46 protein-coding genes and 1 tRNA gene (1 of these 47 running past the window's edge) are annotated in these 57,671 nt (G+C 57.4%); 28 read left to right on the forward strand and 19 right to left on the reverse strand.

Annotation, left to right across the window (positions count from 1 at the left end):
• Nucleotides 1-1,392, reverse strand: a complete 1,392-nt coding sequence (locus tag M2Q46_RS15735) for a dicarboxylate/amino acid:cation symporter (protein WP_026485382.1) — start codon at nucleotides 1,390-1,392, stop codon at nucleotides 1-3.
• A 268-nt stretch (nucleotides 1,393-1,660) separates the two neighbouring features.
• Here M2Q46_RS15735 and M2Q46_RS15740 point away from each other — a divergent pair, with 268 nt between their 5' ends.
• Together M2Q46_RS15740 and M2Q46_RS15745 are read left to right on the forward strand one after the other, a co-directional pair.
• Complete coding sequence (locus tag M2Q46_RS15740; protein ID WP_302357610.1) at nucleotides 1,661-3,517, forward strand: ATP-binding protein; 1,857 nt, start codon at nucleotides 1,661-1,663, stop codon at nucleotides 3,515-3,517.
• A 2-nt stretch (nucleotides 3,518-3,519) separates the two neighbouring features.
• Nucleotides 3,520-4,860 (forward strand): sigma-54 dependent transcriptional regulator, encoded by a 1,341-nt coding sequence (locus M2Q46_RS15745; RefSeq protein WP_302357611.1) that lies wholly within the window; start codon nucleotides 3,520-3,522, stop codon nucleotides 4,858-4,860.
• Nucleotides 4,861-4,913: 53 nt separating this feature from the next.
• Here M2Q46_RS15745 and M2Q46_RS15750 read toward each other — a convergent pair whose 3' ends face one another.
• The 10 genes from M2Q46_RS15750 to gloB form a co-directional block, all read right to left on the reverse strand.
• Nucleotides 4,914-5,474 (reverse strand): MarR family winged helix-turn-helix transcriptional regulator, encoded by a 561-nt coding sequence (locus M2Q46_RS15750; RefSeq protein WP_035273469.1) that lies wholly within the window; start codon nucleotides 5,472-5,474, stop codon nucleotides 4,914-4,916.
• A 380-nt stretch (nucleotides 5,475-5,854) separates the two neighbouring features.
• On the reverse strand, nucleotides 5,855-6,649 hold the full coding sequence (locus M2Q46_RS15755; RefSeq protein WP_257112382.1) for an SRPBCC family protein: 795 nt from the start codon (nucleotides 6,647-6,649) through the stop codon (nucleotides 5,855-5,857).
• Between the two features lie 15 nt (nucleotides 6,650-6,664).
• Complete coding sequence (locus M2Q46_RS15760) at nucleotides 6,665-9,025, reverse strand: xanthine dehydrogenase family protein molybdopterin-binding subunit (RefSeq protein ID WP_302357612.1); 2,361 nt, start codon at nucleotides 9,023-9,025, stop codon at nucleotides 6,665-6,667.
• Nucleotides 9,018-9,527 (reverse strand): (2Fe-2S)-binding protein, encoded by a 510-nt coding sequence (locus M2Q46_RS15765; RefSeq protein WP_302357613.1) that lies wholly within the window; start codon nucleotides 9,525-9,527, stop codon nucleotides 9,018-9,020. The genes M2Q46_RS15760 and M2Q46_RS15765 overlap by 8 nt, the downstream gene beginning before the upstream one ends.
• Nucleotides 9,520-10,395: a xanthine dehydrogenase family protein subunit M gene (locus M2Q46_RS15770; protein WP_035273480.1), complete on the reverse strand. Its 876-nt coding sequence runs from the start codon at nucleotides 10,393-10,395 to the stop codon at nucleotides 9,520-9,522. The genes M2Q46_RS15765 and M2Q46_RS15770 overlap by 8 nt, the downstream gene beginning before the upstream one ends.
• 12 nt (nucleotides 10,396-10,407) lie before the next feature.
• Nucleotides 10,408-11,400 (reverse strand): 4,5-dihydroxyphthalate decarboxylase, encoded by a 993-nt coding sequence (locus M2Q46_RS15775; RefSeq protein WP_035273485.1) that lies wholly within the window; start codon nucleotides 11,398-11,400, stop codon nucleotides 10,408-10,410.
• 9 nt (nucleotides 11,401-11,409) lie between these two features.
• Nucleotides 11,410-12,324, reverse strand: coding sequence for a tripartite tricarboxylate transporter substrate binding protein (locus M2Q46_RS15780; protein ID WP_302357651.1), 915 nt, complete (start codon nucleotides 12,322-12,324; stop codon nucleotides 11,410-11,412).
• 323 nt (nucleotides 12,325-12,647) lie between these two features.
• Entirely contained in the window at nucleotides 12,648-13,433 is a 786-nt protein-coding gene (gene fabI / locus M2Q46_RS15785) for an enoyl-ACP reductase FabI (RefSeq protein ID WP_009460819.1), read from the reverse strand.
• A 33-nt stretch (nucleotides 13,434-13,466) separates the two neighbouring features.
• Nucleotides 13,467-14,876 carry a transglycosylase SLT domain-containing protein gene (locus M2Q46_RS15790; protein ID WP_026485385.1) on the reverse strand — a complete coding sequence of 470 codons (1,410 nt, stop codon included), beginning with the start codon at nucleotides 14,874-14,876 and terminating at the stop codon, nucleotides 13,467-13,469.
• A 10-nt stretch (nucleotides 14,877-14,886) separates the two neighbouring features.
• Nucleotides 14,887-15,699 (reverse strand): hydroxyacylglutathione hydrolase, encoded by an 813-nt coding sequence (gene gloB / locus M2Q46_RS15795; protein ID WP_088452188.1) that lies wholly within the window; start codon nucleotides 15,697-15,699, stop codon nucleotides 14,887-14,889.
• Nucleotides 15,700-15,719: 20 nt separating this feature from the next.
• Here gloB and M2Q46_RS15800 point away from each other — a divergent pair, with 20 nt between their 5' ends.
• The 6 genes from M2Q46_RS15800 (at nucleotide 15,720) to M2Q46_RS15825 (ending at nucleotide 22,135) form a co-directional block, all read left to right on the forward strand.
• Nucleotides 15,720-16,481 (forward strand): class I SAM-dependent methyltransferase, encoded by a 762-nt coding sequence (locus tag M2Q46_RS15800; RefSeq protein ID WP_035273499.1) that lies wholly within the window; start codon nucleotides 15,720-15,722, stop codon nucleotides 16,479-16,481.
• The gene (gene rnhA / locus M2Q46_RS15805; RefSeq protein WP_022983314.1) at nucleotides 16,478-16,921 is read left to right on the forward strand and encodes a ribonuclease HI; all 444 of its coding nucleotides are present in this window, start codon (nucleotides 16,478-16,480) and stop codon (nucleotides 16,919-16,921) included. Before M2Q46_RS15800 ends, rnhA begins: the two co-directional genes overlap by 4 nt.
• Before the next feature lie 99 nt (nucleotides 16,922-17,020).
• Nucleotides 17,021-18,067 carry an efflux RND transporter periplasmic adaptor subunit gene (locus tag M2Q46_RS15810; protein WP_137430687.1) on the forward strand — a complete coding sequence of 349 codons (1,047 nt, stop codon included), beginning with the start codon at nucleotides 17,021-17,023 and terminating at the stop codon, nucleotides 18,065-18,067.
• Between the two features lie 9 nt (nucleotides 18,068-18,076).
• The gene (locus M2Q46_RS15815; RefSeq protein WP_302357614.1) at nucleotides 18,077-21,154 is read left to right on the forward strand and encodes an efflux RND transporter permease subunit; all 3,078 of its coding nucleotides are present in this window, start codon (nucleotides 18,077-18,079) and stop codon (nucleotides 21,152-21,154) included.
• Between the two features lie 86 nt (nucleotides 21,155-21,240).
• The gene (gene dnaQ / locus M2Q46_RS15820) at nucleotides 21,241-21,966 is read left to right on the forward strand and encodes a DNA polymerase III subunit epsilon (RefSeq protein WP_009460833.1); all 726 of its coding nucleotides are present in this window, start codon (nucleotides 21,241-21,243) and stop codon (nucleotides 21,964-21,966) included.
• Between the two features lie 94 nt (nucleotides 21,967-22,060).
• Nucleotides 22,061-22,135 (forward strand) — tRNA-Val (locus tag M2Q46_RS15825).
• Nucleotides 22,136-22,318: 183 nt separating this feature from the next.
• On the opposite strand, the gene M2Q46_RS15830 is transcribed toward M2Q46_RS15825, so the two are convergent.
• Complete coding sequence (locus M2Q46_RS15830; RefSeq protein WP_035273510.1) at nucleotides 22,319-23,632, reverse strand: short-chain fatty acid transporter; 1,314 nt, start codon at nucleotides 23,630-23,632, stop codon at nucleotides 22,319-22,321.
• Between the two features lie 363 nt (nucleotides 23,633-23,995).
• On the opposite strand from M2Q46_RS15830, the gene M2Q46_RS15835 reads away from it, so the two are divergent.
• From M2Q46_RS15835 to M2Q46_RS15850, 4 genes are read left to right on the forward strand one after another with little or no spacing between them, the layout of a single operon-like run.
• Nucleotides 23,996-26,041, forward strand: coding sequence for a TonB-dependent siderophore receptor (locus M2Q46_RS15835; protein WP_268379167.1), 2,046 nt, complete (start codon nucleotides 23,996-23,998; stop codon nucleotides 26,039-26,041).
• A gap of 39 nt (nucleotides 26,042-26,080) precedes the next feature.
• Nucleotides 26,081-27,160 carry an ABC transporter substrate-binding protein gene (locus tag M2Q46_RS15840; protein WP_268379170.1) on the forward strand — a complete coding sequence of 360 codons (1,080 nt, stop codon included), beginning with the start codon at nucleotides 26,081-26,083 and terminating at the stop codon, nucleotides 27,158-27,160.
• Nucleotides 27,157-28,173: an iron ABC transporter permease gene (locus M2Q46_RS15845; protein WP_302357615.1), complete on the forward strand. Its 1,017-nt coding sequence runs from the start codon at nucleotides 27,157-27,159 to the stop codon at nucleotides 28,171-28,173. The genes M2Q46_RS15840 and M2Q46_RS15845 overlap by 4 nt, the downstream gene beginning before the upstream one ends.
• Nucleotides 28,170-28,937: an ABC transporter ATP-binding protein gene (locus M2Q46_RS15850; protein WP_239054626.1), complete on the forward strand. Its 768-nt coding sequence runs from the start codon at nucleotides 28,170-28,172 to the stop codon at nucleotides 28,935-28,937. The genes M2Q46_RS15845 and M2Q46_RS15850 overlap by 4 nt, the downstream gene beginning before the upstream one ends.
• A gap of 15 nt (nucleotides 28,938-28,952) precedes the next feature.
• On the opposite strand, the gene M2Q46_RS15855 is transcribed toward M2Q46_RS15850, so the two are convergent.
• Nucleotides 28,953-29,513, reverse strand: a complete 561-nt coding sequence (locus M2Q46_RS15855; RefSeq protein ID WP_009460842.1) for a MarR family winged helix-turn-helix transcriptional regulator — start codon at nucleotides 29,511-29,513, stop codon at nucleotides 28,953-28,955.
• 290 nt (nucleotides 29,514-29,803) lie between these two features.
• Between M2Q46_RS15855 and M2Q46_RS15860 the strand changes: the two genes are divergently transcribed.
• The 4 genes from M2Q46_RS15860 (at nucleotide 29,804) to M2Q46_RS15875 (ending at nucleotide 33,348) form a co-directional block, all read left to right on the forward strand.
• A complete protein-coding gene (locus tag M2Q46_RS15860) occupies nucleotides 29,804-30,775 on the forward strand; it encodes an amidohydrolase family protein (protein WP_026485442.1) in 972 nt (323 codons plus the stop codon).
• Nucleotides 30,776-30,777: 2 nt separating this feature from the next.
• Nucleotides 30,778-31,602 (forward strand): alpha/beta fold hydrolase, encoded by an 825-nt coding sequence (locus tag M2Q46_RS15865; RefSeq protein ID WP_302357616.1) that lies wholly within the window; start codon nucleotides 30,778-30,780, stop codon nucleotides 31,600-31,602.
• Between the two features lie 83 nt (nucleotides 31,603-31,685).
• On the forward strand, nucleotides 31,686-32,738 hold the full coding sequence (locus M2Q46_RS15870) for a 2,5-dihydroxypyridine 5,6-dioxygenase (RefSeq protein WP_115634384.1): 1,053 nt from the start codon (nucleotides 31,686-31,688) through the stop codon (nucleotides 32,736-32,738).
• On the forward strand, nucleotides 32,725-33,348 hold the full coding sequence (locus M2Q46_RS15875) for an N-carbamoylsarcosine amidohydrolase (protein ID WP_238441747.1): 624 nt from the start codon (nucleotides 32,725-32,727) through the stop codon (nucleotides 33,346-33,348). The genes M2Q46_RS15870 and M2Q46_RS15875 overlap by 14 nt, the downstream gene beginning before the upstream one ends.
• A gap of 1,292 nt (nucleotides 33,349-34,640) precedes the next feature.
• Here the strand turns inward: M2Q46_RS15875 and M2Q46_RS15880 are convergent.
• From M2Q46_RS15880 to M2Q46_RS15895, 4 genes are all read right to left on the reverse strand, one after another.
• Nucleotides 34,641-35,159 carry an aromatic-ring-hydroxylating dioxygenase subunit beta gene (locus tag M2Q46_RS15880; RefSeq protein ID WP_115634382.1) on the reverse strand — a complete coding sequence of 173 codons (519 nt, stop codon included), beginning with the start codon at nucleotides 35,157-35,159 and terminating at the stop codon, nucleotides 34,641-34,643.
• Nucleotides 35,160-35,172: 13 nt separating this feature from the next.
• The gene (locus M2Q46_RS15885) at nucleotides 35,173-36,462 is read right to left on the reverse strand and encodes an aromatic ring-hydroxylating dioxygenase subunit alpha (RefSeq protein WP_088452220.1); all 1,290 of its coding nucleotides are present in this window, start codon (nucleotides 36,460-36,462) and stop codon (nucleotides 35,173-35,175) included.
• A 66-nt stretch (nucleotides 36,463-36,528) separates the two neighbouring features.
• The gene (locus tag M2Q46_RS15890; RefSeq protein ID WP_302357617.1) at nucleotides 36,529-37,806 is read right to left on the reverse strand and encodes an NAD(P)/FAD-dependent oxidoreductase; all 1,278 of its coding nucleotides are present in this window, start codon (nucleotides 37,804-37,806) and stop codon (nucleotides 36,529-36,531) included.
• Nucleotides 37,807-37,837: 31 nt separating this feature from the next.
• Nucleotides 37,838-38,152: a non-heme iron oxygenase ferredoxin subunit gene (locus M2Q46_RS15895; RefSeq protein WP_009460854.1), complete on the reverse strand. Its 315-nt coding sequence runs from the start codon at nucleotides 38,150-38,152 to the stop codon at nucleotides 37,838-37,840.
• 382 nt (nucleotides 38,153-38,534) lie between these two features.
• Here M2Q46_RS15895 and M2Q46_RS15900 point away from each other — a divergent pair, with 382 nt between their 5' ends.
• From M2Q46_RS15900 to M2Q46_RS15950, 11 genes are all read left to right on the forward strand, one after another.
• On the forward strand, nucleotides 38,535-39,632 hold the full coding sequence (locus M2Q46_RS15900) for a TRAP transporter substrate-binding protein (protein ID WP_035273653.1): 1,098 nt from the start codon (nucleotides 38,535-38,537) through the stop codon (nucleotides 39,630-39,632).
• Nucleotides 39,633-39,656: 24 nt separating this feature from the next.
• Nucleotides 39,657-42,059 carry a xanthine dehydrogenase family protein molybdopterin-binding subunit gene (locus M2Q46_RS15905; RefSeq protein WP_247966461.1) on the forward strand — a complete coding sequence of 801 codons (2,403 nt, stop codon included), beginning with the start codon at nucleotides 39,657-39,659 and terminating at the stop codon, nucleotides 42,057-42,059.
• Entirely contained in the window at nucleotides 42,056-42,892 is an 837-nt protein-coding gene (locus M2Q46_RS15910; protein WP_137431453.1) for a xanthine dehydrogenase family protein subunit M, read from the forward strand. The genes M2Q46_RS15905 and M2Q46_RS15910 overlap by 4 nt, the downstream gene beginning before the upstream one ends.
• A gap of 3 nt (nucleotides 42,893-42,895) precedes the next feature.
• Nucleotides 42,896-44,083: a 2Fe-2S iron-sulfur cluster-binding protein gene (locus tag M2Q46_RS15915; RefSeq protein ID WP_083054524.1), complete on the forward strand. Its 1,188-nt coding sequence runs from the start codon at nucleotides 42,896-42,898 to the stop codon at nucleotides 44,081-44,083.
• A gap of 44 nt (nucleotides 44,084-44,127) precedes the next feature.
• Nucleotides 44,128-45,147, forward strand: a complete 1,020-nt coding sequence (locus tag M2Q46_RS15920) for an ABC transporter substrate-binding protein (RefSeq protein WP_009464038.1) — start codon at nucleotides 44,128-44,130, stop codon at nucleotides 45,145-45,147.
• Nucleotides 45,147-45,926: an ABC transporter ATP-binding protein gene (locus M2Q46_RS15925; RefSeq protein WP_009464036.1), complete on the forward strand. Its 780-nt coding sequence runs from the start codon at nucleotides 45,147-45,149 to the stop codon at nucleotides 45,924-45,926. The genes M2Q46_RS15920 and M2Q46_RS15925 overlap by 1 nt, the downstream gene beginning before the upstream one ends.
• Nucleotides 45,919-46,680, forward strand: a complete 762-nt coding sequence (locus M2Q46_RS15930) for an ABC transporter permease (RefSeq protein ID WP_009464034.1) — start codon at nucleotides 45,919-45,921, stop codon at nucleotides 46,678-46,680. Before M2Q46_RS15925 ends, M2Q46_RS15930 begins: the two co-directional genes overlap by 8 nt.
• Nucleotides 46,681-46,718: 38 nt before the next feature.
• Nucleotides 46,719-47,327 carry a TRAP transporter small permease subunit gene (locus M2Q46_RS15935; RefSeq protein WP_302357618.1) on the forward strand — a complete coding sequence of 203 codons (609 nt, stop codon included), beginning with the start codon at nucleotides 46,719-46,721 and terminating at the stop codon, nucleotides 47,325-47,327.
• Between the two features lie 11 nt (nucleotides 47,328-47,338).
• Nucleotides 47,339-49,015 (forward strand): TRAP transporter large permease subunit, encoded by a 1,677-nt coding sequence (locus tag M2Q46_RS15940; protein ID WP_302357652.1) that lies wholly within the window; start codon nucleotides 47,339-47,341, stop codon nucleotides 49,013-49,015.
• Nucleotides 49,016-49,039: 24 nt separating this feature from the next.
• Nucleotides 49,040-50,062: an XdhC family protein gene (locus M2Q46_RS15945; protein WP_035273662.1), complete on the forward strand. Its 1,023-nt coding sequence runs from the start codon at nucleotides 49,040-49,042 to the stop codon at nucleotides 50,060-50,062.
• 188 nt (nucleotides 50,063-50,250) lie between these two features.
• The gene (locus M2Q46_RS15950; RefSeq protein WP_257112360.1) at nucleotides 50,251-51,735 is read left to right on the forward strand and encodes an NAD(P)H-hydrate dehydratase; all 1,485 of its coding nucleotides are present in this window, start codon (nucleotides 50,251-50,253) and stop codon (nucleotides 51,733-51,735) included.
• Between the two features lie 3 nt (nucleotides 51,736-51,738).
• Here the strand turns inward: M2Q46_RS15950 and M2Q46_RS15955 are convergent, their stop codons facing one another.
• On the reverse strand, nucleotides 51,739-52,662 hold the full coding sequence (locus M2Q46_RS15955; RefSeq protein WP_022983297.1) for an EamA family transporter: 924 nt from the start codon (nucleotides 52,660-52,662) through the stop codon (nucleotides 51,739-51,741).
• Nucleotides 52,663-52,816: 154 nt separating this feature from the next.
• On the opposite strand from M2Q46_RS15955, the gene M2Q46_RS15960 reads away from it, so the two are divergent.
• The gene (locus M2Q46_RS15960) at nucleotides 52,817-54,421 is read left to right on the forward strand and encodes a phospholipase D family protein (protein WP_035273666.1); all 1,605 of its coding nucleotides are present in this window, start codon (nucleotides 52,817-52,819) and stop codon (nucleotides 54,419-54,421) included.
• Nucleotides 54,422-54,513: 92 nt separating this feature from the next.
• On the opposite strand, the gene M2Q46_RS15965 is transcribed toward M2Q46_RS15960, so the two are convergent.
• Nucleotides 54,514-57,671, reverse strand: the 3' portion of a protein-coding gene (locus M2Q46_RS15965) for a BTAD domain-containing putative transcriptional regulator (RefSeq protein ID WP_302357619.1). The gene runs 451 nt beyond the window's last position; the window shows 3,158 of its 3,609 coding nt (coding positions 452-3,609); its start codon lies off the right edge, out of view; its stop codon occupies nucleotides 54,514-54,516.

Raw genomic sequence — 57,671 nt, forward strand, 5'->3', positions numbered from 1 at the left:
TCAGGCAGCAACGGTCGCACGTGGCTCGCTGGCCTCTTGTGCGGGAATCTCCATTTCACCGCGCTGATGCAAGGTGACGCTGGTATCCAGCGGTGGCAGCTCGCCATTCATGGCGCTGTTGAGTTGATCGGCATCCAGTTCGCCTTCCCAGCGGGCAACCACAATGGTGGCAACCGCATTGCCCACCAGATTGGTCAGCGCACGGCATTCGGACATGAAGCGGTCAATCCCCAGGATCAGAGTCATGCCAGCGATAGGCACTGAAGGCACTACGGACAGGGTAGCCGCCAAGGTAATGAAACCGGCCCCCGTCACACCCGCCGCGCCTTTGGAGCTGAGCATGGCAACCAGCAATAGCAGAACCTGCTGCTGCAAGGTCAGTGGAATATCACAAGCCTGGGCGATGAACAGGGCCGCCATGGTCATGTAGATATTGGTGCCGTCCAGGTTGAAGGAGTAGCCGGTAGGTACAACCAGGCCCACAACCGATTTTGCACACCCGGCGCGTTCCATCTTCTGCATCAAGGTAGGCAAAGCCGCTTCCGAGGAGCTGGTCCCCAGCACCAGCAGCAGTTCTTCACGAATGTAGCGGATCAGCTTGGTGATGGAAAAGCCGTTGTAGCGGGCCACGGCACCCAGAATGATCAGCACAAAAAGCACGGAGGTGACGTAGAAAGTCACCACCAGCAGCGCCAGGCTGGACACGGATTCAATCCCGTATTTGCCGATGGTGAAAGAGATGGCACCGAAGGCCCCGATGGGAGCGGCTTTCATCAGGATGGCAACCAGCTTGAAAACAGGCGTCATCAAGGCTTGCAGCAGTTTCAGCACGGGTTTGCCGTGATCGCCCACAGCGGCCAGGGCAATACCAAACAGCACGGCCACAAACAGCACCTGCAGGATGTCGCCGCCGGTAAAGGGGCTGATCAGGGTGGCAGGGATGATGTTCATCAAAAAGCCCGTCAGCGTGCTGTCATGGGCTTGCTGCACGTAGCCCTGGATAGAGCTGGGGTCCAGGGTGCTGGGGTCAATGTTCATGCCATGGCCGGGCTGCACGATATTGCTGACCACCAAGCCTACAATCAGGGCCAGCGTGGAGAAAGTCAGAAAGTAAATCATGGCCTTGCCCACCACACGGCCCACTTTTTGCAGGTCTGTCATGGCGGCAATGCCGGTGGCTACCGTCAGGAAAATGACGGGCGCAATAATCATTTTGACCAGCTTGATGAAGGCATCGCCCAAAGGCTTCATGCTTTCGCCCAGCGAGGGGTAAAAATGGCCCAGCAAAATCCCGATAGTGATGGCGATGATGACCTGTACGTACAAAATTCGATACCACTTGATTTTGACGATCTGCGGTACCGAACGGTCTCCTGTGCTTATATCCATCATGATGTCGTCTCCGTGACTTGATGTAGCCGACCTGGCAGTCAGCTGGTGGCCTGCTTGGAATTGTGTGTGGGCAGGCGGTTTAAGCTCGCCGGAATCCTTGTCCCGGCCCATAAGCTCATGACTAAAGCAACATCCGTGCCAATCTGTTCGCCGGCAGAAAACCAGTAAATAAGCGGCTTGCGGACAGGAGACTTCCCCGCTATCTGCTTATGTGTGCGAAAATCCGCACAGCTATTACTAATTTTTGGCGATATTTCGCACAGGTTTCATGAACTCCATTCCGGTTTCTTCGGGCATGCGGCGGCGCTTCAGGCTCGAATGGTTGCTGCTGCTGGGCTTGGCCGTCGTGCTGGGGCTGTTTGCCTTCTGGCGTTCGGCCGATTTGGGGACGGCTCGCTTGCTGGCACAAAGCGAGCAGCGGCTTGATTCCTTGATGCGCGGCAATGCGGGCTGGATCAGGACGATCCGAGACAAATTTCGCACCTTGTCCTTTGCTCTTGCACAGGACGAGGCTCTGCGCCAATACCTGATGGGCAATCCTGCCTATGGTGATGCCGAGGCTTTGAATCGCAAGTTCCAGCAATTGGCCGAAGATACGGGCGCTCCTGTTCTGTACCTGCTGGATATTCATTCGCAGACGCTGGTGTCCAGTAACTGGCAGGAGCCCGACAGCTTCGTGGGCAATCACTACGGTTTCCGCCCTTACTTCACCAAAGCCCTGGAGCAGGGGCATGCGGAATACTTTGCCTTGGGGACTGCCAGCGGCAAGGCAGGTTTGTACATTTCACGCATGGTGCAAGATCAGGACGGCAAGCCGGTTGGTGTGGTCGTCATCAAGCTGGTATTCGATCTGCTGGAAAAAGAATGGGAAGGTTATGGCGATCGCATGTTTGTAAGCGATCCCAATGGCGTGATCTTGCTAAGCGGTGAACCGGACTGGCGTTTGCATAGTCTGGATCAAGCCGCGCCCGAGCAACTGGTCAAGCTGCGGGCCAGTCAGCAGTTTGGTAATGAGCCCTTGGAGTCAGTGGGCTTGAATATGTCGGATTCCGGCGAACGGGCCTCCTTCTGGACATTGGGGCAGGAGCGCTTTTTGCATGTGCAGCAGCCTGTCGCAGGCAGTGATTGGGTTTTGCACGCGATGGCTCCCATGGATGCTGCATTGCAGACCCAGGCCTTTCAATCCCGTCTGACGGTGATGGGGTTGTTATGTGCAGCGCTGGTACTGACGGCCTTGGCCCTGCAACGCAATCAACAGCGCCGGGAAGCACAGGCGCGTCAGGAGCTACTGCGTGATGCGCTGGAAGAAGCGGTAGAGTCCCGGACGGCTCAGTTGCAGGTGGCGCGTCGTCGCCTGGAGCAGGAGATGCAGGCCCTGCAAGAAGCCCGTACGCGTGCGCGTGATCTGCGTGAGCAGTTGGAGCAGGCCGAGAAGCTGTCCTTTCTGGGGCAGGTGACGGCCGGGGTGGCTCACGAGATCAACCAGCCTGTCGCGGCGATTGAAGTCTATGCGGACAACACTTTGCGCTTGCTGGATCAGGGCCAGACGGAAACGGCACGGCAGAACCTGTCCCGCATCCAGACGCTGACCCAACGCATTGGCAGTATTACCTCCCAACTGTGTCATTACGCCCGCAAGCCCCAGGAACAGGAAGGCCCGGTACGGGTTCGTTCGGCTGTGGATAGCGCCTGGCAATTGCTGGAGCACAGGGCGCGGGCCCAAGGTGTGGGCCTGGAACTGGAGGGCGTGAACGAGTCTGTGCGTGTATGGGCCTTGCCGGTACGTCTGGAGCAGGTTCTGGTGAATTTACTGCGTAATGCGCTCGATGCTCTGGATGGGAGCCGTCAAGGGCGTATTCGTATAGAAGTCATGAGCGAGCAGCAGCATGTGCGCATTGTTGTTTCCGACAACGGCCCCGGCCTGAGTGCGGAAATCCGCCAACGCCTGTTTACGCCCTTTAGCTCCAGCCGTCGCCAAGGTGTGGGCTTGGGGCTGGTGATCTCGCACGATATTGTGGCGGCCCTGGGTGGCCGTTTGGAAGAAGGGCCTTCGCGCCTGGGTGGCGCCACGTTCCATATCGTGCTGCGCAATGCCGATAGCGAGCTGGGCCAGGGAGAGAGATAAGAATGGAAGTCGCGTTTGTTGATGATGATGCGGACTTGCGTGCCGCCGTGGTGCAAAGTCTGGAACTGGCGGGCCTGAAGGTGGTGGCCTGTGCCAGCGGGCAGGAGGCCCTGAGTCGCTTGCCCAAGGATTATCCGGGTGTGGTGGTGACGGACATTCGCATGCCGGGCATGGATGGTCTGGCGCTGATGCAAGCCTTGCATGCTCGCGATCCCGAGCAGCCCGTCGTGCTGATTACCGGCCACGGTGATATTGATATGGCCGTACAGGCCATGCACGATGGCGCCTTTGATTTTCTGACCAAGCCCTATCAGGCCGAACGCCTGCTGACGGTAATACGTCATGCCGCCATGCAGCGCAGTCTGGTTTTGCAAAACCGTGCCTTGCGCGAAGAACTGGACGAGGACGGCCAAGGCCCGGCGCTCCTGGGTAATTCCGAGGTCATGGTCAATTTACGCACTACCTTGCGGCATCTGGCACAGTCCGATGTGGATGTGCTGGTGGAAGGGGAAACCGGCACAGGCAAGGAAGTGGTGGCCATGTTGCTGCACCGCTGGAGCGCCCGAGCACAGCATCGTTTTGTAGCGTTGAACTGTGGTGCCTTGCCTGAAACCATTATTGAAAGCGAGCTGTTCGGCCACGAAGCCGGAGCATTCACGGGCGCGCAGCGCAGACGTGTAGGCAGTGTTGAACATGCACACTGTGGCACGCTGTTTCTGGATGAAATCGAAAGCATGCCCATGATTGCACAGGTGCGCTTGCTGCGTGTGCTGGAAACCCGTTGCGTAACTCCTTTGGGTTCCAACGAAGAGCATCCGGTAGATATCCGCGTCGTTGCCGCCAGCAAGGTGGATTTGTCCGACCCTGCCCAGCGTGCGAATTTCCGCGCCGATTTGTATTACCGACTCAACGTGGTCACCTTGCGCTTGCCGCCTTTGCGGGAGCGCAAGGAGGATATCCCCATGCTGTTCGCTCACTTTGCGGCGCTGGCTGCCAAGAAGTACGGTATGCCGCAAAAGATGCCCGATGCGCGCAGTCTGGCCTATATGCAGTCACATCACTGGCCGGGCAATGTGCGCGAGCTGGCACACTTTGCGCAACGTGAAGTGCTGGGTGTGCAGCACCCGGAGATCAAGGAGCTGGAAAACGAGGACTTGAGCCTGCCCGCCCGCATGGAGCAGTTCGAGTCGCAGCAGATACGTCAGGCGCTGGCACGCCATCGTGGCGATATCAAGGCGACCTTGCAGGACTTGCGTATCCCGCGCAAAACCTTTTACGACAAGTTGCAGCGGCATGGCATTTTGCGTAGCGACTTTGTGGAAGAGGGGGCGCAGGGTGAATAAAGGCTGGAGTAAAAGTGAGCTATATCGGGGTTTTGCTCAAATTTACGATCAGACTACATATTCCTCAGGGCAGCGCGCCCATATTGATTGTTGTGCTCCACAATGCGGGTCAGCATATCCATGAATACCTGACGTTGCTTTGCCGTCAGTGGGTCCAGCAGACGTTCCTGTGCCTTGTTCATGCCAGCGCTCAGTCCTTGCATGACGGCCAGGCCGGCCTCGGTAATGTAGGTTTGGCGCGAGCGGCGGTCATCAGGGTTGACGCGTCGTCCCAGCAGTCCTTTTTCTTCCAGACGGCGGATAACTTCTGCGGAGGTCGTGCGGTCCAGACCAAGCTCATAGCCTATGGTAGTTTGGTCTAGCCAGGGTGAGCCCATCAAGACGGACAGTACCCCGTGCTGGACAGGGGTGATATCGCTTTTGCATTCTTCGTAGAACATGGCGTAATGGATTTGGTTCAGACGTCGAACCAGAAAGCCGGAACGCGACCACAGCTTTTGCCGAAATAATTCGGCATTTTCTTCCTTTACTGGGCCGAGGGATTCGGCCTCGCCGGATTTCAGTCCTTTCTCTTGCTTTAACTCGGTGTGATTCTTCATGCTTAAGCCAGACATCAAGAGTGTGACCCATTAGCTGTGACTGGTGAGGCCACAGCTTGATGGCAGGATAAGCCCCAACGGGGCAGTAGTAACAAGGTCGGCGATTATAGGGAGGACAGCGCCAGACTAGGAAAGGTAGGCGCTGCATTCTTATTTTGTATTCGTTTCCACCTGGTGCTGTCCATGCTCAATCTCTCAGTTATTTCCCGACTTGCTGAAAAATATAATCAGTGTGCTGCTTTATCGCTTTTTCTTGGTGAAAGTTTCTCTGTTTTAAATCAAGAGTTTGTCAGGCGATTTTAATAACTGCGTGTTGGCAGCCGATTAATACCTGATTGGCATTTTCAGGGGCAGTCTAAGCGCCGGGTACAAGGCGCTTAGTTTCCTCGTAAGCTTTACGCGGAGTCCTTGCGCCCGAACAGTCTTCCCACTCGATAACGTATCTGCGACCAGAAGGCTTTGAGACCGATAGATAGCATATTGAGCTCGCCTGCATAGTCATCATCCTGTCGGCCACGTGCTTGCAGCCTTAGCAGGGTTTGTTGCATCTGGGCCTGTAGCTGCTGGGTTTGAGCGAGCACGGCTTGGGATTGATAAAGGATGGCTTGGGCTTCGATAGTGGAAACTGGCGTGGCAGCTATTGAGGGCATGTTGGCAACCGCAGCGCCAGCTGCGGCTGTCATGCCCTGGCTGCTGGGGAAGGCGGGGGCGTCAGAGCCCTGTGCAGGATTGGCGTCACCCTGCACCATGCGCGCAAGGTTGCGCTCGAACTGGCCCAGGATCTGCCCGGCCACTTCGGCGATCATGCCGCTGCCGCGTCCATATTGGGCCACAGCTCCTGACAAGGTCAGTTCTGTGCTGACCTCCACGTCGGTCCCTCCTTCTGGTGACGGTGTCAGCGCAAAGCTGAAGTCCGAGCTGGCTGAACCGCGTCCCTTGGGGTCCAGACCGGCGCCACGCAGATAGGCAATATGATTTTCCTCATCGGTGTTGACCAGCTCCGCAGTGCCATCAAAAGAAAGTTTGATCGGGCCGAGTTTGACTGAAACCGAACCCTGGTACTTGTTGCCGTCCAAGACATCAGTCAGTTTGGCTCCGGGCAGGCAAGGCATGATGCGCGGTACATCCAGCATGAGCGTCCATGCCTGATCCAGTGGTAGAGGAATGTGAAACCGGTTTTTGAAATTCATGGCAGCTTTCCTGTTTTATTGTGTCGGTTGCGTGGCCTGATCGATCAGTTCCAGTAGCCGCATAGGGCTGAGTGGGAACTCGTTGATGCGCACATTCAGCGGTGACAGTGCTTGCTCCACGGCTGAGATGACGACGGCGGCGACGGCGATGGTGGAGCATTCGCCCACGCCTTTGACTCCTAGCGGATTCAAGTGCGTGGGGGAGGGGCAGAACAACACCTCGATATTTGGTACTTCCGGGGCGGTGGGCAGAAGATATTCTGCACAAGTGGTGGACAAGGGCTGACCTTCGGCGTCGTAGGCCATCTGTTCGAACAAGGCATTGCCCAGACCATGGACGACCCCGCCAACGACCTGACCTTCCACGATCATCGGGTTGATGAGCGTGCCGCAATCTTGCACAGCCAGATAGCGTGTGATGTGGATAGCGCCAGTGCTGGCATCTACCTCCACTTCACAGGCGTGCGTGGATCCGGCGTAGGTTTGCTCGTCGCAGTGAAAATGAGCGGTGCTCTCCAAACCAGGGTCTGTCTTGATAGGCAGGCTGTAGCCCGGCACACCTTTGAGCTCCATGGCCAGTCGAGCCAGGCTGATGGTTGTGTCAGTTGCGCTGCTACGCACGATGCCGTAAGAAATGTTCAGGGTTTCTTGAGGAACTTTCAGCACGGCCGCTGCTGCCAGCAGCACTTTATGACGTAGTTGCCGGGAGGCCTGTTCAACGGCTGTACCCGCCATAATCGCCTGGCGACTTGCGAAACCGCCCATCCCCACACCGATGTGACGTGTATCGCCGGCATGAACGTCTATGCCTGCGGGTTCCACGCCGAAATGTGCTGCGCAAATCTGCGCCAGCGAGGTCTTGATGCCTTGGCCCATGGCCAGGGCTCCCGTGAACACGGCAATTCGACCGGATGGGAAAATCTTGACGGTGGCCGACTCATAGGGGCCGCGACCGGTTGGTTTGACGGCATTAGCCAGGCTTTGGCCCAGATAACGGCCTTGAGCAAGGGCCGCCTGTCGTCGTTGTTCAAAACCGTCGCGGTCCATCGCCTGCTCTGCCATGGCTTGCATGCGGGGAAAGTCTCCGCTGTCGATAACCAGTGGTATACCCGCCCTGGATTTCAGCGGCTTGGTGTAGGGGATTTTGGCGGCAGGAATCAGGTTCAGTTCGCGGCAGCGGATGGGGTCCATGCCGATCTGTTGCGCGAGCCGGTCCATTAATCTGTCCATGACGAAAGCGGCTTGCGGATAGCCTGCGCCGCGTACGGTAGCCACTGGCACCTTGTTGGTGTAGACCACGTCAGCAGTCAGACTGAAAGCTGGAACGACATAGGGGCCCGTCATGGATGAGGCTGCGTTGTAGGGGACGTTGGTGCCCTGCGGCGTGTAGGCTCCGTGGTCATGGATGAAACTGCCACGCAGGCCGCGTATGCGCCCGTTTTTATCGGCCGCCAGAGATACTGACCATACCTGGTCGCGCTCCTGAATAGAGGTCAGGAAGTTCTCGCGTCTGTCTTCTACCCATTTGATGGGACGACGTAGCAGGCGGGCGACAGCTGGAATGACGATTTCTTCGGGGTAGATCATGAACTTTGCCCCAAAACCGCCGCCTACGTCGGGGGTGATCACACGTAATTGATCTTCGCGATGGCCCAGCATCAGGGCCAGGGTGTAGTGCAGTTCGTGTGCCATCTGGGTGGATGACCAAACGGTCAACTCGTTGCCGGCGGGGTCCAGTCGTGCAAGCACGCCTCGCCCTTCGATGGGATGAGCACAGCCGCGGTGGGCTGAAAATGACTCCTCGATGAGGATGTCTGCATCAAGGAAGGCGGCATCGATATCGCCATAGGCCAGCGTGTAGTTTTGCAGGCTATTGCTTTGTAGTTCGGTGCGTACCACCGCTGCATTCGGTTCCAGAGCCAGACGCAGGTCAGAAATCGCTGGCAGGACTTCGAAGTCGATAGCCACCAGTGCAGCAGCATCCTCGGCTATGTGACGGGACTGGGCGACGATCACGGCAATCGCTTCGCCAACGAAGGCGACTTCTTCGCGTGCCAGGACGAAGGGGACGGTATTTTCTGGAAGTACGGCAAAGGCAAAGCCCAATGGCATACGCCAATGAGTTAATTCGCCCATCAGGTCTTGCGCGGTAAATACTCCGTGTACGCCAGGTAAGGCTCGGGCTGCCGACAGGTCTATGGAACGAATGCGTGCGTGCGCGTGAGGACTACGTACAAAGCACGCATGCAATACACCCTCCATGGGGATGTCATCCAGAAACTGGGCCTGCCCGGTTAACAAGGCTTCATCTTCCAGGCGCAGAAAGGAGTGCCCCAGACCGCAGGCGCCTTGTTCCTGCTGGTGAGGATCATTCATGAGCATGGCTGGTCCTCATCGCAGCAGCGGCTTTCTGTACCGCACGCACAATATTCTGGTAGCCGGTACAGCGGCATAGATGACCGGACAGCACGTCGCGTATCAGTTCGGGGCTGGGATCGCTGTGGTTCTCCAGCAGCTCGACGACTGACATCAGGATGCCCGGCGTACAGAAACCGCATTGCAGGGCATGCAGCTCGCGAAAGGCTTCCTGGATGGGATGCCAGCAGCCTTGCTCGTTGGCAAGGCCTTCAATGGTGCGGATATGCTTGCCTTGGGCCTGTACTGCCAGCATCAGGCAACTACGGGCTGAGTGGCCGTCAATCTGCACGGTGCAGGCGCCGCAGACGCCGTGCTCACAGCCCACATGGGTCCCTGTCAAACCCAGATCGTGGCGCAGGAAATCGGCCAGATTGACACGAGGCTCGGCATGGGCTGTCAGGTTCTGGCCATTGACACACAGGGTGATGGGGCGACTGCCCGAAGGAAGGGGGTTATTCATGCCGTTGTCCTGTACGAGAGAGCGCTAGCCGCAGGGCGCGCGCCGTATATTCTTTGGCCAGCCGCTGGCGATACCAGCCCTGGACATAACTATCGCTGGAAGCATCGACCTGGCCACATAGTTCGGCGGCCAGTTCGATATCTGAGGGGCTGGCCGGGGTGCCCAGCAGGGCGTTTTCTGCCTCGGTCATGCGAAGGGGAAATGCACCTACTCCGCCCAGGGTGATGCTGACGCGACTCACCAAGCCGGCTTCATCCAGCAACAGCAACGCAGCGCAGGACACGATGGCGAAATCGCCATGCCGCCGGGAGAACTCCAGAAAAGCCCAGCCGTGACTGGCGGGCCACGGCTGCACCTGGACGCGGATCAACAGCTCGTCAGCCTGCATGTTGGGGGTCATGTAGGCTGCCGGGAAATCGGCCATTGAAAGTGTTCGTTCTCCACGTATGCTGGCGACGGTCAACACAGCATCCATCGCCATGCTGACTGTCGGTATTTCGGCAGAAGGGTCCAGCTGACAAAGGCTGCCGCCCACTGTTCCTCGGTTACGGGTCTGGCGATGCCCGACGTTGAGGATTGCATCCTTCCAGAGCGGCAGACGTGTTGCCACCAGCTCGGAAAATTCAATGTCGCGCTGGCGTGTCATGGCACCCATCGCGATATCGCCATTCTCTTGCTCTTGCAGGTAGGACAGTTCGGGCAACTGGTTGATATCGACCAGCGTGTCCGGAAATGCAAAGCGCATATTGAGCATGGCCAGCAAGGACTGGCCTCCAGCCAATACACGGGCGTTTTCCTGATTGGCCAACAAGCCCAGTGCCTGAGCCAGCGTTTCGGGGGCGTAGTAATTGAAAACGGGAGCCTTCATGCCGGTTTTGCCTTATATCTTGGAGAGGTCCAGCGAGGAGGCCGCGAACAGTTCCTCGGGCTTGACCAGGCGTTGCGACATGCCCTGATCGTGGTGGTACTGCGCAAAGGTCTGGATGGTGTGGCGATTTGCCTCCAGGCCATAGGGCCAGTAGTCCTCTCCCATCAAGGCTTTGGCTTCATTGTGATGGTGCACCATCCACGGCAGGGTGACAGCCAGATGGCACAACTCGTTCAGTTCATGCACGGCCAGTTCTTTGGCCTTCAGAAAGGACTTGTACACACTGACCGGCAGCCAGGGGTTGTCCTGTACCAGAGACTTGCGGATGCCAACCATATGCATGATCGGGAAGATGCCCGTGCGGCGGAAGTAGTCTTTTTCTACTTCCACGTACTCATCTCCGAACAGACGGCCCACATTGGGGGCGTTACGCAGAAAGCATGAAGGTGCTCGTGCTCCGATGTATCCGTCGATTTCGCCTTTTTCCAACATGTCCGACAAGGTGCGGTCATCCGGGATCTGCTCCAGGCTGATGTCATCTGGCAGATCAATGGGAGCGCGCTCGCCACGGCCTGGTTCTTCGATCCCTCCGCGTACCCATTTGATCTGATTGGGCCGGATACCGAACTCATCTTGCAAGATGCCCCGGATCCAGACGTTAGCTGTGATCTGGTATTCGGGCACACCAATGATTTTGCCTTTCAGATCTTCGGGCTTGCGGATACGGTCGGTACGCACATAGATGCCGGAATGGCGAAAAACGCGTGACAGAAAGGCTGGAATACCCACGTACTGATTGTCGCCACGCGCGGTAGTCATCATGTGGCTGCTCATGGAGATTTCCGTAACGTCGAACTCCTCGTAGCGAAATGCACGATGAAACGCTTCCTCAGGCTCCAGGGATACGACATTGATATCACAGCCCTCAATTCCGACACGTCCATCTTTCAAGGCCAGAGTACGGTCGTAATTGCCAATCGATACGCTTAACTTCAGTTTGCTCATGGTGGATCCTTAGTTGATTGTTAGTCCAATTTTTTGTGCCAATTCGCGAAACCGGTCGATGTCGGCATTGATCATCGCCTGGAACTGGGCGGGGCCGTCGTGGGCAACGGTGTAGCCCAGGCTTGTCAGCTTGGCTTGCACATCTTCGCGCGCAATGATTTTTTCGATCGCCTCATGCAGTCTTTGCACGACAGGCTCGGGAGTGCCAGCGGGAGCCAGTAAGCCGTGCCACTGGTTCAGCTCGTAGCCTGGGTAGCCAAGCTCGGCGATCGAAGGCACATCGGCCAACAGGGGACTGCGCTCTGCCGAGGTCACAGCCAAGGCACGTACCTTCCCGCTTTCAATGAAGGGCAGGGTGCTGGAGGCAGTGACGAAGGCCGAGCCCACCTGATCACCCATCACATCGTTCAGAGCGCCACCGCAACCTTTGTAGGGGATATGCGCCATTTCCACGTCCGCTGCTTCGTTGAGCATTTCGCCGGCCAGATGTTGCGGAGTACCGTTGCCGCAAGAGCCAAAGAACACTTCGCCCGGTTTTTCCTTGGCAGCCGTTAGCATGTCTTTCAGTGTCTTGTAGGGGGAGTTGGCCGGCACGATGACGACTGATGGAACAAAGGCGAAGTTGGAGACGGCTGTGAAGTCATTCTTGGGATCAAACGGCAGCTTGTCGAACACGGCCGGATTGACAGCAAAGGAGCTGTTGACCATCAGCAGTGACTGACCGTCGGCCGGGCGCTGGGCCACCATACGGGCGCCAATATTGCCGCTGGCACCGGGACGGTTGTCCACAATTGCGGGCTGGCCGAGTTGTTCGTTGAAGTAATTCCCGACCAGGCGGGCCAGTAAATCCGTGCCCCCTCCTGGTGGGAAGGTGACGATAATTTCGATCGGTTTATTAGCACTGGCGGTGGCGGGGGCCAGCATTGCACAGCTCAGCAAAAGCCCAGCCAGGGCCAGCAGACGCGGTTGGCGTTGGAACATTGTGTCTCCTCGAGAATCGAGTTCTGTGATTGATTTTTTATGCTTTAATAGTCAGTGCACTGACATAAATATTATTCACAGATTATTTTTTATATCCTACTAGGGAAAACGAGAAAATCAGTGTACTGATTTATTTATGTTTTTTATTGCTTATATAAGAAGCCAGTAGCGCAAATTGCAGCTGATCCAGGGCCAAAAAAAAGGAACAGTGCAAAAGCCTGTTCCTTTTTGTCATCAGGATGCTTGTAGGCATCTGATGCTAGCCTTTACTCCTGCATACCTGGAACGATGCAGTTAAAGCCGGCGTCAACGTGCGTGATTTCGCCTGTGATACCGCTGGCCAATTCGGACATCAGGAAGGAGGCCACATTGCCTACTTCTTCAATGGTGACGTTGCGCTGCAAGGGAGCGTGCGTCTCTACGAATTTCAGAATGGTGGAGAAGTCCTTGATGCCGCTGGCAGCCAGGGTCTTGATAGGACCGGCCGAGATGGCGTTGGCACGAATGCCGTACTCGCCCAGCGCCACCGCCAGGTAACGCACGGAGGCTTCCAACGCAGCTTTGGCCACGCCCATGGTGTTGTAGTTGGGAATGGCTTTTTCAGCGCCCAGGTAGGTCAGGGTCAGCACCGAACTCTTGCGGCCCTTCAGCAAGGGCAGGGCAGCCTTGGCCAGTGCGGGAAAGCTGTAGGCGGAAATGTCATGAGCGACGCGGAACGATTCGCGCGACAGGCCGTCCAGGAAGTTGCCGGCAATGGCTTCACGGGGTGCAAAACCAATGGAGTGCACCAAACCGTCCAGACCGTCCCAGCGCTCGCCCAGCGAGGCCATGGCCTGTTCGATCTGATCGTCTTCAGACACATCACAGGGCAGCACGATATCCGTGCCCAGTTCTTTGGCAAAGCCTTCAACACGTTCTTTAAAACGCTCGCCCACATAGGTCAGGGCAATATCAGCACCTTGTTGGCGACATGCTTGCGCAATCCCGTAAGCAATAGAGCGATTCGAGAGGACGCCTGTGACCAGGATGCGTTTTCCTTGCAGGAAACCCATGCTGAAAATCCTTTATGTAATTAGTGGGTGGACTTAGCCACGAATATTGGAACCGGGAACACGCAAACGTGTCCCCCTGGAAAGAGAGCTGCCTTTGATATTGTTCAGGCGTCGCAGTTCTGCCACCGAAGTGTCGTACCGTTTGGCCAAGGCGTAAAGTGTATCGCCCTGTCGAACCGTATGGGTGCGCACATTGGCGCCGCGACGCAAAACAACAGTGTCATTCTTGCGGTTGACGCTGGCCGTTTGCGTACGAGCACGGCGTGTGCTTTGCGCTACCGGGGCGGCAGGTGTATTGGTCAGAGAAGCCAGTTGCAGGCTGCCTTCACCCAAGGTGGTGCTGGGCACCAATAGTGTCTGGGCAACGGCCTTGGTACTCTTGCTACCCAAACCGTTGATGGAGCGCAACTGCGACAAGGTAATGCCGTGACGCTGGGCAATGGACAGATAGCTTTCGCCGCGCTTGGACTGGTAGGCCTTCCAGTTACTGAGCTTGCCCTGGTAGGCCGCCAGATTGGCATTGAAGATATCCACCTTGTTGGCGGGCAGCAGCAAGGTGCCGCGATCGGCAGGGATTGTGGGGCGATTGTGGGCAGCGTTCAAGGCTTTGAACTCATCCACGGAGATTTCAGCCAGTTCAGCAGCAAGGGCTACGTCAATGTCCTTGTTTTTGCGCACGGCTGTGAAATACGGTGTATTGCTGACTGGAGGCAGGGTGATGCCATAACGCTCCGGGTTAGCCACAATGTTTTTGATCGCTTGCAGCTTGGGGACGTAATTACGTGTTTCGTCCGGCATCTTCAGCGATAAGTAGTCAACATCCAGGTTGGCCTGTTCATTACGCTCCATGGCGCGGCGTACCGAACCTTCACCCCAGTTGTAGGAGGCCAGGGCCAAATACCAGTCGCCCTGGAACTCGTACAAGTAAGACAGATAGTCCAAAGCAGCGCGAGTGGACTCGACCGGGTCACGGCGCTGATCTACCCACCAGTTCTGCTCCAGCTTGTATTGTGTGCCGGTGCTGGGGATGAACTGCCACAGACCGGACGCATGGGAGCGCGAATAGGCGACGGGGTTATAGGCACTTTCCACAAAAGGCAGCAAGGCCAGTTCGGAAGGCAGGCCACGGGCATCGAGCTCGTCCATGATGTGGTACAGATAGCGCGAGGCGCGCTGGCTCATGGTACGGATGGATTCGGGGTGCGAAGCGTAGTAGTTGGTCCAGTAATCAACCAGATCGGTATGCAGGTTGGGGATGGAGAAACCCCGGCGCATCCGGTCCCATGCGTCTTTGGGTGGGTGGGTCAGATCAATGGTGCGAGACGTATCGGCGGCAATGCTGGTGGAGGTCTTGGCGGCTTTTTGAGGGCTGACCTTGGGGCCTGTGGCGCAGCCTGCCAGCACGAAAGCGCATAGCAGCGCAAAAAGTCTCATTAGGTTCATTGCGGAATCTTCAGAAATTGTTTTTCCAGTCGCGCAGGCTGGCAAATACCTCGACAGGATTATTAAGGGACTGGGCAGCATGGTGCTCGGCAGCCTTGATAACAGCAGTCGTCTCGCAACGCAGAAATGGATTGGTAGCCAATTCTGTTTTCAAGGTGGAGGGCACCGTAGGCAAGTTTTGCTGACGCTTGAGATTATCCTGTTCCCAACGTTCATGCAGTTGGGGATTGTCCGGCTCTACCTGTAGAGCCCAGCGTAAATTGGATAAAGTGTATTCGTGCGCACAGCAGATCAGGGTGTCCGATGGCAGTTTTGCCAACTTGCCCAGGGAATCCGTCATTTGTGCCGGGGTGCCTTCAAACAGGCGTCCGCAACCAGCAGCAAACAAGGTATCACCACAGAAAACAAAGGGCTGTTTTACCTCATTTTGACCAAAGTACGCAACGTGTCCGGCGGTATGGCCGGGGATGTCCAGCACGTCCAGCGTCAGTTCCAGAGTGGGTAACTCGACCTTGTCGGACTGGCCGACACGCACGTCACAGGCAGGCAGACGCTCGTTGGCGGGGCCCCAGACGCGAGCCGGGTGCTTGGCCAGGATATCCATGACACCTCCAACGTGGTCACCGTGGTGGTGTGTCAGTAAAATGGCATCCAGTTGTAAGGACTCGCGTTCCAGCCAATCCAGAACCGGGGCGGCCTGGCCGGGGTCCACAACCAGGGCATGACCGTTTCGACTTAAAGCCCATATATAGTTGTCGTTCAGGGCTGGTAGTGGAATCAGGCGAACATCGCTTGGCACAGGCCAGGTAAATGCATTCATCATGGTAGAGGGAGAGAGCGCCAGTGGAGCAGACTTTGAATGATCAATTTGCCCAGTGGTTGGAAACCGTACCGGGGCGATATGTGCGGGCTTGGGAACAAGCCGGAATCGATGCGGAGGTGGTCAACACCTTCGGGTATCATGCCATACAAATTGGATTGCCGCATTGGGACCTCCTGGCGCATAGTCGCATCTCCTGCAAGGTATGTACGGCTCAGGCCGGCGTCTTGCCCGCTCAGCAGAAGAACCTGGTTTATGCCGAACCCGAGCATCTGCCTTTTGATACGCAAAGCATTGATCTTTTAATCCTGCCCCATACATTGGAAAGCGCCAGCGACCCGCATCAGGTGTTGCGAGAGGCCGAGCGCGTTCTGGTGCCAGAAGGGCGCATTCTCCTGACGGGTTTCAACCCCTTGAGTTTGTGGGGTGCCCACGACTGGATTCCGGGTCTGGAGCGGGGCACGCCTACCTTGCCGGGAGATGTGATGTCACCCTCGCGCTTGCGCGACTGGTTAAAGCTTTTGTCCTTTGATGTGCAAAGTACGCAGATGGGCTGTTATGCACCGTTGTGCCGTCAGCAGTCCTGGCTGGACCGCTGGTCCTGGATGGAGCAAAGCGGTGCACGCTGGTGGAGCTTTGCGGGGGCCGTCTACATGATTAGTGCGGTCAAACGCACGCCGGCCTTGCGTATGGTCGGGCCCAAGTGGAAGAAAAACCGTCGGCGTGTGCGTCGGCCTATGGTGGTTGCTGGACGCGCTGCCGATGAAGGAATTAGCAAGACATGACTGATGTTGTCGATATTTGGACCGATGGTGCCTGCAAGGGCAACCCCGGTTTGGGGGGCTGGGGCGCCTTGTTGCGTCATGGCGGACGTGAAAAAGCCATTTGCGGTGGCGAGGCCAATACTACCAATAACCGCATGGAACTGATGGCCGTGATCGAGGCTCTCAAAGCCTTGAAACGCCCTTGCCAGGTGCGGGTACACACCGATTCGCAGTACGTACAAAAAGGCATGAACGAATGGTTGCCCGGCTGGAAAGCCCGCGGCTGGCGTACTGCCGATAAAAAGCCCGTCAAGAATGCCGACCTGTGGCAGGAGTTGGAGCAGCAGGCCGCAAAACATGAGCTGACCTGGTTATGGGTGCGTGGCCATGCGGGTGATCCCGGCAACGAGCGTGCGGATCAGTTGGCCAATGAAGGGGTGGAAATCGCCAGGCAGTTATAAGATCTTGGGCAGAGTTGTAGCCCGCTGATAGTACTATTAGCCACTCGTCATATTTTGTCAGACAGCTTCACCGGCCTGGCCGGTCAGGATAAGCCGCCCATGATTTCCACGCTGCGTCCCACGATTTTTTCTCTGTTTCTTGTACTGTTTGCCAGTAACAGCGCCAGTTGGGCGCAGTCTGACGCCACGCGGGTGGAAGTTTTACCCGTGCGGCAAAGTGAGTTGATTCGTGATGTGGCGGCGGTGGGAACCCTGGTGGCCAGAGAGTCCGTCGTGCTGCGGCCCGAGATCAGTGGTCGTATTTCAGCGATCAGCTTTGAAGAAGGTCAGCCCGTCAAAAAAGGCCAGCTCCTGATTCAATTGGACCCGGCCATGGCGCAGGCGCAACTGAATCAGGCACAGGCAAATTTGAATCTGGCCAATAGTCAGCACAAGCGATCTTCGGAATTGAGCCGTCAGGGCTTTATCAGCCAGCAGGCCAAAGACGAGTCCGGTAGCCGTTTGGCTGTTCAGCAAGCCGAAGTGCAATTGGCGCGTGTGCAGCTGGACAAGACCCGTATCCGTGCCCCCTTTGATGGTGTGACCGGCTTGCGTAATGTCTCGGTGGGTGATTATGTTGGGCCGGGTACGGATCTGGTGCAGCTGGAAGCGGTTTCGACCTTGAACGTGGACTTCCGTATCCCTGAACAATATCTGGCCGATGTGAAGGCCGGCATGCCGGTCGAACTGCGCTTTGATGCCTTCCTGGGCGAAACCCGCCATGGCTCGGTACTGGCTGTCAGCCCGGCGGTGGATACGGCTGGCCGTTCCATTTTGCTGCGGGCTCAGGTCCCGAATGAAGATGGCGCTTTGCGCCCCGGTTTGTTCAGCCGGGTACGCCTTGAACTGTCGCGTTACCAGGCTTTGATGGTGCCTGAAACCGCCTTGGCTCCTTCGGGACAGGATCAGTACATCTATATTGTGAAAGATGGTCGGGCAGAGCGCCGTCAGGTGCAGGTTGGTGTACGCGAGCAGGGCTGGGTACAAGTCACAGGCGATCTGAAAGCGGGTGACAATGTGCTGGTGGCCGGGCTGCAAAAGGTTCGTGACGGAGTGCCGGTCGATATTCAGGAAGTGATCGACGTCCAAACACAGCCGCAGCAATAGGACGGAATCATGGTTCTTTCTGACTTATGTATCCGTCGCCCGGTATTTGCCACGGTTCTGTCTTTGGTGATTGTGCTGGTCGGTTTCATTTCCTATGAACGCCTGACCGTACGCGAATACCCCGCTATTGACGAGCCGGTCGTCTCCGTCATCACTAACTATAAAGGGGCCTCACCAGAGGTGATCGAGTCCCAGGTGACCAAGCCTCTTGAAGATCAGTTGTCCGGGATCGAGGGTGTGAACGTGATGACTTCACGCAGCCGTTCCGAACGCAGCCTGATCAACATTAAATTCAATTTGGACCGGGCCCCCGATGCCGCTGCCGCCGATGTGCGCGACAAGGTATCGCGTGCCCGACGTTTCCTGCCCGACGAAGTGGACGAGCCCATCATCAATAAGGTGGAAGCAGACTCCACCCCGATTATTTATGTAGGTGTGGATACCGGCGACTACAGCATGCTGGAGGCCTCGGACTACATCAACCGCTACATTAAAACGCGCTTGTCCGTCTTGCCGGGAGCCGCTGAAGTGCGCGTGTTTGGCGAGCGCTTGCCCGCCATGCGTATCGACCTGGACCGCACCCGCCTGGGGGCCTACCAACTGACCGTGCAGGATGTGGAAGATGCTCTGCGCAAACAGAACGTGCTGATTCCAGCTGGTCGTATTGAGTCCGATGCCCGCGAGTTTTCCGTGGTTTCCTCCACCGACCTGGAAACGCCCGAGGAATTTCGCAACATCATCATCAGTCAGGCAGCCGGTTATCCGGTGCGCATCTCCGATATTGCCGACGTGCGTATCGGGCCTGCCGAGGAACGGGTACTGGCCCGATTCAATGGGCAAAACAGTTTGAATATTGGTGTGACTAAACAGTCCACCGCCAACCCGCTGGATCTGTCCAAATCCGTGCGAGCAGAAGTGGAGCGCATCAACGAAAGCCTGCCGGGCAATATGAAGTTGTCCGTGTCTTACGACAGCTCCATCTTCATTCAGAAATCCATTGATTCGGTGTACACCACCATTGCCGAGGCCATCTTGCTGGTGGTGCTGGTGATTGTGTTTTTCCTGCGCAGTTTCCGCGCCAGTGTGATTCCCATTGTGACGATTCCGATTTCCCTGATCGGGGCCTTCGCCATCATGTACATGCTGGGCTTTTCCATCAACACGCTGACCTTGCTGGCCATGGTGCTGGCGATTGGCCTGGTGGTGGACGATGCGATTGTGGTGCTGGAGAACGTGTACCGCCATATCGAAGAGGGCAAGACGGCCATGCAGGCTGCCTTTTTGGGTGTGCGTGAAATTGCCTTCGCCGTGATTGCCATGACGCTAACCCTGGTGGCGGTGTATGCCCCACTGGCTTTTGCCACAGGCCGTACCGGGCGATTATTCATTGAGTTTGCCCTGACCTTGGCGGCTGCCGTGCTGGTATCCGGTTTCGTGGCCCTGACCCTGACGCCCATGATGTGTTCGCGCATGTTGCGTCCACATGGTGCGAAAGTGGGCCGCGTCAGCCAGGGTATCGAGAATTTCCTGGTCTGGCTGACACGAGGCTACCGCCGTATCCTGATTCGCGCCTTGCGCTGGCGTTTTCTGGTCCTGTTCATTGGTGTGGCCGTTGCCGCGACCAGTGGGCTGCTGTTTACGGTCATCAAAAGCGAACTGGCTCCGATTGAAGACCGAGGTGTGATTTTCGGGATTGTGAATTCGCCCGAAGGCGCTACGCTGGATTACACCTTGCGCAATGTGGAGCGGGTGGAAGAGCTATATCGCGGCATACCGGAGACAGAGGGGTACCAGTCCATTATTGGTTTCCCTACCGTCACCGATTCCTTTGCAATTTTGCGCTTGAAGCCGTGGGAGGAGCGTACACGTAACCAGCAATCCATTGCGCGTGAACTGCAACCGCATTTCTCCGCCATTCCCGGTGCGCGTGCTTTCCCCACTAACCCGCCGTCGTTGGGACAGCGGGCCACTTCCAAGCCAGTGGAGTTTGTGATCATGAGCCAGGCACCGTATCCGGAGCTGGCCAAGATCGTGGACGGTTTTCTGGCTGAGCTGCGAGACTATCCAGGGCTGTTGAACGTGGACACGGACTTGCGCTTGAACACACCAGAAATCCGTATTGATGTAGACCGCGACAAGCTGGCCGATACCGGCGTATCGGTGGAAGCGGTAGGCCGCACTCTGGAATCCATGCTGGGTGGGCGTCAGGTCACGCGCTACAAGAGCGATGGCGAGCAGTACGACGTGATTGTGCAGGTGGATAAGCAGGCTCGTTCCAGCCCGCAAAACATTCTGGATATATACGTGCGTACCAAAGACGGTGGCATGGTGCAGGCTTCCAACTTTCTGAATGTGCGCGAGAGCGTATCGCCGCAATCGCTGAACCACTTCAACCGCTTGCGGGCGGTCATTGTGGAAGCATCGGTGGCACCCGGCTATGCCTTGGGTGAAGTGCTCGAACACATGAATGAGGTGGCTCGCAAGACCTTGCCGGAAACGGTGCAGACTGACCTGGATGGCCAGTCGCGCGAGTTCCGGGATTCCTCGGGCAGTATCTATCTGGTCTTCCTGATGGCACTGGCCTTTATTTATCTGGTGCTGGCCGCGCAGTTTGAAAGCTGGCGCAACCCGCTCATCATCATGCTGTCCGTGCCCTTGTCCATGACGGGGGCCTTGCTGGCCCTATGGCTGTCGGGTGGCACCTTGTCCATTTACAGTCAGATTGGCTCGATTACCCTGGTGGGCTTGATTACCAAACACGGTATCTTGATTGTGGAATTTGCCACCCAGCAACGCGAAGCGGGGGCCAGTTTGTACAATGCCGTGATGCGCGCTTGCGAGATGCGCCTGCGCCCCATCTTGATGACAACCGGCGCCATGGTGTTGGGGGTCTTGCCGCTGGCTTACGCCTCCGGGGCGGGTGCCGAATCCCGTCAGCAGATTGGCTGGGTGCTGGTGGGCGGTTTGTCCCTGGGAACCTTGCTGACCTTGTTTGTGGTGCCCGTGGCCTATACGCTGATTGCGGGCAAGAAAGAAGGGCAGGACAAGCAACTGGAATTGATTGATAAGCCCGAGGCCTCTGTCTAAACCTGTAGTGCTGGTCTGCGGGGAAGCTGTTTGTATAGCCTCCTTGTCGAGTGCCATTACTGTGATTGAATTTGTAGGGAAAGTGAATGCGTCAAATTATTCTGGATACTGAAACCACCGGTCTGGAGCCTCGTGAAGGGCACCGCATTGTTGAAGTGGGTGGGGTAGAGCTGTTCAATCGTAAATTGACGGGCCGCCATCTGCACTTGTATCTAAACCCGGACCGGGACTCCGACCCCGAAGCTTTGGCGATTCACGGCTTGACCACGGAATTTCTGTCCGGCCATCCACGTTTCAAGGACGTGGTGGATCAGGTGCTGGATTTTGTGCAGGGTGCGGAGGTCATTATTCATAACGCCTCCTTTGATACGCGCTTTTTGGACGCCGAGCTGCAAAAGGTAGGTAAAGGCCCATTCTCGCAGTACTGCGACAGCATCACCGACTCCTTGTTGGTGGCGCGGGAAATGCACCCCGGCAAGCGTAACTCCCTGGATGCCCTATGCGAACGCTACGGTATTTCCAACTCTCACCGTACCTTGCACGGCGCTTTGCTGGACTCGGAGTTGCTGGCTGATGTCTGGCTGGCCATGACCCGTGGCCAGGACGCCTTGCTGATGGACTTTGACGAGTCTGATGGGCAAGGTGGGGATGGCAGCAATCTGAGCCTGGGCAAGTTTGACGCCAGCGTGCTGAAAGTGCTGCGCGCGTCCGAAGCCGATCAGGCCGAGCATGAGAAATACATGGACGTGCTGGAAAAGCAGAACAAGAAGCCGCCCATGTGGCGTGAGATGCTCAACCCGGCAACGGAGTAATTATTTAAGAAAAGAGCTGGCCCTGAACTTGTAAATCAATCAGGGCCATGCTATAGTTTTTTTCTTCGCAGCTTTTGTAGTTCTTTAAAGCTCCGGGCGGTTAACTCAGTGGTAGAGTGCCACCTTCACACGGTGGAAGTCACAAGTTCGAACCTTGTACCGCCCACCATCTCTATCTTCATTTCATTCCCCCTCATATCGTCATTGCCCTTCTTTGTGGCGGCTTGTTTGCGTCCTGCTTATGCTTCGGCTGCTTGCAGCCTGCTCAATGCAAAACGCCCCATGGATATTCAGGGGGCGTTTTTTATTGCCAGTCAGGATGCGATGCCTGATGAAGGCGTCCCGGCCTGTCTTACAACCAGGTCAAACCAATCGAGATCACAATACCCGAGACAATCAACTGAATCAGGCAAAAGCCCATGATGTCCTTGGCTTTCAGACCGGCAATAGCCAATACCGGCAAGGCCCAGAAAGGCTGCAGCATATTGGTCCAGGAGTCGCCCCAGGCAACGGCCATGGCGGTGCGCGCCATGTCCGCATCCAGAGCCTGTGTGGCAGCAATCACGACCGGGCTTTGTACGGCCCACTGGCCACCGCCCGAGGGCACAAAGATATTGACCAGACCGGCGCTCATGAAGGTCCAGAAGGGCAGAGTGGTCGCCGTGGCAAAGGACACCATCCACTCGGACAGGCTGGCAGCCAGACCGGAGTCGATCATGATGGCCATGATGCCTGCGTAGAAGGGGAACTGAATCACAATCCCGGCACCGCCGCGGATGGCTTCATCCAGGCTTTTCAGCAGGCGGCGAGGGGTGCCATGCAGCAAGATGGCCAGAATCAGGAAGGTGAAGTTGATCACGTTCAGATTCAGGGTCGCACCGCGCAACACGTAGTAGTCAAACAGGTAGGCCAGGCCAGCGACACCAATCACGATGGAAATCAGACGGCTGTTTTCCAGACGGTCTGCTGGACGATCGGTGGTCTGGTTGACGTCGTCTGGCGTGTCTTCCAGCAGCTTGGGGTCGACGTAAATACTTTCCTTGTCACTGGGCAACATCAAACGGTTAATCAGTGGCACCAGAATGAACAGGGCGATCACAATCGCCAGATTAAAGAAGGCGAAGATGGTGTCGGAGGTCCCGATGATGCCGATCTTGTCTTCAGAAAAGTGGCCCGAGGTGGCAATGGTCAGTGGTACAGAACCGGCCAAGCCACCGTGCCAGACCAGAAAGCCGGAGTAGGCACTGGCAACCAGCAAGCGGTAGTCCACGCGGACCTGACGGGCCAGCTCTTTGGCGAATAGGGCACCGACCACCAGGCCGAAACCCCAGTTGATCCAGCTGGCCGCCAGTGACACCAGGGTCACCAGAATGATGGCGGAACCAGCCGAACGGGCCAGCGAGGCCAGGCCACGCAACCAGCTTTTTACCAGTGGCGTGCTGGCCAGCATGTGACCGGTCAGCAAGACCAGCAGCATTTGCATGGCAAAGGTCAGCAGGCCCCAAAAGCCATTACCCCAATATTGGATGATCTCCATGGGAGAGCGTTGCTCAAACGCCATGGCCGCAATACCGGCAATCAGTGTGAGCAGGATGACGAAAATATACGGATCGGGTAGATAGCGTTCAACCAGGCGGACCGAACCGCGCGTCATGGCTTTAAACATAAATTGTGCTCCTGTGGATTTGCGCCAGTATTTGCGCGGGTCCTGATGTCTTGGGATCGTTTGGGTGCCCGTTTGTGCAGGCACCTTGCTGGCAGCATTTTGATAGGAATGCTCAGTACAGCCGTATTGTTGGCGAGAAGCTGCAAATTGGGAAGACGGGAAAACCTGAACCTTAAAGTTTCTGGCTAGTTGTTGTTCTTCGCTATATGCTTTACTATATAGCGGTGTTTTCGAAAGAACCATCACTCATCGCTCGATGATGGGTTCTATTTACGGGCCCCTTGGGGTCCGTTTTTTTTTGTGCCGCATCTTTGTGTGGCATCAGTTCATAAATCAATTAGAAAGATCGAATAGGGAAGGGGAATGAGACATCAGTCCAAACGCGCCACAGCAGCGCGTCATCAGTCCGTCTGTTTTGTGCCGTGCGCATTGGTCTTGAGCATGATGGGGGCCTTGGCAGTTAGTCAGGCTCAGGCTCAGGAAAACAATGACCGCGTGTTTCAGCTGGGCAAAGTGGTTGTTCAGTCCAGCCTGGATCGCGAGGCTCCGTTGGGGGAGAGCGCAGTCAGCCAGAAAGAAATGCAGGCTTTTGACTTGCGCGATGTGGGTGCTGCCGTTAGTGTGCAACCTGGCGTGACTGTGTCGGCGGGCGGTGCCCGTAACGAACAGATGGGCTATGTGCGTGGTTTCGATTCTCGTCAGGTGCCTTTGTTCCTGGACGGTATTCCACAGTACGTGCCGTACGACGGCTATGTGGACTTTACCCGTTTCACCACCATGGACCTGAGCGAAATTCGCGTGGCCAAGGGAGCAGCTTCCTTACTGTATGGTCCCAACATCATGGGTGGTGCCATCAACCTGGTGACCCGTAAACCCGTCAAAGAGTTTGAAGGCGAGTTCCGCGCCGGTTACGCCACGGGCGATCAACGCTACAGTGCCTTGAACGTGGGTACCAACCAGGGCTTCTGGTATTTGCAAGCGGGCCTGTCGTGGTCGGGCGAGCGTACCTTCCCGCTGGGGCGTGGCTTTGAAGATCAAAAAGCACGTCCTACCGATACCGGCGGCATGCGCAGTAATGCCTCGCAAATGGACAAGAAAGCGTCTTTTAAATTGGGTATCACGCCCAATGCGACGGATGAGTACGTTATTGGTTACGTGAACCAGAAAGGTCAGAAAGACAATCCGGTCTACACCGGCGTGAACGATGCCAAGCTGGGTCAACGCTACTGGCGCTGGCCGTACTGGGACAAGGAAAGCCTGTATTTCCTGAGTTCCACCCAGATTGGCGAGAGCAACACGATCAAGACCCGCGTGTACGAAGACAAGTACAAGAACGGTCTGGATATGTATAGCGATGGTCAATACGCGACCCTGACTGGCCCCACCAGCGAGTACACGGACCGTACCCGTGGTGCTGCTCTGGAGTGGGTCAACACCAGCCTGGACAATCACGAGCTGCATTTTGCCTTGCACTACAAGGAAGATCAGCACCGTGATCCCAAGCCATCGGGCACTGAGCACTACAAAGACGTGACCACGTCTCTGGCGTTTGAAGACCGTATTGCTTTGGGTGAGCTGTGGCAGTTGCGCGTGGGTGCCAGCCACGAACGTCGCAAAGCCAAAGAAGCGCACAACTTTGAAACCGGCGATACCGATGCCACCAACGGTTTGCTGGAGCTGGGTTACGACTGGAGCGATGCCATGCAGGTCTACGGTAGCGTGGCTTACAAGACTCGTTTCCCCACGATTAAAGATCGCTACTCCAGCCGCATGGGCTACGCCCAACCTAATCCGGATCTGAAACCCGAGCACGCCATTCACTATGAACTGGGCTTGCGCGGTCAGCCATGGGAAGGTGCACAGCTGGAATCGGCGCTGTTCTTGAGCCAGGTGCGTGACATGATTCAAAGCACGGTTATTCAGGCTCCCGGTTGTGACAAGTACCGTCCAGTGGGTTTTTGTGATCAGGCCACCAACGTCGGCAAGGCTCGTCAAATGGGTCTGGAGCTGTCTTTGCAGCAGGAGTTGTCTGCTCATTGGTCGGCAGGCCTGGCGTACACATATTTGAATCGTCGCAACCAGTCTGACCCGGACGTCAAACTGGTGGATACACCCAATCACCGCCTGTTTGCTCACCTGAGCTGGAAGCCCACTGCGCAGTGGGAAGTGATGGGTTCGGTGGAAACCGAAAGTGGCCGTTATTACTCCTATGCAAACAATAAGGGTGATCAGATTTACGAAAAAACACCGGGCTTTGCCTTGTTGGGCCTGAAGGGTATCTGGCGTCCGAACTCGGACATCACCCTGGAAGCCGGTGTGCGTAACCTGGGCGACAAGCTGTATCAATACAAAGAAGGCTACCCCATGCCCGGACGTGTCTGGTTTGTGGGCGGAAGCTATCGTTTCTAAAGCCGTGCTGTTATTGGCAGTTAAAAGAGGAAGGGCGGGATGAAGCGTCGTGACATATTGCGTGCCTTGGCGGCACTGCCGGTTTTGGCGCCTCATGCCCGTTTGCTGGCCCGGCCTGAGCAGGCGGGAGCCAGCGCCCCGATCAATCTGCATATCAGCGTGGCGGGCAAATTGCCCGATCCGGCCCATGTTGGCCGGGTGGTGGCAGCCGGTCCGCCCGCTTCGGTGCTGGTGTATTGCCTGGCACCCCACGCGCTTTTAGGTTGGCCTTTTCAGCTGGCTTCTGCTGCACGCAGCATGATGCAGGCCGCTGGTTTTTCCTTGCCGTATCTTGGCCGTCTGGCCGGTCGGGGCAGTACCTTGTCCCTGGAAAGCCTGCTGGCCTTGAAGCCCGATATGGTCGTGGATATAGGTGATGTGAATCCCTATTACGAATCTGCCGCCAAGTCCGTGCAGGAGCAGACGGGTGTGCCCTATGTCTTGCTGGATGGTCGTCTGAACGACAGTCCGGCGCAGTTGCGTCAGGCAGGTCATATCCTGGGGCAGGCCGAACGCGGCCAGCAATTGGCCTTGCGTGCACAGGCAATTCTGGACAGCGCACATCAAGCTGCCAGACCCCGAGCCAAAGGCTTGAAAGCCTATTTGGCACGCGGTAACGATGGTCTGGAAACCGGCATGGGTCAATCCATTCATACCGAGGTGCTGCGGCTTTGCGGTTTGACGGTGATGGGGGACGAGAAAACCGATAATCGCCTGGGCCGTATTTCCTACGAACAATTATTGGCCTGGGACCCGGACATGCTGTTTGCTCAGGATGATGCTTTCTTTGAGCTGGCCCGTACTCAGGCTCCCTGGAATCAGCTCAAGGCAGTGAAGGAAGGACGCTTGTACCGCGTACCCGCCTTGCCCTTTGGCTGGCTGGATGGCCCGCCGGGTATCAATCGCCTGGCCGGGGTGATCTGGCTTAATGCCCTGCTGGAAGGCAGTTCTGCCATGCCACGCATGTATTCGGAGTTGCAGGAGTTTTACTCGGCTTTTTACGGCATGTCCTTGAGCGACGAGCAGGTCAAGCGATTGGTACAAGGGCTGGACCCGCTGGGTTCGCAGCAAGGCGCATGAAGTCAGGTTTGTCCTACGGGCTATTGCTGCTTTTGCTGGGGCTGGTTCTGGCCGTATTGGTGGTGTTTGCCCTGGGGCAGGGGGCGTATCCCTTGTCCGGAACAGAAGTGCTGCGCGCCCTGGTCGCCGGTTTTGGTAGCGATCCAGAAGCGGGGCAGAGTCAGGCCGTACGCGTGGTCTGGGATTTGCGTCTGCCACGTATTGCAGCGGCCTTGCTGGTGGGGGCGGCACTCTCGACCGCAGGCGCGGCGTATCAAACCATGTTTCGCAATCCACTGGTTTCACCCGATATCCTGGGTGTGTCCTCGGGTGCAGGTCTGGGGGCGATTCTGGCTATTTATTTGAATTTTTCCTTGTTCGGCGTACAGATGGCGGCCTTTGTTGGCGGCCTTCTGGCGGTGGGCATTGTCTGGAGTCTGGCGCGCATGCTGCGGCATCATCCACCCATTCTGATTCTAGTCCTGGCCGGGATGGCGGTGGGCACCTTGCTGGGTGCCGCCCTGTCGCTGATCAAGATCCTGGCCGACCCCTACTCTCAATTGCCCTCCATGACCTTCTGGTTATTGGGAGGTTTGAGCGCCGTACGTTCCTACGAAGTGTGGCCGGCTGCGCTGATGGTATTGGCGTGCATCGTCCCTGTCTGGCTTTTGCGCTGGCGTATCAATGTCCTGGCGCTGCAAGATGAGGAGGCCCGCTCCTTGGGCATGCCCGTCTCTGCCTTGCGTTGTCTGCTGATCGTTTGCGCGACCTTGATGACGGCGGTGTGCGTGGCTCTGGCAGGAATTATCGGTTGGGTCGGTTTGCTGATCCCGCACGCGACCCGTTTATTGGTTGGCCCGGACTTCTCCCGTCTATTGCCCGTTTGCTTGTTGGTGGGCGCCGCCTTCCTCTTGTTAACCGATACCTTGGCACGCAGCATAGGCACGCTGGAATTGCCCTTGGGTGTGCTGACGGCCTTGGTGGGTGCTCCCGGCTTCTTGCTGTTGCTGGCTCGTGGTGCGAGGCAGCGATGAGCGAGCAAGGCTTGGAAGCGATTGATCTGGCTGTAGGCTACGGGCGCAAGCAAGTCGCCAGTAATGTGAATCTGCGCGTACAAACCGGGCAGGTCGTTTGTTTGCTCGGGCCCAACGGCAGCGGTAAGTCCACCTTGCTGCGTACCTTGCTGGGCCTGCAGCCGCCTTTAAAAGGGCAGGTGAAGGTGCAGGGCAAGCCCCTGGAGCAATGGAGTGCGCGTGCCCTGGCCAGACAACTGGCCTATGTACCGCAAGCGCAGGAGTCGGCCTTTGCCTTCACGGTAGAACAATGGGTCTTGCTAGGTTGCGCCAGTGAGCTGGCCTGGTACACCCAACCTCGGGCCGCCGACCGGCAATGGGTAGGCGTTTGCCTGGAGCGGTTGGGCATCGGGCAGCTGGCTCAAAAGCGCATTGATCAGATCAGCGGTGGAGAGCGTCAGCTGTGTGTGATTGCACGTGCCTTGGTGCAGCGTTCACAGTTCTTGATCATGGACGAACCCGCCTCCAGCCTGGACTTCGCGAATCAATTACGGGTGCTGGATCAAGTCTCGCACTTGCGTCAGGAAGGTCTGGGTGTGCTTTTGTGTACGCATCAACCCGAACATGCGGCTCGCGTGGCGGACTGGGTGATCTTGTATCGGGATGGGGGCATATTGGCGCAGGGACAGCCCCGCGACATGCTTAGTCAGGCCAGTTTGCGCCAGCTCTACCAACTGCCAGCGCATGCCTTTGAACTACCGGATTGGTATGCGCGAGGGGCCTGAGGCCCCCCGAGCTTCTCACATGTTTTTCAAGGCAGCACGACCATATTGGTTGTTGTGCTCCACTACACGCGTCAGCATGGTCATAAAGGTCTGGCGCTGCTTGGCGGTCAGTGGGTCCAGCAGTCGTTCCTGGGCGCGGTTCATGCCCGCACTGATTTCCTTCATCGCCGCCAATCCTGCTTCGGTGATGTAGGTCTGGCGAGAGCGGCGGTCTTCGGGGTTGATACGACGCCCCAGCAAACCTTTTTCCTCCAGCCTGCGGATGACATCGGCCGAGGTGGTGCGATCCAGCCCCAGCTCGTAGCCGATCGTGGTTTGATCCAGCCAGGGTGAACCCATCAACACGGACAGGACACCGTGCTGGACAGGGGTGAGGTCACTTTTGCACTCCTCGTAAAACATGGCGTAGTGAATCTGGTTAAGACGGCGGACCAGAAAACCAGGCCGGGACCACAGTTTGCGTCGATACAGCTCGGCATTTTCTTCTTCCACTGGACCCAGGATTTCGGCCTCGTCGGCTTCCAGTCGTTCTTCTTGCTTTAGCTCGGCGTGATTCTTCATGGATAAGTCAGTCATCGATTGAGTGGCCTTCAGCCCGTTGCCAACAAGGCAGCACACTGAAAGCGGGACGACCTGCAAAGGGTACGGCTGCAAGGTCGGCGTCTACAAGGAAAGCAGGGCTACGCTAACGTGAACAAAAGCCCTGATTTCTGATTTGCAGTCATTTCTACAGGCGCTGTCCACGCCCCAAAGTATATGTGATTTCCCGACTTGCTGAAAACAATAATAATCAGCATACTGATAGATATTGTTGGGGGGTCAAACGATTGACCTTATGTAAATCAATAATTTAGGGAAAATTTACGGTGAAACGTATTAAAAAAATAGCACTGGAGGAGCACTTCAACGCCGTTGGCTTTGAGGATTATTCCAAGGCCTTTGTCAAACATATTGACAGTGCCGACGCGCGTGAACTGATGGCTCGTTTGCATGACTTCGACGCCCAGCGTCTGGAGGTGATGGATCGTGCCGGTATCGAGTACGTTGTGCTGTCGCAGACCGGCCCTGGGGTACAGGTGGAAAAGGATGTGTCCGTCGCTATCGAGCGTTCACGTCAGAACAATGATTTCCTGGCGCAGCAAATTGCACGCCATCCCGATCGTCTGGGCGGCTTTGCCACTTTGCCCATGCAAGACCCGGCTGCTGCCGCGCAGGAATTGACGCGTGCGGTGCAGGATCTGGGCTTGAAAGGCGCTTTGGTTAACGGTCACACGCATGGCGTGTACTACGATGGCCGCGAATATGATGCCTTCTGGGAAACCGTGCAGAAGCTGGATGTGCCGTTCTATCTGCACCCCTTTGATGCTTATGAAATGCCGCACGCTTACACGGGCCACCCGGAGCTGATGGGTGCAACCTGGGGCTGGGGCGTGGAAACCGGCACTCACGCGCTGCGCATGTTGTTCGGTGGTGTGTTTGATCGCTGCCCGGATGTGAAGTTGATCTTGGGTCATATGGGTGAAGGCTTGCCGTTCCAGCGCTGGCGCTACGACAGCCGCTTTGCCGTGTACCCACATGGTGTGACCTTGAAGCGCAAGCCTTCCGAGTACATCGGCAGCAACATCCTGATCACTACTTCGGGTGTCTGTTCTGCCCCAACGCTAATGGGCGCAATTGGTGAAATGGGTGCCGAAGCCGTGCTGTTCTCGGTTGATTACCCCTACGAGTCCACCGAGCTGGCCGCTGATTTCATCGAGGCAGCGCCTATGGATGACAAGACACGCGAGCTGGTTTGCTACGGCAACGCGGCCCGTCTGTTCAAGCTGGACCGGAGCTAAGCATGAGCACATTTCTGTACGGCGCTCATGTGCACGCCAATGGCATTCGTCAGCATTACCTGCGTTTTGGTGGTTCCGTTGGTGGGCGTGACCAGCGTCCTGCCGTCATCATCGTTCCTGGCATTACCAGCCCGGCGGTGACCTGGGGTTTTGTGGGTGAGCAATTCGGCAAGCACTTTGATACCTACATTCAAGACGTGCGTGGTCGCGGTTTGAGCGAAGCGGCTGAAGGCATGGATTACAGCCTGGATGCGCAGGCGGATGACTTGATTGCACTGGCTCAGGCGCTGGGCCTGAAGGACTACATCGTGGTCGGTCACTCCATGGGTGCCCGCATTGGTTTGCGTGCCGCTCACAAGAACAGCGATGGCCTGAACCGTCTGGTGATGGTTGATCCGCCAGTGTCCGGCCCAGGTCGTCGCGCTTATCCCTCCAAGTTGCCCTGGTACGTGGATTCCATGGCCATGGCGCGCAAGGGTTGTACGGTTGAGGATATGCGTGCCTTCTGCCCGACCTGGACCGAAGAGCAATTGCAATTGCGTGCCCAGTGGCTGCACACCTGCCACGAGCCTGCGATTCTGGCCAGCTTTGAAGGTTTCCACACCGACGATATTCATGTCGATTTCCCGCACTTGAACGTCCCCGCCTTGCTGATGACAGCCGAGCGCGGCGATGTGGTACGCGATGAAGACGTAGCCGAGATTCAGCAGCTGGCCCCTGGCGTTCAGCACGTTCGCGTGCCTGATGCCGGTCACATGATTCCTTGGGATAACGAAGCAGGCTTTTACGAAGCTTTCGGTGATTTCCTGGGCCAGCGCTTGGTGTGATGTTGAGCAGGGGCCGCCAAGGCGGCCCTGTCGTGATTAGGCATGTCGGTTTGAAGCCGAGGTGTCTCACTAGGAGAGACAAAATGGCAGTGAGTGATTATCAACTTATCGAAGCATGGCAAGAGGTTCTACGTCTGTCCAAGCTGCAAGCAGGTCAAACCGTGACCCTGCTGACCAGCTCCACGACGAATCAGCAAACCATGCAGTGTGCGCAGATCGCGGCCCAGTCCATGGGCGCGGTGGTAAATCGTCTGGATCTGTTGCCTGTGAATGCGGAAAAGGCACTGAGCCGGGATTCTTTGGCTTATCTGGGCACGACGCCTTTGACGGGCAACGAGGCGGCAATCGCGGCTTTGAAGGCCAGCGATCTGGTGCTGGACTTAATGACCCTGTTGTTCTCGCCCGAGCAGATCGACATTCTGAAGTCGGGCACGAAGATTCTGCTGGCCGTGGAGCCACCGGAGATTCTGGTTCGCACGGTGCCAACGGAAGCGGATCGTGCGCGTGTGACAGCGGCTGCGGGGCTGATTAAAGCGGCCAAGGAAATGAGCATTACGTCTCCTGCCGGTACCAATCTGCGTTGCCCGCTGGGTGAGTTCCCCGCGATTCGTGAATACGGTTTTGTGGATGAGCCCGGTCGTTGGGACCACTGGCCCAGCGGTTTTGTGCTGACCTGGCCGAACGAGCTGGGCACCAACGGCACCATCGTGATCGACAAGGGCGACATCCTGCTGCCGCAGAAAAAGTATTCCTCCGAGCAGATTATTCTGACGGTGGAGAATGGTTATGCCACGAAGATCGAAGGCGGCATTGAGGCGCAATTATTGGACGAGTACATGAAGTCCTTCAATGACCCCGAAGGCTACGCTATCTCGCATATCGGCTGGGGTCTGCAACCACGTTGCCATTGGTCCACACTGGGTCTGTACTCGCGTGAGAACACCATTGGCATGGATGCGCGTGCGTTCGAGGGTAACTTCCTGTTCTCCCTGGGCCCGAACAATGAAGCTGGCGGCAAGCGCACAACCGCATGCCACATTGATATTCCTTTGCGCAATTGCACGGTCAGCCTGGATGGCCGCGCTGTCGTACGTGATGGCAAAGTACTGGACGGAGGCGTTGGTGAGTACGAATGAAGGAGCGGTGTACGCTCAACAAGGGTTTGGGTCGACGCTGGAGCCTAAAGTTCCTTACGGCTTGTTGATTATTGATCTGGTGAATGGCTTTGCGGATCCTGCCGTGTTTGGTGGCGGCAATATTCCTGAAGCCATCGAGAACACCCAGAAGTTGCTGGCAACGGCGCGTGAACAGGGCTGGCCGGTGGCTCACACCCGCATTGTGTATGCCGATGATGGCGCTGATAACAATATCTTCAGCATCAAAGTCCCCGGCATGCTGGGTCTGACCGAAGACGCCCACAACAGCCATATTGTGCCGGAACTGGCTCCTGCGCCCGGTGAGTTCATCGTTCGCAAGAACGTGCCTTCGGCGTTTTTCGGTACGCCTTTGGCCGCTTGGTTGACCCAACGTGGTGTGCAAACACTGCTGGTTGCTGGCGCCGTGACCAGCGGTTGCGTGCGTTCCAGCGTGGTTGATGCGATGCAACTGGGTTTCCGCCCCTTGGTGGTATCGGATTGCGTGGGTGACCGTGCGATTGGCCCTCACGAGGCTAACTTGTTCGATATGCGTCAGAAGTACGCCACCGTGGCAACACGTGAAGAGGCGATGACGTTGATCGGTCTTTAACGCTATTCAATTTTTTTGAGCTTTTGAAAAGAGCGACGTGTTTCATCATGGTCTGGATGGGCGTCCGTGCTTGATGGATATGAGTCGTCGTTAACAAGTCTGTGTTGATAGCCTTGTGATTGAGTATCGATGGCCTGCCGCTTGGGGGCGGGCTATCGGACCTGTGCCCCTGGAAGCCGTATGGCTCTCGGGGGCTTTTTTATTTTTGGCAGCGTTGTGGGTTTGCAAGGATTACGGTGTCAGGGCTTTCTTCTGGACGTGCCGTTTGGGCTTTGCGTGAGGGCGGCGGATAGTTTTCTTGTGGGGCCCGGGGACGGCTTGTCTTGGCGGGTCTCTTGCCCACGCTGCGCGTGGGTTCCCTTGTCAGAGTGCTGGGGCGGGCGGGTCGTGAACTCGGAGCGCGGTTTGTCCCCCGGACAAACCGCAAGCGTGCTCCTCAAACAGCACGCCCCTTGCATCCCGCCCCAGCACTCTGCCTGCGGCAAGAGCCCTGACTCGCCCGCCAAGCCGTCCCCGGGCCCCACAAGAAAACAAGCAACACGGGTTAAAGCCCAAACGGCACTTGCAGAGGTGGGATGAAAGGCGAGGGCCAGATTGGATGGGTGGAGAAAGGAAGGGAAGGGAAGGGAAGGGAAGGGAGGAGGGGCTTTGGCTGAGGCTGAATGTTCTCGGGGTTTAGGGGGGCAGAAGAGCAGAACGATATGCGTTTAGGAAACGCAGAGGAGCAAGGCACGAGGCCCTGTTTGGTCAAAGAGCCCGTAAGAGATTGGTAGATAAAAAGCCGTTGTGAGCCGTTCAGTCGGCCTGCTGGGGTGTCGGGGCGGATCAGAGTACTTGCCGCGGGCAGGAGATAGCGTAGGGGTGCAAGCATCCTGCTGTTTGAACCCGACGCTTGTACTTGGTCCGGGGGACCAAGTACCGGGTGAGTTCGGGATGCGCCCGTAGCTATCTCCTGACAAGGGCACCGGTGCGCAGCACCGGCAAGTGCTCAGCCCGGACACCCCAGCAGGCCGACTGAATGGCGTTTTCACAGAGACTTCTTTTACCCCCGGTCCCCTGATTAACCTTAATTCTCTCCAGGCTTGATCGGCCCCCAGAACCTGCGCTACCAGCCCTAAAGCCTCATATCTCTGACGTTGCGCCAGGCATCAGCCCTTTGCCCTAATAAATAAGCAAAAAAAGCACCCCTCAACAAAGAAGGGTGCTCAAAGGAATCAGAAGACCTTCTGACTCAAGTGGCTCGGAAACAGCACACAAAAAACAGTTTTAAAACCAGAAGCAAACCCCGGGCCTTAGACCGGGAACACCAGATCGTTCGCCAGGATGGACGTATCAAAAATCACCTGACGCTCCTTGAGCATCAACCGACCCTCCACACGCGTGAAGGTATCGAAATAATTACCCACCAGATGCACCGTGGAAGGCCCTTCCACCAAGGTCTGCATCAGCATGAAATTGCCCTCGGCCTCAATATCGCCATTATCCTCCTCGCTGATCACGCGCACATCCGTGACCAGATGCAGCATGTAGCGCGGGGCATACATCTGCGTGCGGGCAATAGCCACCGCACGATCGTGCATCATGTCGCGCCCTTCGGCATAGACCAGACCTACCGGCAAATTCAGATCCGCGTTCTCGCGAGAAGTGACTCGGTAAACCGCGTCCTCCACAAAAAACATGGGCCAGTCCTCAACATTGCCACGATCCAAAGTGGCACAGTACTCGGCATTGAAAAGCTCAATTTCCGCCTTTAACGCCAAAGCACGCTCAACAGAAACCTGGGCGGGTTTGAAAGAAAAATCCATTTTCATAAGTCAGCTCGTCTTACAGATCCATCACTTGGCGGTAGTACTGGTACATGGAGCGAATAGCCGCTTCCGAGATCAGCGTATTGGACGTACCCAGCTTGCTTTCATCCAGCTTGATGATGTTCACCTCGCTGCTGGAACGACGTACCCCTTCCTGCACAAACTTCATGGCCTCGTTGTCTTCCAGACCCAGGAAACCGGCAGGGCCCATCAGGTTGCCCTGACGCAGACGGTGACGAGTCATCTCCTCGGTATCGTCCTCATAGCCAAACATGGTCCATTGCATGATCAGACTGTTGGGGCCATTGGGCACGATCTGACGCACACCCAAGGTGTTCATCTCGCGCTGAACAATCAGGTTGGGCCAGATCGTCTGCATGGTCACCGACCACGGCGAATCAAACTCCTTGACGTAGTCCAGGAAACGCTCATCGCGCAAACGCATATCGTCCACAAACGAACGCATTTCCTTCTTGTTGTCCTCACTGACCTCGGCGTACTTGTCCTCGGACTTGGCCGAAGCCATATAGCCATGACGACCATGCACAGGGTCCACATACATCTGCGACTTGTTGCCCGCTACCAGCAGACCGAACACCACCAGGAAAGAGTGCAGCAAGGTCGCGTGGTAAGGATCTTTCAGGTTCTCGTGGTACATCTTCCAGTTGCAAGGCAACTCGTTACGGTAGTAACCCAGAATCTTCAGCTTCTTGCCGGGAAACACCGCCTCGAAATCCTTCAGAATTTCAGGCGTCAGGTATTCCGTAATAGGCTCGACCTTGTCGCTGTAGGACGCAAAAATGACGCCGTTGTGCGTTGTCACATGCAGCTTTTTCAGACCATGCTCGGAGTTCTTGAAGCTGCGCGGCATGCCGCCTTCTTTATTCGCACCGCGCTTGAAAGGAACCCCTTGCAGATCACCCTTCAGGCTGTAGGACCACTGGTGATACGGGCACACAAACTCATTGGTATTGCCCTGGTTGTGACGGCAAAACTCCGCGCCACGGTGTGCACAGCGGTTTTCAAATACGTTGATGCTGCCATCTTCCGCACGAGCGACGACCACTGGCGTGGAACCCACATACGAGCGCTTGTAGTCGCCCGAATCGGGAATTTCCGCCTCCAGGGCCACAAAGTTCCAGGTGTCACCATGGAAAATGCGTTCCATCTCGCGGTTGTAAATGTCGTTGCTGGTGTAGACCCAGTCCGGAATAGTGTTGAGCACGTCCTCGGGCCAGGTGCATTCCTCGACAGGGCGGTCTTTGGACCCGACCGTCTGGCCTATCACCGTTTGCGTCTGATACATGGGGTTCTCCTCTGATAACTCTTTAATGATTCGTGATGACGAGGCGGCGCAGGCCGCTTCTCTTTCTTAGACTTGGGCCGTACGAGCCGCTTCTTTCACGTACTGGCGCAGCTTGGTGGCCGGTTCCAGCACGATGGCCGGGTCCACAGGCAAGTTCTGTTCCATGACGCTGCGCAAAGCGCGTAGATCCGCGCCGGCATTGACGCCAATTGCGTGTCGCAAATGCTGGCCTTCAAATGCCAGCAACATGAAGCTGATGGCATCGCCCTGGCTGTCCATGACGCCGCGTACCTGATAGTTCAGATCCGGGCTGCCTTGGCCCAGCATTTGAATGTTGCAACCGAGCACATCCGTCCAGAACCAACTGACAGGTGCAGCAGGAGCATCCTGCCCGGCAATGGCGTGGGCCACCTGACGGGCTTGCTCGTTGGCGTTCTGCCAGGATTCGGTGCGCGTGCGCACGGCGGTATCGGGGCAGATCTGGGTGGCGCAATCGCCAGCGGCATAAATGCCCGCTACACTGGTGCGGCCCTGGCGATCCACAATAATCCCGGCCGTCATATCGTCTACCGCGATACCACTGGCCCGCGCCAAGGCGGAGTTCGCGCTCAGACCGGCGGCCACAATGGCCAGATCGCCATTCAGGATCTGGCCATCATTTAGTTCCAGCTGAACGGGGTGCTCGTTTTCTGCCGCAAAGTGGGCCTGACGCACACCCTGACCCAAGCGCACGGTGATGCCTTGCGACTCGAAGCGCTCCAGCAACCATTGCGACAGCAGGGCAGGGGCGTTGCGGGCCAGCAGACGTTCATTCGCTTCAATGATGGTGACCTGTGCGCCAGTTTCACTGGCAGTTGAAGCCAGTTCCAGACCCATGAAACCGCCACCAATCACCAGGGCGCGCAAACCGGGTTGCAGACGAGCTTGCAGGCTCAGGGCATCGTCCAGCGTGCGCAGATACAGGGCGTTGGCCTGGCTGGCGGGCAGCAGCGCCAGTTCGCGGGCCGCGCCGCCTGTGGCCAGCACCGCGTGGTCAAAGCTCCAGGTCTGGCCATTGCTCAGGCTGGCCTGACGCGTGGCGCAATCCAGAGACTGCACGCTGGTGCCCAACAAGAGTTCAATATTCTGTTCTTGATAGAACTCGGCTTTTTGCAAAAACACGCTGTCAGTGGTCGCGCTGGACTTGAGCACGTCTTTGGACAGGGGCGGGCGTTCGTAGGGAAGGTGAGTTTCATCCCCTACCAAGGTGATGCTGCCGCTAAAGCCCAGGCTGCGCAGTTCGCGCGCCAGCACCGAAGCCGCTTGGCCAGCGCCGATGATCAGTACGGAAGTGTGGTGTGCCATGATGTTGCAGGTCTCGTCAGCAGAAAAAAGCTCAGGCCTGACTGAAGTCGGCCAGAATATCGTTGCCTTCAATGCGCAGCGGGTAGACCTTGATGTCCACCGTGGCAGGGGCGTTCATCGCCTTGCCGGTGCGCAAACAGAACTTGGCCTGATGCAGCGGGCATTCCACGCAACCGTCTTCCAGATAGCCGTCGGACAGCAGGGCATATTGGTGGGTACAGACGTTGTCGGTCAGGTGGAACTCGTCATCCAGTTTGTGCAGGGCCAGTTTCTTGCCTTCCCACTCGATTGCCAGGGACTCTTCGTTGTCGATGGCATCAGTTTCGGAAATTTTTATCCAGTTCAAAGTTGTCTCCGGGTTGTGCTTTCAATTAGTCAGTATACTGTATAAATTATAAAATCAAATATCGTTTTTATAAGGGATTGCGCTAGTTGAGGCTTAAGCTATTGATGATGCTTTCCTTTATCTCATCAAGGACATGCGTCAGTAGTTTCCCTGCTTGACCAAAAATTAATTAATCAGCACACTTACTATTATCGAAGCGGTGAATGTCAATTTCATAGTGTGCTGACACTGCTTGGAACGTCCGTCTGGCCCCTCGGGGGGGACGGTTTGGCAAGGTTCGGGCAGTTGCTGTCGGGGCTGCAAGCCAGACTGGCGGGCAAACTACCCAGACCCCTATCGAGCAAGGGGTGTAAATACATTAAAAAATACAAAGAGGTGAGTGATGGAGCGTCGTAGTTTTCTGCTGAAATCGGCAACGGTTGCGGGTGCGGGTTTGGCAGCCGTAGCCGCCCCTGCAATTGCGCAGAACAGCCCCACCGTACGCTGGCGCATGTCTACCGGCTGGCCCAAAAGCCTGGACACCATTTATGGTTCGGCCGAAGCGTTGTGCAAACGTGTCAGCGAACTGACTGAAGGCAAGTTCGAAATCCGCGCTTTCCCCGGTGGCGAGCTGGTGCCTTATGCCCAGAACATGGATGCCATCAGCAACGGTACGGTCGAGTGCAACCACGTGCTCAGTACCGCTTTTGTGGGCAAGAACACCGCCGTAACGTTTGATACCGGCTTGTCCTTTGGCATGAACGCCCGTCAGCACAATTCCTGGGTGCACTTTGGTGGTGGCCTGAAATTGCTGCGCGAAATGTACAGCCAGTACAACATCGTGAACTTTGTAGCCGGTAATGTGGGCGTGCAAATGGGCGGCTGGTTCCGCAAGGAAATCAAGGACCTGGACAGCCTGCAAGGTCTGAAAATGCGTATAGGCGGCATTGGTGGCATGGTGCTGTCCAAGCTGGGCGCGGTACCTCAGCAAATTCCACCTAGCGATATTTATTCCTCGCTGGAAAAAGGCACGATCGACGCGGCCGAGTGGATTGGCCCTTACGACGACGAAAAGCTGGGCTTGAACAAAGTCGCTCCCTTCTACTACTCCCCCGGCTGGTTCGAGGGCAGTGCGTCCCTGACCACCATGGTTAATAAGGATGCCTGGGAAGCCTTGCCCGCCAACTTCAAGGCTGCATTCGAGACGGCCTGTAATGAGCAGACCATGCTCAGCCTGGCCAAGTACGATGCCTTGAACCCCGGCGCTCTGCGCAAGCTGGTGGCCGATGGGGCCAAGCTGCGCTACTTCCCCAAGGACGTCATGAAGGCCGCTTACGACAAGTCCCAGGAACTGTGGAAGGAACTGTCGGACAGCAACGCCGATTTTGCCAAGATTTATCCAAGCTGGAAGGCCTTCCAGGAGCAGGAAGCCAGTTGGTTCCGGGTTGCTGAAAGCGCCCTGGACAACTTCACCTTCAGCGAGTTGGGCAAGCGCAGTTAAGCAGCACATTCTTAAGGTAGTGAAATGAGTCAGCACAGTCACCCGTCAAGCCTGGGTGGCCAAGGAGTGGGTGCGCGTATTCTTCGCAAGGAGGATGCGCGCCATCTCAATGGCCGGGGCAACTTCATCGGAAACATGACCATGCCAGGGCTGCAGGAAGTCGCCTTCCTGCGCAGCCCCATGGCGCATGCCCGAATCCGTCAGATCAATATTGAAGACAGCGCACGTGCGCAGGTTATTACCCGCGCCGATATGCCGGACTGTCTGGATATTTACGCCGCTTCCACTTTGCCCAGTTACCAGGCCTCCAGCATGCCGCCGCTGGCCTCGGGCAGTGTGCGTTATGTGGGCGAGCCGGTTGCCATGGCCTTTGGTGAAAGCCGCGCCGTGGCCGAGGACGTTCTGGAGGAGATTGAAGCGCTGTACGACGAACTGCCGGTTTACGGCAGTGTGCCGGCCTCGCTGGCCGCGCAGGGTGATCTGCTGCATGAAGGCTGGCAGGATAATGTGTTTGTGACACTGCGCTCGGACGTGGCCTTTGAAGAGCATGCCGCCCGTGCCGATCGCGTGATCGAGCACTCGGTCAGCCTGTCACGTCAGTGCATGTTGCCGATGGAAGGCAAGGCCGTTCTGGCCTATTGGGATTTCCAGGCCGATCAACTGGTGGTGTATTGCGGCAGTCAGATTCCGCATATGCACCGCACTGGCATTGCCCAGTTCCTGGGTATGGATCAGGCGCAGGTTCGTGTGATTTCCCCCGATGTGGGCGGCGCCTTTGGTTATAAATGCGTGCTGCATCAGGAAGAGCTGTGCGTGGCCTGGTTGGCCAAGACCTTCCGCAAGCCCTTTCGTTTCATGGAAGACCGCCGTGAGCACTTGATTGCTGGCGCCAATACCCGTGAACACCAATACCGCCTGAAAGCGCACATCAGCAATGAAGGCCGCCTGCTGGCGCTGGATGCTGAAATTGATATTGATGGTGGCGCTTACTCGGTCTGGCCCTTTACCGTGGGTTTGGAAGTAGGCCAGGCCCTGGGCAACTTGCCCGGTCCTTACGATTTTCGTGGCTACCGCTGCCGCACACGCGGTGTGGGCACCAACAAACCAGGCTTCATGCCGTACCGCGGCGTTGCCCGTACGGGTGTCTGCCTGGCCATTGAACAGATGATGGATCAGATCGCCCTGGCGGTCGGCAAGCCCTCCTGGGAAATTCGCTTGATGAACCTGGTGCAAGGCGAGCAAATGCCTTACGTCAACGTGGCCAACAAGCACTACGACTCGGGCAACTATCCAGAAAGCCTGCGCCGCGCTCTGGCTGCGGTGGATGTGGAGGCTGTGCTGGCTCGTCAGGCCAAGGGTGAGCCCGATGGTCGCCTGATTGGTCTGGGTGTGGCTTCTTATACCGAGCAGTCCGCACACGGTACGTCCGTGTTCGCCAGTTGGGGCACTGCGGTGATTCCGGGTTTTGATCAGGCTTTTGTACGCATGACCCCGGACGGTGGGCTGGAAGTGCGTGTGGGTGTGCACTCGCACGGCCAGGGTATGGAAACCTCGTTTGCCCAGATCGCCAGCGAAATTCTGGGTATTCCCGTGGCCAAGATCAAAGTGGTGCACGGCGATACGGGCCGTACGCCATTCTCTACCGGCACGTATGCCTCGCGCTCCCTGGTGATGTCTGGCGGAGCGGTATCGAAGGCCTGTAAAGAGCTGCTGCCGCGCGTGCGCAAGATTGCCGCGCATATGCTGAAAGCCGATGTGGACAGCATGCAGCATCAAGGCGATATGTTCAGTGCCGAGGGCCGTCAAATCAGCATCGCCCAAGTGGCGGATGCCTGGTACATCAATCCGCAGCATTTGCCCGAGGACGTGGACCCGCAAGGTCTGGAGCTATCCGTAGGCTACAAACCCAAAGTCGATACCGGCAGCTTCACCTACGCCAGCAATGCCGTGGTGGTGGCTGTTGATCCAAAGACTGGCGGGGTGGAAGTGCTCAAGTACGTGGTGGTGGAAGATTGCGGCGTCATGATCAACCCCATGATTGTGGAAGGCCAGACCATAGGCGGGATTGCCCAGGGGATCGGCACCGCCTTGTACGAAGAAATGCCTTACGACGAGTTTGCTCAGCCGCTGGCATCGACCCTGGCAGACTACGTCATGCCCGGTGCCTGCGAGGTGCCCAATATTCATATCGAACACATGGAAAGCCCATCGCCCAATACCGAGTTTGGTGCCAAGGGCATGGGCGAGGGCGGAGCGATTGCCCCTCCTGCCGCCATCATGTCCGCCATTAATAATGCCTTGCGCTCTACGGGAGCACAGGTCTCGCACACGCCCGTGACACCGCATCGACTGCTAAGCGCCATTCGCGCTGCAGCACAGCCCGCCAATCAGCAAGATAAACAGCCCGTGTCGGAGGTTCAGGCATGAAGGCCGCCAAGTTTGAGTATGAACAGGCCCAGAGCCTGAAACAGATCCAGGACGCTTATGGCAGCGACCCTTCCGCCGTGCGCTTGATGGGTGGCAGCCAGTCCCTGGGCCCCATGTTGAATCTGCGTCTGGTGCGCCCTGCTCGAGTGCTGGATGTGTCGGCAGTGCCCGAGCTGCGACAGGTAACGGCCAATAAAGGGCAAGTGCGTATCGGCGCTGCTGTGACTCACGCCCAGATTGAAGATGGCATTCACGAACTGCTGCGCGGCCACATGATGCAGAAAGTGGCAGGCCGCATTGCTTACCGGGGTGTGCGTAATCGCGGCACCTTGGGTGGCAGCCTGGCCCATGCGGACCCGGCGGCAGACTGGGTGCTGACCTGTGCCGCCCTGGGCGCACGCATCAATGTGCGTGGAACCCAAGGCAGCCGTACGGTTCCCATGAGCGAATTCATGCTGGCTGCCTACACCACGGTGCTGGAAGCCGGTGAGTTCATCGAGTCTGTGGATGTACCTGAAGTGTCCGGTTCGGCCCGTTGGGGTTATTACAAATTTACCCGCAAAGTGGGCGAGTTTGCCGATGCCAGTTGTGCCTGCTATTTCGACCCGGCCACCCGCACGGCGCGCGTAGTGATTGGTGCCATGGAAGGCGCCCCGCGCTCCTTGCCCGAGCTGGCCGTGCACGTGGCTGCACAAGGGGCCGCCGTCCTGGAAGGGGACACGATTGCAGCGGCCTTGCAGCCGTATCTGGCACAACGGGATGAAGCTCATCAGGTGCTGTTCCGTACGGTAGTAGAGCGCAGCCTGAAGCAAGCGCTGGGTGTGAAAGGTTAAGACATGGCAGAAATCTCGATTCAAGTTAACGGCCGTCAGCAAAAGCACGAGGCCGAACCGCGCACCCATCTGGGTGATTTCATCCGCGAGAAAAGCCGTTTGACCGGCACCAACCTGAGCTGTGAACACGGTGTGTGCGGCGCATGTACGGTGCTGGTGGATGGCCGTCCAGTGCGCTCCTGCATCACTTTTGCCGGTGCTTGTGATGGCCACGAAGTCACCACCGTGGAAGGCTACGACGACGATCCGATCATGAGCCGTCTGCGTACGGCTTTCTCGGAAAAACACGCCTTGCAATGCGGCTTCTGTACGCCTGGCATGTTGGCGACCAGCCGCGACATCGTGCTGCGTTTGCCCGATGCAGACGAAGCCCGTGTGCGTATTGAGTTGTCCGGCAATATTTGTCGCTGCACCGGCTATCAAGGCATTACAGCCGCCATTCTGTCCGTGCTGCAAGCCCTGCGCGATCAGCCCGATGCCCAGGTAGAAGCCTTGCGCGCTGCCGTGGTGCAGAACGTGCAGCAAGACTGGAACCAGAACGGCTTTACGACTTTTGAAGCGGTACAGGAAGAAGTGCAGACGCCCGCTCCGGTGGCCGCTGCTGCACCTGCCGCGTCCGGCAGTGCCGACAAGGGCAAGGGCCAGGCTATTCAAGGTGGTTTCGATGCCCGTTTCCCGGCCGATCAGGTTTGGGCTTTCATGAAGGATTTGCCCAAGGTGGCGGGCTGTCTGCCCGGCGCGATTATCGAGTCCCAGGAAGGGGCCACGGTACAGGGCAAGATCGCCATCAAATTTGGCCCCATGTCGGCTGCCTTCAAGGGTAATGCCACGTTGGAAGAGGATAACGAACGCCGTGCTGCCGTGCTGCGCGGTGAGGGCGTGGACTCCTTGAGCCAATCGCGTGCCCGTGGCGATGTCAGCTTTCAGGTCAATCCGGATGGCGAAGCGCGCAGCCGCGTGGAAGTGGAGCTGGTGTATTCGCTGCAAGGGCCACTGGCGCAGTTTTCGCGCTCCGGGCTGGTTCAGGATTTCGTGCGCCGCATGATTGCGGAGTTCGGCAAGAACGTGAACCTGCGCCTGGAAAAACCGCTGGCCGAAGGCGAAGAGCCGGTGGTGGCAGAGTTCAATCCGGTCAAGATGTTCTTCAGCATTTTGTGGGACCGCTTCAAGGGACTTTTCCGGCGCTCATAAGCGCATAGACGACGCAAGACGATAAATAAAACGGGGGTAAGGAGATGACGGAGCGTAAAGCTTTGGGGGGACGTGTGCGCCTCGCAATCGGGGCCACCTTCTTGTTGAGCACCTGGGGGGCGGCAGCCGAGCCCTTGAATGTAAAGCTGGACTGGACCCCTTGGGCCGTCCATGCACCGTTTCATCTGGCCGTGGAAAAGGGCTGGTTCAAGCAGGCTGGCCTGGATGTACGGCTGGAAGATGGCAACGGTTCTGTCACGGCGGTGCAGATCGTGGGTGGCAGTGATCGCTTTGATGTGGGCCAGGCAGCGCTGGCCTCCATGGTGATTGCACGCAGCAAGGGCTTGCCAGTCAAAGGGCTGGCCACCTTTGCCACGTCCAGCGACATTGGCGTGCTGGTGCCCAAGGATTCGGGCATTAATGGGCCGGAGGGTTTGAAGGGACGCAAGATCGCTTATACCGCCGGTTCTCTGGAAGCGCCTTTTGTCGATGCGTTTCTGGCGGCGGGCGGCTTGCGTCGCAGTGATGTGGATCTGCTGAGTGTGGATGCGGCTGGCAAGGCAGCGACCTATGCGGTGGGGCGGGCCGATGCCGTGATCTCCACCATTCCATTTGTACTGGCTTCGGTGTCGCGTCAGCGCGCCTCCAATGCCATTCCTTTCGCCCAGCATGGCCTGGATATGGTCAGCTTTGGTCTGTTCACCAGCGAAGCCAAGCTAGCCAGCCGGGGACAGGAGCTGGCGACTTTTTCCAATGTGGTGGCCAAATCCTGGAACTACATTTACAGCGGTCACGAACAAGAAGCGGTGGATGCGATTGTGGCGCAACGCCCCAATGCGCGTTTGGACAAAGCCATTTTGCTGGACCAGCTGAACATTCTTAAAACCTACTTTGGCCCCGCTGTCGAGCAAGGCAGTATCGGCGTGAACCAGCCTGCGGACTGGGACAAGACAGTTGCCACGCTGGAACGGGTAGAGCTGATTCCTGCCGGTCAGAAGGCCACGGACTATTACCAGTCCGGCGTGGTCACCCCGCAATCCCTGAGCAGTCTGGAGCTGAAGTAATGGCGGCGCGGGTACTTTCTCAAGATGTGCGCAAGCGCTTTGAGGGCGCGCGTGATGTGCTGGCGCTGGACGGCATCAATGTCGATATTCAACCAGGCCAGTTCATCAGCATTCTGGGCCCCAGCGGCTGCGGGAAAAGCACCTTCCTGCGTTGCGTGGCCGGGCTGGAAAACATCAGCAGCGGCTCCCTGACGGTAGACCAGCAACCCGTCAGCGGCCCGCCCGACCAGGTGGGCATGGTGTTCCAGCGCGATGCCTTGCTGGAGTGGCGCAGCATACGCGACAACATTCTTTTGCCTTTGGAGTTTGCCGGCAAGCGCACGGCCGATTATCTGGACAAGGTGGATCAATTGCTGGCCTTGACCGGCCTGTCCCAGTTTGCCGACAGCTATCCACGCCAGTTGTCTGGAGGCATGCGCCAGCGGGCCTCCATTTGCCGTGCCCTGGTGGATGATCCGCGCCTGCTGCTGATGGATGAGCCTTTCGGTGCGCTGGATGCACTGACGCGCGACAACATGAACGCCGAATTGCAGCGCATCTGGATGAAAACGGGCAACACCACCTTGTTTGTGACGCACGGCATTGCCGAAGCCGTTTTCCTGGGCGATACCGTGCTGGTGTTCTCGTCTCGTCCAGGCCGCATTCTGGAGCAGATCAAGATCGACTTTCCTCGTCCGCGCCCGCTGTCCTTGCGCGAGACCCCGGAGTTTGGTCGGCATGTCGCTCATATCCGTCAATTGTTCGGCATTGCCGATGGTGCAGGAGACAGCCATGAATAAAGCCTTGCGTTCCATGCCCAGCTGGTTGGCGGGTGTGGTCTCTACCGTCGTGGTGCTGTTGGCGTGGGAATTAATTTGTTGGCTGGGTCAGGTGCGGGAAGTGATTTTGCCGCGCCCCTCGCTGATTCTGGAGGATTTGTATGGCGAACTGGGTTGGTACATGGGTCAAGCGTTATACACGCTCGGCATCACGCTGGCTGGATTTGTATTGGCCGCCGTAGGCGGCGTGCTGATTGCCGTCGCCCTCGTGGGTTCACCGCTCTTCGAGCGTTTTTGCTATCCCCTGATTGTGGGTTTCAACAGCATTCCCAAAGTGGCTTTGGCACCGCTGTTCGTGGTCTGGATGGGTACCGGCTACGAGCCCAAGGTGGCCATTGCTTTTCTGATCGCCGTCTTTGCCGTGATTGTGGATACGGTGCAAGGCTTGCGCTCGGTCTCGCCCGACATTCTGGACCTGGGCCGGGTTTTGAAAGGCGGGCCGGTTGCCCTGTTTTTCAAAGTGCGCCTGCCCTCTGCGCTGCCATCGATCATGGCGGGCCTGAAAGTGGCTCTGTCCCTGGCTTTGGTAGGGGCTATTGTGGGCGAGTTCGTGTCCTCCCAGCGTGGCCTGGGCTTTGTGATCATGAGCGCCCAAGGGGTGTTCGACACGGTGCGGGTGTTCTCCGCCCTGTTCATTCTGGCCGTCATGGGGCTGGCGCTGTACTTCCTGCTGGATGCAGTTGAAAAGCGCGCCACCCGTTTTCGGTCTCATTAGATTTCCACTAACTTCAACGCAGAAAATCTGGGGGATTGATGCAATCTTTACTCAAACTATCAAGGGCGATCGACAGCCTGAATCAGCTATGTGGCCGGGTGGTCATGTGGGTGGTTCTGCTGGTTGTCGTAATCAGTTCCTATAACGCCATCGCGCGCAAATTCTTCGATTCCAGCTCCAATGCCTGGCTGGAGGTGCAGTGGTATTTGTTTGGTGCCTTGTTCCTGCTGACGGGCGGCTACACCTTTTTGCGCAATGAGCATGTGCGTGTGGACGTACTGGCCTCGCGCCTGTCCGAGCGCAAGCAAATTGTGATCGAAGCTGCGTGTGTGGTGCTGTTCATGTTGCCGGCCTGTGTTGCCATCATGGCCTTGTCCTGGCCGGTGTTCATGGACTCCTATCTGACTCAGGAAGTGTCCTCTAATTCCGGCGGCCTGATTCGCTGGCCCGCCAAATTGATTATTCCCATCGGCTTTGCCCTGATTTCCCTGCAGGGGATCTCGCACCTGATCAAGTGCATTGGTTTCTTGCGCGGTGCCTGCCCCAACCCCAACAAGAAGTTGCAGGAAAAATCGCCCGAAGAGCTGCTGGCTGAAGAAATTGCTCGGCAAGCCGAGGCCAAGTTAGCGCATCAACACAAAGGCTGAACCAGATCATGATGGATTTATTTGTCGCCAATATGGCGCCAGTGATGTTTGCGTCACTGATTGTTTTCTTGCTGCTGGGCTTTCCGGTTGCCTTTGCGCTGGCCGCCAACGGTATGGTGTTCGGTCTGATCGGTGTGGAAATGGGCCTGTTCAACTGGTCCCTGTTCCAGGCGCTGCCGCTGCGTGTGTTTGGCATCATGGCCAACGATACTTTGCTGGCCATTCCCTTCTTTACCTTCATGGGGCTGATTCTGGAACGCTCCGGCATGGCAGAAGACCTGCTCGATACGATTGGTCAGCTGTTTGGTTCCATGCCTGGTGGTCTGGCCATTGCCGTGGTGTTTGTGGGTGCCATGCTGGCTGCAACCACAGGTGTGGTGTCAGCCTCGGTGATCTCCATGGGCCTGATCTCCTTGCCCATCATGTTGCGCTACGGTTATAGCCGCAGACTGGCCACGGGTGTGATTGCCGCTTCAGGCACCTTGTCGCAGATTATTCCGCCGTCGCTGGTGCTGATTGTGCTGGCTGACCAGTTGGGCCGTTCGGTAGGCGATATGTACCGCGGTGCCATGGTGCCTGGTCTGGTGCTGACAGGCGCTTATCTGCTTTACATCCTGATTCTGGCCGTGCTGCGTCCCAAGGATGTGCCACCGATTCCTGCCGAACATCGCAGTTATTCGGAGGCCAATGGCCGTTCGGGTGCGCGCTCCTTGTGTGTGCTGCTGCTGATCTCGCTGGTGGCCGGTTATATCTTGGACGAATTTTGGGTTGATCCCAACGGCCCTGTAGATGAGAAAGTCATTATCTGCATCTTGCTGGTTGGTGGTGTGGCGTTCGTGTTGGCCCTGATCAACAAATGGCTGAAGCTGGGCTTGCTGTCGGTGCTGGCAGAACGCGTGGTGTTTGTGATGATCCCGCCCCTGGGCCTGATCTTTCTGGTGCTGGGCACGATTTTCCTGGGTATTGCCACCCCCACGGAAGGCGGTGCGATGGGCGCAGTCGGTGCCATTCTGATGGCGGTCAGCCGTCGTCGTTTGAGCACTGATTTGCTCAAGCAAGCCATGGATACCACGGCCAAGCTGTCCTGCTTCGTGATGTTCATTCTGATCGGTTCCACCATCTTCTCGCTGACTTTCCGTGGCGTGGATGGCGACTTGTGGGTGGAGCACCTGCTGATTGACCTGCCTGGCGGCGAATATGGCTTCCTGATTCTGGTCAGTGTGCTGGTGTTTGTACTGGCCTTTTTCCTGGATTTCTTCGAGCTGGCGTTCATCATCGTGCCTTTGCTGGGGCCGGTGGCCGACAAGATGGGCATTGATTTAATCTGGTTTGGCGTGCTCTTAGCCGTTAATATGCAAACATCCTTTATGCATCCACCATTTGGCTTCTCACTATTTTATTTACGCTCGGTGGCGCCCAAGGATGATTACATCGATAAAGTGACCAAGAAAAAGATTCCGGGTGTGGCCACAGGCGACATTTACTGGGGCTCCGTACCGTTTATTTGTATCCAGATCGTGATGATTGCTGTGGTGCTGTTGTTCCCTGGCATGGTGACGCATTACAAGGGAACGGGCGCCCAAGTTGATCCCAATACAGTCACGATCGACATGCAGGACGAGTACGGTGCCGACCTGAATCCGTTTGATGATTCGGGCGAGGGTGGCGGTATGCCGGTATTCAAATAAACACAGGAAAGACTGGAGACACATATGGAGAGCCTGGATGTCAGGGTATTGCGCCAGTTGCACGAGTGGCGCGCACAAGGACGTGATGCCATTTTGGTTACGGTTGTGCAGACCTGGGGCTCGTCCCCCCGTCCAGAGGGATCCATCATGGCTCTGGAAAAAGGTGGGGCGGTGGTCGGGTCGGTCTCGGGTGGTTGTATCGAGGACGACCTGATCCGTGCCTATCACGACCCCGCAGGGGCGGATAGGCGCCTGCATGGCGATGGCTGTCCTCAGATGCTGACGTATGGCGTCAGCGCGGATGAGGCGCATCGCTTTGGCCTGCCTTGTGGTGGAACGATCCGTTTGCTGGTGGAGTTCAATCCCTGCCCGCAAGCCCTGTCGGAATTGCTGAGCTTGTTGGAGCAGCGCCATCTGGTGCAACGTCATGTGGATCTGCAAACTGGCCGTGCCTGGGGCAGTGCCACCCGCGTTCCGGCTGCCTTGCATTTAAGTCAGGACAGCCTGTCGGTGACTTTTGGCCCGTCCTACCGGCTCTTGCTGATCGGTGGTGGGCAACTGTCCGAGTACGTGGCGACCATTGCCTTGTTCAACGGCTTTGATGTGACGGTCTGCGATCCGCGCAGCGAGCATATTCAAGGCTGGAGCGTAGCGGGTGCGCGTGTAGTTAAGGGCATGCCGGATGATGAGGTCATTGCTTGCGTGCCGGATCGGCGTACGGCCATTGTGGCCCTGACGCACGATCCCAAGCTGGATGATATGGCCTTGCTGGAGGCGCTCAAGAGCAGTGCCTTTTATGTGGGGGCGATTGGTTCGCGACGTAATAACCAGAGCCGGCGCGAACGCTTGGCCGAGCACTTTGATCTGACGGCCGAGGAAATCGACAAGCTCAAAGGTCCGATTGGCTTGTATATAGGTAGCAAGACCCCGGCAGAGATTGCCGTCAGCATCATGGCCGAGATCATTGCGATCAAGAACGGGGTGGAGGTACCGCGTGAGCTGTCCGTCGGCTCTGTCAAGGATAGACAAGAACAGCCGTCGGCCTAGGTGGTGGCTGTTGCGACAGTTCTGCATTCAGACTTTTCGCACTAAGATAAGAGAACGGGCGGCGACCCGTTCTTTTTTTGTCTCCGGGCCGCCCAGGACCTGACGCCTTCTGTTTTCAGCAGGCCGCCAGCGGGTGACCAGCCCGTGCAGCGTAGGGACGTTTTGATTTCTGCCTTTGTGAGCCTGCCATGCCCTTTGTGTCCCAATATGGTTTTTTGCCCCTGAGTGCCGCGCCCGGAAAACAGGCCCTGTACAGTCCGGCACAGTGCGCCAGCATGGATGCAGCCGCTCCGGCTTTCGGGGTATCCATCGAGCAATTGATGCAGGCCGCTGCCAGTGCGGTGGCGCGTACCGTGCAGCGCCACTGGCCGCAAGGAGCGGTGCTGTTCTTGTGCGGGCCGGGTAATAACGGTGGAGATGCTCTGGTGGCGGCGCAGATTCTGCGCGAGCAGGGGCGGGTGGTTTCCGTGTTCAGTCTGGTGGACCCGTCTGTGCGGCAGGGTACGGCCGCCTGGGCGCAAACGCAATGGCAGGGTCGCTGGGAAAGTCAGTGTCCGGACTTTCGACGTTTTTCCGTGGTGGTGGATGGTTTGCTGGGAGCAGGCCTGGATCGTGATGTGGAGGGTGAGACAGCCGCCTTGATTCAGGCTTTGGCGGCTTCCAAGGTTCCTGTATGTGCCATTGACGTGCCATCGGGCCTGGATGGGGCCAGCGGGCAGGTGCGCGGTGTGGTCGCCCCTGCCACGGTGACAGTCAGCTTTGTGCGCTACAAGCCGGGCCATGTGCTGTATCCGGGCCGTGCCTTGTGCGGCAAGCTTGAGCTGGCCGAAATCGGTATGCCAGCGCCGGCCTTGCAAGAGGCCAATACCTGGTTGAATGAACCTGCCTTGTGGCAGGCTCATCTGCCGCAGTTGGGCGCCCAGAGCCATAAATACACGCGTGGGCACGCTTTGGTGGTCGGGGGCGAACGGATGACCGGAGCCAGCCGTCTGGCGGCTCGTGCAGCACAACGCGCAGGAGCCGGACTGGTCAGCATGGCTGTGCCGCCCTCGGTCTGGTCGGTGTACGCCGGTGCATTGGACAGCATCATGGTGGCCCCCTTGGATGACACTTTGGCCACGGACGAGCGCATTCGCGCCTGGCTGGTGGGGCCGGGTGCGGGACTGGGTGAGCAAACCCGTCGCCTGACTTTGGCTTTGCTGGCAACGGGGCGACCTTGTGTTCTGGATGCGGACGCCATCAGCAGCTTTGCAGCACAGCCCCAGGAGTTATGGGATGCCTTGCATGAGCAGTGCGTGCTGACCCCTCACGCGGGCGAGTTTGCCCGCGTTTTTGAGGAAGCGCCGGATCGCCTGGAGGCAGCGCGACTGGCTGCTACGCAATGTGGTGCCGTGCTGGTGTTGAAGGGAGCAGATACTGTTATTGCCGCGCCCGATGGGCGGGCCTTGATCAATGCCTGCGCACCGCCGTGGTTGGCCACCGGGGGCAGCGGGGATGTATTGGCGGGTCTGGTCTGCGGCTTGCTGACCCAAGGCATGCCTGCTTTTGAAGCGGCGGGGGCGGCTGTCTGGCTGCATTCACAGGCCGCCCTGGAGTTTGGTCCCGGATTGATCCCGGAGGATTTGATAGAGGTGCTGCCCCGTGTTTGGCAGCGCCTTCTGTCCAGAGCCTGAGACTTACTTGCGTGGGGCGCGCTGGTAGGCCAATGCCACAATCCCGCTCAGCACCACCGCGCCACCCAGCAATTGGGTGGAGTTCAAGGTCTGCTTCAGAATCAGCCAGCCCAGAATCAGCGAGGCCACCGGCTCCATATTCATGAAGGGCGCATTGCGTGTCATGTCCAGGCGGGGAGCCAGCACAAACAGGGTCACAAAGCCCGTGGTGTACAGCACACAGACCAGCGACAGGGCAATCCAGCCCACAGCGTCGTGGGGCAGCGAAGAGCCACCGGGCAGCAGTCCCAGAGGGCTAAGTGCAATCAGGCAGACCAAAGTTTGGCTGATGGTACAGAAACTGCGTACCAGGCCGGGCAAGGGCGCCAGTTTATTTTCTGTAATCCACAGGCCAATCGCAAAGGTCAGGGCGGTCAGCAGGCTGCACACCACGCCCAGGACCCACTGCCCATCCAGCGTTGCGCCCTTGATCAGACTGGGAGCGTCCAGCGCCAACAAGAGGCCGATCAGAATTGCCACCATGATGATGGAGGTTTTGCGCGTGGGTTTGTGCCCGCCCAGTATCCAGGTCAGTAGCGCCAGCAGAATCGGGTACATATTGGCCACCAGCAAGGCCAAGGCGACAGGGATACGGGCAATGGAGGAATAAATCAGCATGCACTGCATGGTGATCAGCCCGCCCAGCATCAGTTGCCAGCCCAGATACTGACGGGGCACATACAGGGCTTGCTTGCGCCAGATCAGCAGCATGCTCAAGGCCAGGGTGGCCGCGGCCGAGCGAAAAATAACCGAGATGATTAGCCCGGTGCCATGGTCCAGCGCCACTTTGGCCGCGATATGGTTGGCGGCGAAGGAGCTGCCCAGCATTAACAGCAACATAATGGCAAGGTGACGGGGCAGTAAGGCAGGGGATGTTGCGGGGGGCATGCTACTTTTATTTCAAGTTTAAAGAATGGGAGGATGCTTTATTGTTGTCCGCCCTGTCACTTGCTGCAAGTATTGATTGCGAAACATGCCCAGGCTTGGTCCCGAGGGCGGTGCTACTATGTTGAGCGATGTCCATGTCCACAGAGATGCCTTCATGAAAATCGACCCCGCCAAAAAGCCGACGATTCCTCGTTCTACGGGACAAGCGCCGTCCTTTTTCTGGCGCAGCTTGATGGCGGGTGGGGCCTTGCTGGCCGGCCTGACAGGCTGTGCCCTGCCTTCGCTGGAAGGACGTAGCCAAAGCGAGGCTTTGCCGCTGGATCAGGCCAAGGAGACCATGATTGGCCAGGCTGTGGCCCCCATGGCCCAGGAGCATCCCGGTCTGACAGGCATTTATCCCTTGTTCGATCCGCACGATGCCTATGCTGCCCGTGCCTTGTTGGCCTTTGCCGCTCAAAAAACGCTGGATGTGCAGTATTACATCTGGCGGGGCGACACCACCGGCACCTTGATGCTGGGCACCTTATTGCAGGCTGCCGAACGTGGCGTGCGTGTGCGCTTGTTGATTGATGACAACGGCATCACCGGGCTGGACGATATCTTGGCCGCTCTGAACGCTCACCCCAATGTCGAGGTACGGCTGTTCAACCCCTTTGTGCTGCGCTGGCCCAAGCCTTTGGGTTTTCTGACGGACTTTTCCCGTCTGAACCGGCGCATGCACAACAAGTCTTTTACCGTGGATAACCAGGTCACCATTATTGGTGGGCGCAATGTAGGCGATGAGTACTTCGGTGCGACTCAGGACGTCTTGTTTGCGGATCTGGATGTGATGGCGATTGGCGCGGTGGTGCAGGACGTCTCCAAGGATTTTGACCGTTACTGGGCCAGTCAATCGGCCTATCCGGTGGACAGCCTGATCAAAACGGGTGGTTCGGAAGCTCTGATGAAGTTTCAGGCCAAGTTGCAGGAAGCCGAAGCGCAACCACGCGCCAAGGATTACCAGCAGGTGCTGCGTGAGTCGGACCTGGTCAGCCATTTGGTGCGTGGTGAGCTGGATTTCCAGTGGGCGCGGACCACCATGATCAGTGATGATCCGGCCAAGGCCTTGGGCCCGGTCAACCCGGAGCAATTGATGGTCTGGCAAATGGACCATGTGCTGGGCAAGCCCACCAGCCAGGTGGACCTGGTGTCCTCGTACTTTGTGCCTACCGCTGCAGGTGTACGGGCCTTTGAGGACATGATGAAGCGGCCTGGCATGAAGGTCCGTATCCTGACCAATTCCCTGGCTGCAACGGACGTGACGGCCGTACATGCAGGCTATGCGAAACGACGTAAAGCCTTGTTGGAAGCCGGGGTGCAGTTACTGGAGCTGCGGCCCACCATGGACAAGCCTACGCGTCACGGCTCCGGGCCTTTTGGTAGCTCGGGTTCGGCCCTGCATGCCAAGACCTTTGCGGTAGACGGCAAGCGCCTGTTTGTGGGCTCTTTTAATTTCGATCCGCGTTCGGTCAATTTGAATACGGAGCTGGGCTTTATTATCGAGAGCCCCGAAATGGCGCAAGCCCTGTCCAAGAGTTTTGAGGACGTCCTGCCTTACCGCAGCTATCGTGTAGAACTGGATGAAAAGGGTGATCTGGTGTGGATTCAGTTGAACGAAGACGGCACCCAGCGCTTTTTCACCTCCGAGCCGAATGCCAGTATCTGGCGTCGAGCCGGGGTAGGCGTCTTGTCTATCCTGCCGATCGAGTGGCTGCTTTAAGCCGATTCAATTATCGGTAGCGGATCTGAAATGCCCCCAAGGAGTCAGCTTGATCCTTGGGGGCATTTTCTTGTGGTTGCTGGTTTTATTGACTAGACCTTGAGCTTTTGCACAGCCTGTCGGCGTGTCTGAATCCAGTCTGCGTAGCGATGCAAGCCATGTTTTTCCATGTGTTGCTCGGCCAGATTCCACTCCTGCAAGGCTTGTGCGTTTTCGCCCAGCGCCATCCAGGCGTCTCCGCGCACACAGTGCAGCTCGGTGCCCAGACTATTGGTGTCATAACGCAGACCTTGAGCGGCAGCCTTGTCCAGCCAGGGCATGGCTTCATTGCTGCGACCCAGACGTATCATGGCGCGGGCAATGCGGCTCATCAGGCCATCTGTGCTGATGGGTAGACCGTACTGAGCGATCTGTACGCAATCGAGCAGGGACTGCAGGCTGGTTTCTCGGCCTTGCAACATCACTTGGCAATAGTGCAGGTACGAGCGACTAAGTGCAGACCAGGGCTCGGGGTTATGCGATTTTTGCAGCTCTTGCAAGGACAGCTCGGCCACTTGCTGACAGTCTTCCAGCTGTTCCATCAGGTAGTAGGCCTGCATGACGAACAAGTGCGTAATGGCGCGCAGTGAAAAAGCGGTATCCACACGCAAGGATTGCAAGGCCAGATGGACATGCTGCTGAGCGGCATCCATATTGCCTTTCAAGGCCAGGGCGACACTCAGGGTTCCAAAGGTAATGGACTGAGGAAAGTGCTCGGCAATGGCCTGACGGCCGTTCTGCTCCTTCAGGTCATCAAAGACGGCCAGGCTCAGGTTCAGCGTCTGGATGGCATTGGTGACATTCCCTTTCCACAGCTCGTGCTGACCAATGGCGTACAAGGCCCAGCTGCGGTTCTGATCGTGGCTGGTTTCATTGGCCAGAGCCAGTAACTGGCGCGCTTTTTGCAGGGCTTGCTCGAAATTGCCTTGGGCTTGAAAGGCTGTCCAGGCTGTCCACAAGCTGATCATGACCTGATCCGAGTCATGCTCGTCATGCAGCTCATGGCCCAGCTCGTAGGCCATGGCCGTAGAGGCGGAGGCGGGGCCGTACAACGAGGACTCAATCGCGCCTTGCAACATGCGACATTCAAATTGCAGGGTTTGGCGAACCTGCAAATCTTCAATCAATTCGCTGCGGTTCAAGGAGCGCTGCAGGTATTGGCTGGCCTGGCGCAGGTCGTCCTGTGCCAGCGCTTCGCGGGCTGCACGCTGCCACCAGAAGGCGGCTTCCGGACTTTCCGCTTCGCACAGATGCAGGGCAATGTACTCGGGCGCGTGACGGCGGCGTATGCCGTGCTGGGCGATGGCGTAGTGGGCCTGACGCAGTTCTTCCTGCATCGCTACACGTTCCAGCGCTTGGGAGACCAGCGGCAGACAGGAGACATGCTTGTCATGCACATCGATCAGATCCAGCGTTGCCAGCGTGTCCAGTCCACTGCTCAAGGCGGTGTTTTCCAGGCGCAGCATCAGAGCCAGCTCGTCGATGGAAATAGGCTGTGCCTGCAAGGCGATGCTGGTCAGGATGTGGCGTGTTGCAGGCAGGAGGCTGTGGTACTGGGTGCAGACCAGGTCAGTCAGGCACAAGGCATCGCTGCATTCACTATTGAGCTCATGGCAGCGCAGCAGCTCGTTGGCATGGCCCGGATTGCCTGCGCTTAAGCGGACCAGGCGGCTGCGTTTATCGCGCGCCAGCCTTTGCCCCCGTTGGCTGCTTAACAGGCTGTTGATGCTGGAGCGATCCAGTGTACGCAGGCTCAGGTGCTCGGCACGTTCCAGTCCATGACCGGGTTTGCGGCTGGTCGTCAGCAGCAAGGTGGGGTGACGCGGGGCCGTGTGCGCCAGTAAGCGGATCAGGCGCTGGGTAGGCGGGTCGGCCCATTGCACGTTTTCAATTATCAGCAAGCGACGGCGTGGCGAATTGCCTGGGCCGCTGAGCAGATTGAACAATAAATCCATATGAGCCGTGGAAGGCTCGTTCAGGTCTTGCTCGTCCGGGCCGCTATTTAGCCATTGATGCAGGGACTGAGCCTGTTTGGGGCTGATTTCCAGTGCCTCTTGCAAGGTTTGCACGGAGAAGGGATCGCGCTGCTTGCCGTTTTGCGCGGTGAGGTAATCGGCAATCTGCTCGTGCAGCCAGAGGCGAATCGGATGCCAGGCCACACGACGCTTGTCTTCACGACAATTGAGCACAATGCAGTGGTGGGCGGTTTTCTGCACATAGTCCGCCAGAGACTGCACCAGCAGACTCTTGCCGATATGAGCCCGACCGTGAATGGCAATGTGATGCAAGGCACGGTTGGGACCGATATGCGACCAGGCTTGCACCAGATGGTCGAACTCTTGCGAGCGGCCATAGACACGGCTGGTTAAACGCGTAGGGTCTGCGTCGGAAGGGCTCAGATTCAGCCACAGCGCTTCGCTCTGGCGGCCCAGCGGGCCTTGCACATCCTTGGTGTCCAGACGCAGAGCGGCCTGCACGCTGATACGTGGCGTGCCGGGGCTGGCTTCCCAGCTCAAGGGCAGCACCACTTGTGCCAATTGGCCCCAGGGATCGGGGTAAGCGCTTTGATCGTCCATGGTCAGATCGGCGTGGAGGGCGATGCTCAGCTTGACGTTTTCATCCATGCGCAAGGTTGCCGCAACCCGTGCCAATGCGGCTGCTTGCGCAACGGGCGACTCCAGCAACTCGGGATAGCCAAAGTAGGCAATCAACTGATTGGGACCGGCCTCACAGGGCCAGCCGCCATGCTGTTCAATCAAGATTTGCAAGGTCTGGCGACATTGTTCCAGCAGATGGCCGCCGCGCTCACGAGCATGCCGGTGACCGGGCTCAAAGCGCAGGCAAAAGCCGACCGCGGCCAATGGGCGCAGGCGCAGGGAGACCATCGTGGGTAAGGATTTGGCAGGGCTGATCGAGCGTGCCGGCAAATCCACCAGACTGCGTGTCTGGGCACTGGGTTCGCAACCCAGGCGGTCGGCCAGCAAGACCGAGCACTGCTCGTAGGCGTGCAGGGCAGCTTCATGCTGGCCTTCCTGTTTCAGCAGCCGAATCAGCTCTTGATGCAGTTTTTCTTCTTCTGGCCAGATCAGGAGCCAGCGTTTAAGGTAACTGATTGCTTGCGGCGCAGGCAGCGTGCTCAGGCCAGACTGTATGTAACGGTCACGGCATTGCGACAGAGTTTGACGAATGTTTTGCTGTGTATCCTGCAACC

The organism is Alcaligenes sp. YSL9, assembly GCF_030515105.1.
Lineage (GTDB): Bacteria > Pseudomonadota > Gammaproteobacteria > Burkholderiales > Burkholderiaceae_B > Alcaligenes > Alcaligenes phenolicus.

Excerpts from the sequence above, each read along its gene's own strand:
- M2Q46_RS15735 (WP_026485382.1), bottom strand. The coding sequence starts at position 1,392 with ATGATGGATATAAGCACAGGAGACCGTTCGGTACCGCAGATCGTCAAA.
- M2Q46_RS15740 (WP_302357610.1), top strand. The coding sequence starts at position 1,661 with ATGAACTCCATTCCGGTTTCTTCGGGCATGCGGCGGCGCTTCAGGCTC.
- M2Q46_RS15745 (WP_302357611.1), top strand. The coding sequence starts at position 3,520 with ATGGAAGTCGCGTTTGTTGATGATGATGCGGACTTGCGTGCCGCCGTG.
- M2Q46_RS15750 (WP_035273469.1), bottom strand. The coding sequence starts at position 5,474 with ATGTCTGGCTTAAGCATGAAGAATCACACCGAGTTAAAGCAAGAGAAA.
- M2Q46_RS15755 (WP_257112382.1), bottom strand. The coding sequence starts at position 6,649 with ATGAATTTCAAAAACCGGTTTCACATTCCTCTACCACTGGATCAGGCA.
- M2Q46_RS15760 (WP_302357612.1), bottom strand. The coding sequence starts at position 9,025 with ATGAATGATCCTCACCAGCAGGAACAAGGCGCCTGCGGTCTGGGGCAC.
- M2Q46_RS15765 (WP_302357613.1), bottom strand. The coding sequence starts at position 9,527 with ATGAATAACCCCCTTCCTTCGGGCAGTCGCCCCATCACCCTGTGTGTC.
- M2Q46_RS15770 (WP_035273480.1), bottom strand. The coding sequence starts at position 10,395 with ATGAAGGCTCCCGTTTTCAATTACTACGCCCCCGAAACGCTGGCTCAG.
- M2Q46_RS15775 (WP_035273485.1), bottom strand. The coding sequence starts at position 11,400 with ATGAGCAAACTGAAGTTAAGCGTATCGATTGGCAATTACGACCGTACT.
- M2Q46_RS15780 (WP_302357651.1), bottom strand. The coding sequence starts at position 12,324 with ATGCTGGCCCCCGCCACCGCCAGTGCTAATAAACCGATCGAAATTATC.
- fabI (WP_009460819.1), bottom strand. The coding sequence starts at position 13,433 with ATGGGTTTCCTGCAAGGAAAACGCATCCTGGTCACAGGCGTCCTCTCG.
- M2Q46_RS15790 (WP_026485385.1), bottom strand. The coding sequence starts at position 14,876 with ATGAACCTAATGAGACTTTTTGCGCTGCTATGCGCTTTCGTGCTGGCA.
- gloB (WP_088452188.1), bottom strand. The coding sequence starts at position 15,699 with ATGATGAATGCATTTACCTGGCCTGTGCCAAGCGATGTTCGCCTGATT.
- rnhA (WP_022983314.1), top strand. The coding sequence starts at position 16,478 with ATGACTGATGTTGTCGATATTTGGACCGATGGTGCCTGCAAGGGCAAC.
- M2Q46_RS15810 (WP_137430687.1), top strand. The coding sequence starts at position 17,021 with ATGATTTCCACGCTGCGTCCCACGATTTTTTCTCTGTTTCTTGTACTG.
- M2Q46_RS15815 (WP_302357614.1), top strand. The coding sequence starts at position 18,077 with ATGGTTCTTTCTGACTTATGTATCCGTCGCCCGGTATTTGCCACGGTT.
- dnaQ (WP_009460833.1), top strand. The coding sequence starts at position 21,241 with ATGCGTCAAATTATTCTGGATACTGAAACCACCGGTCTGGAGCCTCGT.
- M2Q46_RS15830 (WP_035273510.1), bottom strand. The coding sequence starts at position 23,632 with ATGTTTAAAGCCATGACGCGCGGTTCGGTCCGCCTGGTTGAACGCTAT.
- M2Q46_RS15835 (WP_268379167.1), top strand. The coding sequence starts at position 23,996 with ATGAGACATCAGTCCAAACGCGCCACAGCAGCGCGTCATCAGTCCGTC.
- M2Q46_RS15840 (WP_268379170.1), top strand. The coding sequence starts at position 26,081 with ATGAAGCGTCGTGACATATTGCGTGCCTTGGCGGCACTGCCGGTTTTG.
- M2Q46_RS15845 (WP_302357615.1), top strand. The coding sequence starts at position 27,157 with ATGAAGTCAGGTTTGTCCTACGGGCTATTGCTGCTTTTGCTGGGGCTG.
- M2Q46_RS15850 (WP_239054626.1), top strand. The coding sequence starts at position 28,170 with ATGAGCGAGCAAGGCTTGGAAGCGATTGATCTGGCTGTAGGCTACGGG.
- M2Q46_RS15855 (WP_009460842.1), bottom strand. The coding sequence starts at position 29,513 with ATGACTGACTTATCCATGAAGAATCACGCCGAGCTAAAGCAAGAAGAA.
- M2Q46_RS15865 (WP_302357616.1), top strand. The coding sequence starts at position 30,778 with ATGAGCACATTTCTGTACGGCGCTCATGTGCACGCCAATGGCATTCGT.
- M2Q46_RS15870 (WP_115634384.1), top strand. The coding sequence starts at position 31,686 with ATGGCAGTGAGTGATTATCAACTTATCGAAGCATGGCAAGAGGTTCTA.
- M2Q46_RS15880 (WP_115634382.1), bottom strand. The coding sequence starts at position 35,159 with ATGAAAATGGATTTTTCTTTCAAACCCGCCCAGGTTTCTGTTGAGCGT.
- M2Q46_RS15885 (WP_088452220.1), bottom strand. The coding sequence starts at position 36,462 with ATGTATCAGACGCAAACGGTGATAGGCCAGACGGTCGGGTCCAAAGAC.
- M2Q46_RS15890 (WP_302357617.1), bottom strand. The coding sequence starts at position 37,806 with ATGGCACACCACACTTCCGTACTGATCATCGGCGCTGGCCAAGCGGCT.
- M2Q46_RS15900 (WP_035273653.1), top strand. The coding sequence starts at position 38,535 with ATGGAGCGTCGTAGTTTTCTGCTGAAATCGGCAACGGTTGCGGGTGCG.
- M2Q46_RS15905 (WP_247966461.1), top strand. The coding sequence starts at position 39,657 with ATGAGTCAGCACAGTCACCCGTCAAGCCTGGGTGGCCAAGGAGTGGGT.
- M2Q46_RS15910 (WP_137431453.1), top strand. The coding sequence starts at position 42,056 with ATGAAGGCCGCCAAGTTTGAGTATGAACAGGCCCAGAGCCTGAAACAG.
- M2Q46_RS15915 (WP_083054524.1), top strand. The coding sequence starts at position 42,896 with ATGGCAGAAATCTCGATTCAAGTTAACGGCCGTCAGCAAAAGCACGAG.
- M2Q46_RS15920 (WP_009464038.1), top strand. The coding sequence starts at position 44,128 with ATGACGGAGCGTAAAGCTTTGGGGGGACGTGTGCGCCTCGCAATCGGG.
- M2Q46_RS15925 (WP_009464036.1), top strand. The coding sequence starts at position 45,147 with ATGGCGGCGCGGGTACTTTCTCAAGATGTGCGCAAGCGCTTTGAGGGC.
- M2Q46_RS15930 (WP_009464034.1), top strand. The coding sequence starts at position 45,919 with ATGAATAAAGCCTTGCGTTCCATGCCCAGCTGGTTGGCGGGTGTGGTC.
- M2Q46_RS15935 (WP_302357618.1), top strand. The coding sequence starts at position 46,719 with ATGCAATCTTTACTCAAACTATCAAGGGCGATCGACAGCCTGAATCAG.
- M2Q46_RS15940 (WP_302357652.1), top strand. The coding sequence starts at position 47,339 with ATGGATTTATTTGTCGCCAATATGGCGCCAGTGATGTTTGCGTCACTG.
- M2Q46_RS15945 (WP_035273662.1), top strand. The coding sequence starts at position 49,040 with ATGGAGAGCCTGGATGTCAGGGTATTGCGCCAGTTGCACGAGTGGCGC.
- M2Q46_RS15950 (WP_257112360.1), top strand. The coding sequence starts at position 50,251 with ATGCCCTTTGTGTCCCAATATGGTTTTTTGCCCCTGAGTGCCGCGCCC.
- M2Q46_RS15955 (WP_022983297.1), bottom strand. The coding sequence starts at position 52,662 with ATGCCCCCCGCAACATCCCCTGCCTTACTGCCCCGTCACCTTGCCATT.
- M2Q46_RS15960 (WP_035273666.1), top strand. The coding sequence starts at position 52,817 with ATGAAAATCGACCCCGCCAAAAAGCCGACGATTCCTCGTTCTACGGGA.